Below are 57,426 nucleotides of genomic sequence, written 5' to 3'. Positions count from 1 at the left end.
CGCACATCGACGGCGACGGGCAGGCCGTCGGTCAGAGCTCTCTCCGCGATCGAGCGCCCGAGCTGCCAGGCGTCCCGGCGATCGAACCGGCGCAGCACGAGGTCGCCGTGCTCCGCCTCCAGCTGCGCGAACCTCGCGTGATCACTCATCGGCATGCCTCTCTTCTGGACGACTCGCTTCAGACTGTAGCCGCCCACTCACCCAGCGCACGCCGAATCTCGAGCATCCCGATGACCGCCAGCAGCGTCGTCGTCGGGCTGTGTCGCGACCGGAACGGCTCGCTCAGCCCGACTCAGCCGAGCTCTCCGGACCCGTAGGGCCGCACAGGCTGCTGCTTCTGGAACGCGTACTCTCCGCCCTGTCTTCCTCCGAAGGGGCGCCCGTGGTCCGCGAACTCCTCTCGGTAGTACGCCATCCGCCACGTACCGATCTCGATGCGAGACCCGGTCCGCAGGATCCTGGCGTCATCCTTGCTGTGCGGGAGATTCGGCCGGCCGCCGCCGGTCGGCGCATAGGAGTAGAGCACGTATTCGTCGTCATCGTTGTGCCGGACCTCGGCGTGACGGGCTTCCAGCCCTTCCAGACGTAGATCGGCGTCAGGCCCGGACCCGATCACGGTGGTTCCGGGAAGAAGGTCGAACTCTCGTGGCCTGCTGAGGTTCCAGTCGCCGGAGCCGACCGCGAAGATCAATCGGGGTCGGCCGGACCCAGGGAGATAGTGAGTGGTCGTGACCCGTCGACGAACGCCCCGGGACACGGTCGGGACGAGCGGGAACAGCGTCGAGGGAGGTGACGGCAGACGGAAGACATCTCCGCGTTCGCGATGCTGCGCCTCGGACAGCAACGTGGCGAGGTGTCCGAGTTTGATGTGGGAAGACCCGGCGATCGCCCGCCCGACGGGCCCGGACTTCACGTCGCCGAGCTGAACGAGAGTCCCCCGCGGTCCTTCGACGCGCACGGTGATCCCGCGCCGCGCGAGCCCGTCGGCCAGAGGGCCGAGCTGAGTCAGGTCGCGGCGGCTCACCCCGGCGAAACGGGGAGTCGACTCGAAGGTGACGACGACCTCTCGGCCCGCGGCTCGGACGGTGAATCGCACCGGATCACCGCCGTCAGGGCTGGACTGCTCCACGGTGAGGTCGATATCGAGACGGAGCATCGGAATCGGTGTCCCTCAGGCCGAGCCCGAGTCGCCGGAGGCGCTGTCACTGGTCGTCACGCGCAGAGTTCCGTTGAACTTCCAGGTCGCCCGCGGGGCATCCGGCCCGATGTCGCGGGGCACCTCGACGGTCATGTCGTCGAACGTGTAGTTCACTGCCGCGCCGCGACCCGTGAGATAGGACCACATCTCCCGACCGAGATCGGTCCAGTCGGTGATCGATGCGCCGGTGGGCCCTGCGGCGGAGTCGAACAGTTCCGCGGGTTCCGTCGACTCGCTCATGGGATGCTCCTTCGCTAGATCCATGTCTGTGAATACGAGTATGCGCCTGGGCTCCATGGCTGTCCAGAGGTATCTGCACAGGGGCGAGAAATGGTGTCGAGACGCCTTCCTGTGCTTTTCCCCGAGTGGCAGAGCCGGCGTGTCAGCCCGCAGTGAGATCTGCGAACATGCAGTGCTCTGCAAGAACGGTCATTGCGGGGGCGGGGCAATGGTGAAGAGCAACAGCGACAAGAGCGACAGGCCCACCGTCGCGAACAGCAGCACTCCGACCGCTACGACGAACCCGGCAAGCGAGAAACCAGTACCCCGCAGCGAATCGTCCGCTTTGAGCGCCTTCCTCGACGCGAGGGCGAACCCGATCGCCGCGCACGCCAGAAGGGTGCCTGATAGCCACCACCCGCTCGTGAGCACCGCCCCCAGCGCGAGAAGGCAGCTTGCGAAAGCGTTTCGGTCGTATCGGCCTTTTCGTTGTACTTCCACGTCGATCCTTCTTCGTGTGCGTCCAGCAGGCGACGGTCAGCCTGCTGGACATACACGCATTGCTCAGTGGGTGGTCGCCCCCGCCCGAGTTGACACGCAACGACAGGGAAAGGTCTTCCGGGAGGCTACCGGAGCTCCATGAGCCATGAAGCGTCGCCAGGGCGGGCGGTGACGACGTTGAGCTCGCTCGAATCATCGTGAGCGACTTGTCGGACACCGCTCCTACGGCGACGTTGATCTCGCCGTTGCGGGTGTTCGAGATCGCACCCTCGCTCGCGATCCGCGCTATCGAAAACCCCATGCACACCGGGATCGCGTCGGGTCATCCATCTGCTGTCGCCACTCTCAGCGATGAACACATCTGTCTCGAAATCTGTAGCTCGAAGCATCGAATCCACAGGCCAACGGCACCACACAGGTCACGCGAACATCCCCCTGAAGATGGACATCGGCTACGGCTCGCTCATTGTCAGACACGCCCTAGACGAGGTGCTGCGCGATGCCGAGCATGATGCCTGGGCATTGCGTTACTGACGCCTCCCCGCGGCTGCTCGCGCGCGTCGTCCCGGTTACGGCGGCATCAGATCCAATCCATCGGTCAAGCGGGCGATGCCTGAGAGACGCTTTGGATAGCGTCCCGGAGTTCCTCAGAGCGGTCGCTGCGGATAACCCGCGAGCCCTCGTTCGTCAGCGTCAGCCACACAGCGGAGCCAGAGGACCACAAGACGAATCGGTCCGAACCGACGATGCGCCACCCCAGGCCACCGGCCTGCGAAGGACTCACATCTGCGACTTCGACCTTGTCAACGTCAGTGACGGGAATGTGCATGACACGGAACAGTGAGAGATGCGCATCGATGTGCGTTGCACTCACCGAGACCCTGATTCGCCTGTCAAGGCCGACCAGTCCGGCACCGAGGATCAGAATGAACCCGGCGATGAGGAGCGCGATGACCCACCCGCCGATCTCCTCGACGTTGCCGACCACGACCGGCGTCGAGATCGCGGTGATAACGGCCAGGAAGACCAGCGTCGATACTCCTGCGACCGCCAACCACCGCGGACCGATAAGGGTTTCACGAAACACCACGGGATACCTCCTCCGTCAAGTCTCCCTTGTGGGGAACGTGGTGCACCACATGTTCGCCCACCGCGGTCAGGGGCTCGTGTGTAGATATCCGCTAAACAGTCGTTCCCCGCGAGGACCGCATTCTCCTTCGGACTGAAGCGGCCGATACCGCATAGTTGAATGGTCGCGACTGTCGGCCAGCTAGCGATAGCGTCGGTCGTTCTCCGCACTCACCGTTCACCTGAACGACGGATCCGAGCGGGGCAGTGACCCGACGAGCTTCTTATAACAAGTCTCGGACTGAGCCGTGTCGATGCGGTCGGGGGTGGAGCGTCATGCCGCCGGTGACGTCGAGTACCGCGCCCGTCGTGCGCGAGGCTCTGTTTGATGCGAGGAAGCTGACGGCATCGGCGATTGCGTCGGGCCTCGACACTCCTCCGAGCATGGACAGAGAGCTCATGTACGCGACCGCTCGGTCGTCAGCGAAGGCAGAGTGTCCGTTATCGGTGAACCCTGGCATGACCGCGTTCACCCGGATCCCTTGTGGGGCGAGAGCCTCCGCCATGTTGCGGGTGATGGACTCGACCGCGGATTTTGTCATGGCGTACACGATGTCCCCCGCACTGGCGATATGAGCGCTTGCCGACGAGATGTTCACGATGCTGCCGCCGCTCACCATCTCTCGGGACAGTAACTGGCCCAAGAAGAATGGCGCTCTTGTGTTGACGGCGACGAACTCGTCAAAGCTCTCCGGAGTTGCCTCGAGGAAAGAGGGCCCTAGCATCCTCGCTGCGTTGTTGACCAACGCTTCGACTCGAATGTTCGAAGCGGCGGCACACGTCTTGACCGCGTCGACCATCCTATGGATGTCATCCATAGACAACAGGTCAGCTTCCACGAGGTCGCAGCTGCCACCCGACGCTCGGATGGTTGACTGCAACAAAGTTGCTGCCTCTACGTTGCTCCGATACTGCGCGACGATGTGGAAGTCGTCTGCGCTCAGAGCTCGGGCGATGGCTGCGCCGATGCCCCCGGAGGCTCCCGTCACTACTGCGAGCTTGTGCGTCATGAACTACCTTTCAGCTCGTTACCGAACCGGTGATCTTGATCCGACGGATATCGTGCTGTGTCACCTCGGCAACGAGCCTGCCGGTGCCGGACACTTTGAGTCGCAAGGTGGGACTCGGTTCCAGCTCCGCGTAGCGCTGGAAGGTGAGCTTCAACGAGCGGACGTTCGTGGAGGGCGTCTGTCGAAGGGCGACCCTCTCCACGTCCGCGATGGTCTGGATAGCAGTGAGGTGATCTGATGGATGGTCGGAGACAAGGGGGTCGTCCGGGTCGATACGGATCGGTTCGGAATAGGTGTAGTTCGATCTCAATGAGATTCCGTTCGTTGACGTGGGAGACTGCCGCCGGATTCGCTCATATACCGTGCGAGGCAGAAGAGACGATGCAGCCTTACCCACCGCAATCAGCCCCGTAGCCCCCTCTAGCGAGAAGTATTGGGTGAGAGAGCGCGAACGGCCGCCCCCACCTGTGGCCACAAGATGCGCACGAATGATGCCGCGAGCACTCGACGCATCCCCCGGGGCGGTTGGCGCGACCAATCGCAGGGAGATTTTGTCGAGGATGAACACATCACGCTCCGGCACGCCGAGCTGGCAATGAGCTTGGAGGATCCCAATCTGACGTTGCACCTCAACGAAGTCGACAAAACGAGGACTACTGCTCGCGTCGGGAAGATCGAAGTGCGCGGTCAGGGAGTGAGCAGTCTCAGCGACCGTGCGGTGGATCCACACGTTCGCCGGCCTCGACTTATGAATCTCTTCAGCTCGGACTGGACCTGCAGAGAATTTTCCGCGTCCCGTGTCGTTGTCCGGGGAGAGGAGCTCGGTGCTTCCGGTGGGCATCGCCAGTTAGGCGCTCACGCGGAAAGGACCGCTTCAAGTGCGGGAGCAAGTCGCTTGATCCTGGAAGGCAGGGAAGCCCAGTGGTCTTCTAGACCCGATAGCACTTGCGAACCAACGAACACCGCATTAAAGAACTCGGCGTACACGTCGACATCGACGTCGCTCCGGATGGACTGGTCTTCGACTCCTCGAGCAATCAGCGCCCTAGCGATGCGCACCCATTCCACATACGGTTCACTCACTTCCGCGGTGACCTCAGTCGACGGCTGCCCGGCGAGCCGAATACCTGCTTGCACGATCTCGTCGCGGGCAATGAGGTTTCCGAGATTGACCATGAGCCGGAGCAGGATGTCCAGCCCCGTTCCGGGCTCGGCCTCAGTCTCCACTAGGACCGCGGTCATTCTCTCTTGCTGCTCGGCCAGGACGGCCCTTGCCAGGTCGGCTTTGCTTCGGAAGTGAAAGTACAACGCACCTTCGCTCGCTCCAGACTCAAGCGCAACATCCCTGTAACGCGACTCGGCGTACGTGACGCGAGCGAACACTCTCGCTGCACCAGACAGGATCGCTTCGCGAGTGTCAATCGAGCGCTGCTGCTTCAGCCGCGGCATCCTCTGCGTGGCCATCGAACCTCCTCGACTCACGGGACCCTCTCACCGTACCCATCCTAATCCGGGCGCTCACATTGTTTACACACAGACGCGGACGAGTGCCAACCGGCTGGATCACAGACTGATCCGGGCACATCACGGACGGGCGCGACGGGAGGGCACTCTTGTCCCTTTGCCGAGTGGAGACGTTCCGCGCTGAGCGGTATCTGATCCGCGCCTCGGGGCCCGCTCCTTCAGTTACTTCACCAAGAACGAAATCAAGTCGTGCACATTGCTTTTCAATGAGCCTGCTGGAGACACGTTTTCTTTGAAAAGAAAGTTATCCTGAATAGGCACAATTCAAATCGCGCTGAGGGAGAAAACCATGTCGAAGAGAGTTATCGTTGAGCTCATCGATGACCTGGACGGGGAGCCCATCGATGGCGAACAGGGAGGCGGGACGGTCCAGTTCGCTCTTCAAGGCAGGCAGTTCGAACTCGATCTGAGCGCCGCCAACCTCGCTAAGCTGGAAGCAGCAGTCGCGCCCTTCGTCGAGGTCGCTCGATCATCTAGCGAAAGCGTCTCATCCACCGCACCCCGGCGGCGCAAGTCCACGAACGAGCTTGCCGAGATCCGTGAATGGGCGCGCGCACAAGGAATCGCAGTCAGCGGATACGGCCGAGTGCCAAGCGAAGTTCGCGCTGCATACGCGGCAAGCAAGGCCACCCGCGCTCGCTGAGCCGAGCATTCCCCAGAGCGCGCGCGGGGTCGACAAGTGCGGCCCTCGCAGAAGTCATTCATGAGCGGAGCGCTCCGCGTCCTTCGAGGTGGGTGCGATCTCATCACGCAGCGGGGGAAGGCCGACGGAGCGGAGGATTCGCGCTTTGGGGAGATGCGCGCCGCATTGCGTCCGAGTCACGGCACATCCACGGCGCCGGGAGCGCTCATCATGTTCGATTCTTGAAGTCGCGGAACAGGCGTTCCTCCCCGATCCACAAGGGTGGCACCGATGCTCCCAGTGCTGCGATCCCGACTGCGACGGCGAGCACAAGAAAGGTGGACGCCCCCACGGAAACTCCGACAGCCTGTCCTACCCACACCGAGATACTTGCGCTCAACACGGCCCCGACAGTGGCCCACAGGATCGTCTCGACCACGGCCGTCGCTGTGACGGCACCGCGACCGGCGCCGGAATGGAGGTTGCTCGCGATCTCTAAGCGCCGACGAAGCATCCCGGCGAACCCGAGAATTCCGAACAAGACCACTATCGCAGGATAGGAGTGAATCGTAATCCGGTTCGAGAATTGCTCGTGGAAATCAGCTGACTCCCCCGCCGTCGGGTTAGCGGCGACGATCTGTGCGCTTTCCGCTCCGGCCTCATCAGATATTAGGGCGCTGAAAAGCAGGTGGTCGAGAGACGTCGTGTATGGCCAGATATCGACCCAGCATTCGGAGGCCCGCTCGGGCGCGCCGATGGTCAGCAACGCGTTGTTCAGCCGAGGATCGCGACCGTCCTCCTCGGACTGGTTGAACACCTGGAGAACCGGCGCCTCACCCAGATCCGTCTGGAGGACGGCTCCAGCCTTGATCTCCCAACGATTCGCCAAGGTGCTGGCGAGATAGAACCCCGAGTCCGGCATGGGGTGCACGCCCAATAAGTCAACGAACCCAGCGCTCACCTCATACGCCGGAATCTCGGTTCCGGGCAGCGCGGCGACACGATAGGGATCTGCGCGGAGCAGAGATCCGGATGCCTCAATCCCGGGAAGGCCGTCCAGCTTCTCGCACGACACGGGGTCGATTGCCCCCTCAGCAGCGAGGATTCGGACCGACCCAGAGCTCGCTCTGAAGGCCTGGGCTCGATCTTCGATTTGGGCTATGGACAGGGTGTCAGCCGCCAGAAGCAGCGTCGCCAGCAACGCAGCGCACAGCGCCAGGAGCCCTCCTCGCGTTGTGCCGCTGGTGAAGTTCCGCCAGGCCTCACTCGCGATTGCTGACGCCCTAATCCGGGCACCTCCGAGGTGATGGAGGCGCTCGACGCGAGATCCATTCTGAAATCACAGGCTGCGATTGTGTCCTGGTCGTGACTGGCAACGACCACGAGGGCGCCACTTGCGGCAAGGTTTCCCAGGACCGCATTGACAGCAGACGCGGACGCTCGATCCAGCTGTGCCGTCGGTTCGTCGACGAGCAAGAGGTCTGGCTTCGCCGCCACCGCGCGCGCGAGCATGAGTCGTTGAGACTCCCCTCCGGACAGCTCCCCGAACAGTGCCCCGGCCCGCCCGCCCAGACGGAACATGTCAAGGATCTCAAGGGCCTCGGCGCCTGCAGGCCTACGCGAGCTTCCACGGGCCAAGAGCGGATAAGCGACATGATCCAGTGCTGTTCGCTGCGGTTGTCCGTGGGGGTTCTGGAACACCCAGTGCACACGCCTCAAGTCGCGTCGCTGAATCTCTCCCAGTGTCGGCCGCTCCCAGCCGGCGAGTATCGAAAGGAGAGTGGACTTGCCAGAGCCGGAGGGTCCTGTGAGCGCCCACGACTCGCTTCGATGCAGGGTTTGAGTCAGACCGGAAAAGAGAAACTCCGACCCGTCCCAGGAGTGCGCAACACCGTCGAGCGTGAGCGACGATTCGATGTTCGGGGTCATCATGGCGTACACGTGGTGACGTCGATTGCGTCACTGAGGCGCACAGCACGCGGCACGTCAACACCCTCTGGGAAGGTTACGAGCGTTCTTCCGAGGCTCGAAGAAAGAAGCGACACCACATGGGCCTCGCCGTTGTCGTCTTGCACGCATGCTGCAGCGTCTTGAATTCCGAAGATTGCAGCGGGTGGAACCGCTACGGCCTGACGCGCATCCTTCAACTCTGTCGATGCCGCGATTGTCTCCGAATCGAGCGCCTCTGCAAACTCCGGGGACGATGCAACCCGCGCGACGGCCTCTGGATCGGAGATCACGCCGCTCTCTGGAAGATCCACATCAACACCTGCGACACGGGCAGCGCGAGGTCCTGGCACCGGCGCCGAGGTCGAGGGTACGAGTTGGAGGGAGCGCAATGAGCCAGGCACCACCGCGAAAGGTGAACCTTGGGAATACTGCTCCCCCACAGACACCTCGCATTCCGAAGGGGCACCGCCGCTCGCCGGGATCCACACGAAGTCCGCGAGCCGGAATGCTCCGTCGGCGGGATTCACGCCGTTGCGTTTCTGAAGGTCCGCAAGCGAGTCGATGACCGCGCCACGGTAGGCACCCTCCGCATCAATCGTGTAACCCAGTGCACGTAACGCTGCTCGCAGCGCATTCACATCGGCGCCTTCGGTCCCCGGAACGAGATCGCGGTAGAAGGGGACTGACGTCGCGAGAGCAATCACTGGGTTGCTGTCTACTCTGGCCACCGTCGTTCCGCTGCCGAAGGGGACGCCGGGGGTGCAAGACGACTCCGTTATGACACCGCTCCTCCCGAGGGAGAGCTGGGCCTGCGCGCTGAAAGACGGTCGCAACGCGACCGTCCTCGGGTCAGCGAAGGATGTTGACGTCACCGGGAATGTGGTTACGGGCCTCGGAGCTGACAAGTCGGAGGTGGGCGCCGGCAGCATCACGTATGTCGCGAGCACGCCCACTGCCATTCCCAGACCAACGAGGAAAGCGATGGACCGCGGAAGCCATCTCGACCTCATTCGTCGATTCCGACAGTGACGCCGATCCCATAGAGGCACGATCCGACCCGGGGATCTGTTACGTCAAAGGACAGCTCGGACAGCTTGCCATCAGACGAGAATGCCTGCCGATAGTCTTCTTTGTCGAAATCGGGAGGCACCACTCCGGACGCCGCGAGACACTCCGCAGCCACCGTCGCGGTGTCGCGCAGCAGGCTTGGGTTGCCCTGTTGCAGCTCGTACAGGCGGATGACGTTCCCGCCGGTTGTACTCATGCATTCGTAGTCCATTGCCATCAAGTCGTCAACCTCCTGCGAAGCGGTCAACGCTGGCGGCTGGAACTCGATGAGGCCATTCAGGTGGTCCGTTCGCTCGAGTGCGTATCCGGCCCCTGACATACACGTCGCATACATCGTCGTCGCTTCGGCGTAGTCAGACTGGCCGATCCGCCCGTCCTCCACCCCGCGTTCCAGCACTGCACGCTCGAAGTCGTTGACTTCTCCAGCGAGCGCCTCCTCGAACAGCACCGACATCGAACTCGCGATCTTCCCTGAGTCCGTGTCGTCGCTGCCCGAGGCACTGCACCCCGTCGCAAGAAGCGCAAGGACGATAAGGCTCGAGACCCCAAATACCCTCTTCGTCATCTCAAATCCCATAAGTCCTCTTCGCTAGCGGGCGATCTTCGTGGAGAGTGTCGCTATGACTGTGCGGACTTCCAGATGCCACCATTCAAGTACAGACGTGCTTGATGTGTGGTGTTGAAGCCCTGCACGATAGCAGCAGTGTGGGTGGTAGAGGAAGCTCCCCATTTCACCGTGCCACCCAGCTGAGCGTACGCCCTCCACGTGCCGTAGTTCGTGAACGAGTTCATCTCCGCTACCGCTTCGACCCAGCTGGAGTGAAGGTAGTACACGCCGTCGATGGCGTTGGCAGGAGCCGCCGTGCCACCGATGATTCCAGCCGAAAGCGCGACAGCTGCCACTCCCGCACCGATCTTCTGTCGCAATGACTTCCTAGATTTGATGCTCTTCGATTGAGACAAAAGCCCCCCTAATGTGTACCGCACAGGTGAGTACCCATGCGGTACACCACTAGAGGAAAACTGAGAGCCGACACAACGTTACCTATAAAGGTACTGTGTGGCTGCAGATCGATCGATAAGGGTGCACTGTTTCGCACTTGCGAAAAGCCGTAGCGCGGTACACATCCGAACTCAGAGTCGTGCATCCCCGTCAAGAAACCTGGGGACACAGTGAGCAAAGTGGCAACCGACGAACCGCCGTCGCGGTCGGCGCAGCGATAGCTGCGATGGCTGCGATGGCTGTTGCCGCCGTCTCCATCACGTAGGCGGTCAGTACCGTGCTGTCAACGCCGGAGGATCCCCTCGAGGCGAAGGACCATGTTTACGCCACTATCGCCGAAGGCGAAGTGTCATCGTCTGAGATACCCGCCGCGCCGAACAAGGCATCGGTCTCGCATCTCGGTGAGCACGTTTCTCCTCGCGGACCGGCTATTCAGCGTGTAGTGGGTCCCCTTCCCCCGTTACCGACGGAAGAGGACCCGCTACAAGGTCGCGGATTTCAGCTAGCCGAGCGCTGCAAAGTTGGCCATCGATACCCACCCGAGTCCGAGCGCGAGAACCACGGCGTGGATGAGAACCTGCTGCATCGCGGTTGTTCTGCGCCACAGCCCCCATGACAGGGCAAGTGCCACGGCCCCGAGCGCTGAGCCGATGAAGGGTCCGATAGTCGACGGCCATCCGGTCTGAACAGAAACGGTGCCCCCGTCTTCTGTGGGGTACGTGCACAGTCGTCCCGCGGGGATGAAGGTGCGTTGAGACGCGTAGGCCGTCGCGTCTTCAGTGACGATTGCTCCAGCCGGGACGTCTGTTGGGCACTGGCTCTCGATTTCACGGGAGTCGACGTACTGCCCCGCGAATGCGATCCACACGAGCACCATCCCGATCACGCTCAACGCGAGGATTCCCCATCCCGTAGCGCGTGATGACGAGGACTGAACCATTCGCTGTCTCCTAGCAGTAGGTGATGGGTGCGTCCTGCCCGCGGTTCGCAGACTGCCAGCATTTGTTGGGTGCGATGAAGCCCCGTGAGGCGTTCAGAGTGATCCGCTCACCGTCCGTTCCCGCAGCGACTCCCATGCAATCCGTGAGAGCCATCAGCGGGACATCGTTGCACCAGGACTTGTTGATCGACTGGCCAGTGCCGGAGACTCCTCCTGTATTATCCAGGCCGCGGCCGGCTGTGATCGAGAACAGCACTTCCTGCTGACCGTTGGGGTAGCTCGGGATCTTCTGGGGCTCCTTGATCCCGATTGCCATGGAGCTTCGGTTGCAGTCGTCGGAGAGGTCGTTGCAGTCCGCGTACACACCGAGGCTGCTCGACATGCCGACCAGCCCGGATCCGGTGTTGACCGAGGCGTACCAGGTCCAGTTGTAGTTCTTCGCGAATGGGCGGTCTTTGTAGTCGAAGGCGCAGATTGGTCGGTGGTCCGCAGTCCACCTTGTGGGCAGGACGAGTCCGGAGGGAAAGAGCTCGTGCTGTCCACAGGTGGTCAGGGGGGTCACGCACAGAACGGCCGCGTCATCTATAAGTGGCTCGCGGACGACTACGACGAGAACCTGCCGGCCATCGAGCCTCGCAAACGGCACAAGCGCCCGCACCACACCAGTGACGCGCACGAAGAAGAAGGGCCGCGGCATGCCCGCCGGTCGCCGGGCCCGCTACGGACTCCCAATCTGATGCTCGACGCCCCCGGCTACGGTCGGGGGCGTTGAACGAGCGTCATCCACGGATACATGGGGATCCCAACGCAGTTTGGAAGACCCGCCCCAACCGGTAATAGAGCCCACCCCCTCAGCTTCCCGTCTCAACATGCGGTTCACCGTGCTCCCCGCGTGAAAGGTCGTTCTGGCGACGTAGGAGGCGAAGGAAGTCGATGGTTTAGCTTCTCCGATCAGAGACGGTGCCTCCAACCCCGTGCGGGTCGCTCAGCGCGAGATAGCTGCCGTGCCGTGGTCGCCTATCGCACCACCGTAGACGGGACGGGATCCGAAGCGCCCAGCCGCACCAGAGTGGTCGTGACTGCCTGAGTCGCGCTGTGTTTCAACAGCTCGAGATGTTGCGGGTCGTGGAGGCGCGCGAGCTCGACATCAGTTGCTTCAAACAGGTCGCACAGTCCCTTCGCTTGCAGCATGAGTTGGCATGTCAGCCCGAAAGTCGCGGAGCTGCGGGGCGGGACCAACATTCGAGCGCTATCGCTCCAATCGAGGATCACGATCTCACCCGCCAACGACCGATGCACGTTTCCCCGATGGAAATCTCCGTGGATCACTTCGGTCGTCCAATCCTCGATGCTCGAGGCTTCAGCTATCCCTTTGACTCGTGCTGCAGCTTCGACGAGGCGGCTGTCGGTTCGCGCGATTGATGACAGCGCTTGAGCGAGCGACTCCGGTGATACAAGGGGCAACGCACCAAAAGCCGCGGACCCGAGAAGGAAACGGCACATCTCGGCGCAGAGCATCGATGCGTGTTCGAAGTCAGGTGCAACAGCAGCGATGCCGACATCAGCCATCTCGATGGCCCCGCAACTTTCGCAGGCGCCCAGAACGCGTGGCACGTTGCCTCCGTAACGCTGTCCGAGCGCACGTAGGACTGCCGCCTCTGTTGTTCCTTTCACTGGCGAAGCACTCACTTTGATCCACTCGCCGCTGTGCTTCCGTGCAAGAAAGCTCCACGGCGTGGACCGCCGCGACAAGAACACGGCGTCGAGCTCTAATGTTCCAGCGTCGCAGCAGCTCGTCATAGTCTTGTGCCCGCTCCGGCATTGTCATCGTCCAGCTTCGGCGCGCCGCTGTTCGGCGCGCTAGGGGCGAATCCGCGCACACTCGGAAGCAGTGCCCCCAACGCAGCCAGCACGACGCACACTCCGCCAAGTACATACATAGTCGAGACGACTCCCGCGACCGTGGATACTCCACCTACCAACGCGTACCCGACCGGTGTCGCGACCGTGGAGGCGAAGATCGCGAAAGACCCCACCCTCGCGAGAAGCGGGCCCGGGATGCCTCTCTGTGCGCTGAGGTCTTCCATCACTCCGAGGATCGCGAGCGCCCCTCCGGCGAGCGCTTGGAATACTGCGATAACCCAGAACGGCGCTCCGGACACAAGGTTGATCGGTTGCGCCGAGACAACGACTAGCCCGACGAAGTACCAGATCGCTGGTTTCTTTGGACGCAATCTTGTGGCGATGAGTCCACCGAGGACTCCACCAGCGCCGAAGGCCGAGACAAGAACTCCCCAGCCTGCACCACCACCCAAGTTGTCCTCTGCCCAAACAGGCCCAAGTGTGTATACGGCGGGGAGTGCGGTGAGATGAAGCACGACGCCGGCGGCAATCATCCACAGGAGCCACCGGCGAGCAAGCAATGCCTTGAAGCCTTGGGTGAACTGTGTGAGAACTCCCCCGCCCGACTCCTCCCCCTCTTGTTCCGCGGAACGGGGCTTGGTGGTCCAGATCAGGATTGCTGAGATGACGAAAGACACGGCATCGATACCGATGGCTAGAACGCTGAGATTCATCGCCACGAACAGTCCAGCCAGAAGTGGCCCAGCCAGATGTCCGCTCGTATAAGCGGCAGACATGTAGCCGTTCGCCTTCTCAAGAGCAGAGTCTGGAACGAGCCGAGGGAGCAACGCTCGAGAAGACGGCACCGCGACGCCCTCGGCAAGGCCGTAGACGACCATGAGAGCTGCCAAGGCAAGCACTGTCGGACCAGAGGTCATGAAGAGAAGCACGACGAGACCTTGACTCGCGGCACGAACAAGGTCACTGATGAAGAGCGTGACTCTCGGGCCGATCCGATCCGCGACCACGCCGCCCGCAAGAACGCTGACGGAGAAGCCTACGGCTCGCGCGCCTAGAACAATGGCGACCGCTCCCGCATCTCCTCCGTCCCCGAGGATCAAGAATGGGAGGACCACGAAGCTCAGTCGGTCGCCCACTGCGGAGACAGTCTGCGCGGCAAAGAGCTGTCGAAACCCACCGCGCCAAAGACGGTCACTGTTGCCGCTACCCAAGGGGGTGCTCCTCCGGCTTGAGCCCGTCGGGCGTGTGCAAAACTTGACCGTGCAGGGAGGGATGATTCCGGCGGAGGCCGTGTCCCTGCAGAGCAAACGGTACAGCTTCCGGAGCCACGACACGCGCAAACCAGTACCCGTCGACGGCACTCGGCGCGCAACGCGAATAGATGCTCAACGGCTCTTCGAGGAGTGCCGTCCTCGGCTGACTTAGCGACCTCTCGACATGCTCACGAACCGCGACCGCTCGATGAGGATCGGTGTAGTACTCGCCGAGCGGGCCTGCGATTCTTCCGCTGTTCACAGCGGCATTGAGGCGCATGACGTCGATTGCTTGAACGCATTCGTCGAAGGCCCGCTTCATCGGGAGTTCGACGCCCTCGTCTTCGAAGCCAGCGGCTGCTCCCACGACTACTCCTTCGGGCGAATCGCGGCCGCCGACATACACAACGCACATGAGGACGAAGTACCCGGGGCGAGACTCGAGGACGACCGTTTCATAGTCGCCGACGCCGACACCAGTCATGTTGTAACCGGCGGTGAGCGTCGTCGTTAACACCGCGAGCGGGCGCGCGCTGCTCACTCCGTACCACCAGGCCATGAAGGCGTCTCGTTCGATGAGCTCGAGTGTCGCGGACCGCAGGGCAAGTTCTGCGGAACGGTGGACAGCGGTGCCGTTGCTCGTGAGGTCGTAAAAACGATCCTCGTTCGATAGCGGCTCGTGAACCCACACCGGCTCGGCTTCGTTCACACTCGTGTATTTTTCCCACCGGACGGGAAGCTCAGCCGTAACGGGAAGCACCCCATCAGGTCTTTCGCCGGGCAAGTCAACGCCGAGTGCGCGCGGCTCCAGTACCGGCCCACACAATTGGGTTTGAGCCGCCATCACACCCGAGGCGCGACTCAGGATCGTTTGTCTCTCAACAGCCTCACCCCGCGCGCTTTGAGCGCGCTCCCGAACCGAGCGTCCTCGCCCAGCGGCCCACGACATTCCACGCCCGCTTGTGACCAAGGGGATCCCAGACCACGACCGGTAGCTCTCGAGCGCAGCCGGCACGACATGAATCGGAACGATCACTCTGCCGCCTCTACCGCGGACCCAGCCGGCGACAGCATCTCTCGCTGCCATTCGGCCACGGCCTCCACAACGCGCTCCGCATGGTGCGCGGCATCCGACACGAGCTCGGGCGTAAGCGCCAATCGGTTCGTGATGACGACCGCCCCGAGCGCGGAATGACCACCGTGCAGGTTCTCGGTCGTGTGCCACCACAAAGGTCGCACGGACTCGTCGTGCAGCCCATAGTCCCGCAGGAGCGCACCGAACAGCGGATCGTCCTGGGCCTCCCACACCATCGGCGGACGCTCGACGAACATCATCGCGGCCGCGTACTGCACAGGCCCGGCCACCGCCGCGTCGTGCAGCGCCTCGATGAAAGCAGTTGTTCCCGCCATCGGCGGAAACGCACGGACCTCCTCGAAGCTCAGGTCGAACTGGGCGAGAACAGGCCTATAGATTCGCCAGTGCCAGGACTCGTCTCTGAGAAAGCGCTCCCACATCTCTCTTTCCTCGCTCGACATGTCGTGCTCTAGGACGGGAGGGACGTGATAGTCGGCCGCGGCGGTGAAGTGAAAGTTCTCGATGATCCACTGCCGCGCGATGCTCTGAGAAAGAGCGCCCGTGATGAACGCGTTCATCGGATGTTCCGCCGTGAGGGCTCGACCCGCAGCGCCTTCAATGGCGTCGACGATCCGCGCGATGGCGTCGGCCGCAGGCACCTTCCTTGGGTCGGCCGCTTCCGCCGACCGGATCATTCCTGATGCAAGCAACTTCTCGAGCAGCTGTTTCCAGGTGGCAGAAAGCCCGGCAGTGGGCCAGCCGGTACGTAGCCGGTGGACCACCGCTTCCGTAGCCGCTTCGGGCACCGCCAGATCAAGCCGAAGCGCATGCTTGTGAAGGCGGATACCCCCAGGCATCAGATCGACCTGCACTCCTTCGGCTAGCTGGGCGGTATCCGGCAACACGACTTTGAAGGCGGGCTGCTCGATCAGCGGCAGAGTTGTCTTCATGAGCGCGCGCCCGAAGATACGGTTGCGTCGTCGCGCACGGCCTCCAGCCGTTCACGGTATCCCGCCAGATACTTCTCCGGCTGGTTGCGAGGGCCGAACGGGAGGAACACATGGACGTGGACCGAGGACGGGACGAGAGAGGCGTCGTTGCACCAACGACGAACTGCTGTCTCGTAAACCAAGTACGGCTCCTCTCTACCTTCTATGAGAAGTTCGAGATCCGAGGCCCACACCTCCACGCCAGCGGCCACCTCGCGTCGGATGTCGATCTCTCCTCCGACGCGCCGGAAGGAAAGCCATCCCTGGTCTAGGACGAAGTGGAGCGCGTCGTCACCGTTCAGGACTCGCAGAGCAATGGTCGGAGACAACCGATTCCCGGGCTTCAGCGACAGTTTGTACAGGCGCTGCACGAGTCGATGTCCGTACGCGTCGATCAGTCGGCCGAAGTCCTCCTGGATGAAACGAGTCACCGCGTTCAGGCGACTCTCTGGCAGGGCGCGCACACGGGACCACGGCTCGCCGGACAGCGCATCGGTGTAGCCGCGATAGTCGCGCTCGGTCGTAACGCGCGACTTGACGTACGGGGCTAACTGCCCGTCCGATTCTTCGCCACCGAGACCGATGTATGTTCCTGGTTCCGGCGCCTCCCACGAGATATGCGGGTAAGTGAGCTGCAGGATCGGCAACATCGTTTCGTGGGTCACGTTGAAGAAACGGTGGTTCAGCTCGGAGTACTTTGGCGGATAGGACCAACCCTGACCGGACATCACAACACGCGTCGGCTGCAGTTCTTGCACACCCGCAATCATGTTCGTCGTCATCATTCCGGTCGCGAAAAGGTCATGGCCGAAGGACCCGGTGAGTTCGGGGAGGGGCTCGAGGTAGTTGTTCGTGAAGTTGTCGACGCTGCGGTGCGGGCAGTGCTCCTCCAGCCACTTCACGGTCTCCGCGTGCGGCATCCCGTCGACGCTGGTGAAGAAGCTGGTGCCGTCGTCTCCGCGCACGAGGTACCCGTACGCGTCCGGTTCGAGCAAAGACCATTCGAGTGGGAGAAAAGTGAACTCGACATCCCCATAACGCACGTTTCCGTATGCTCCAACACGGACGACTTCGTACCCGAGATCCGTGAGAAGCTCCGACATCGCGCGACTGCTCCGCTCGCTGATGTAGACGACGCCGCGCCACGGCAAGCGTTCGAGAGTATCGATGTCGAAATGGTCGGAGTGTTCGTGAGACAGGATCAGTCCACCGATCTTGGGCAGTTTCTCCACGTCGATCTCACGGTCCGGCCAGATAGGCAGCTGCACACCAGCATTTCCGATGTTCCTGAAGACCGGGTCGAGGAACACAGCCCCTTCGCTAGTGTCGAATGCCCAACCCTGGTGCCCTAAATACGTAACTATCATTTCTTGCTTTCCTCCGGTACCCCAATGACCACCCCGAGCACGGGGCTTGTCATCGTGTCGTGAAGGGACGCCGCGCCTGCGACAGCCCCCATAGCGCACACCCTCAATCCAAGGTGTCGCGCATTGTCTTCCAGACGCTGGTACACCTGCCCCACCTCAATGAGCGACAGATCGTACGCGTTTCGATACCCCCGGCGCGCAACTAGATCGATGGCGAGCACGATCAGCGCCGGAACACGGTTGACGTCGCTCGTATCGACGCATCGAAGTAACGTCCCCTCGCCCACGGAGGCGGGTACCAAGACGCCGTTGTCGGCCTCGTACACAAAACTCTCCGTGACGCCGTCCTGCCGCGAGAGCATCGCGTGGACCTTGACGCCGCCTACTCCGCCCGCTTGAGCGACCCCCGGCGCATCGGCCGTGCCGCAGGAAAGACGGATCAGCTCCACCATCTGCTCATCGGTAACCAGCGAACTTCCGAATGAACGCACGCTCACTCCGCGGTTACGTTCAGGCGATGGCGTTGGGGCGTACGAGTCATCCGCATGGCGCGAAGGGATCGCGTCCGCGGGAACGCGCGCTTGCAGGTATTGCTGCGCTTCGGTGGCCGTCCAGGAACTGCCCCGCAGTGCTTCCGCAAGACGAGGCGAGTGCCCGAACAGCGTCAGCGCGCCGACCACCCGCCTCGCCTCTGTCACGAGCGCATCACATGCAGCGAGCGGCCGTCCAGCCGCCCATCTCGGCGTCCAGCGTCTCGATGATGTGAACGGGCGCGGCGTTGTCCGGCTCGACACTGAAGTCGAAGTCCACCTCGCTTGTTACCTTTTCCATGATTCCTCCTGTCGTGCAGATCGAACGACCTGCGAACGTCATCGTAGTCACAGTTTCCGGATTTGTGCGCACAGAGTGAACGCGCCGATTCGGTGTCGCTATCGCGGCACACAGTCGCGCGTATGTGACACGTCAAGACGATTTGGAATCTCGGGTTCCGTCGATTACGGTGCTACCACCGGTCCGATTCTCGAACACGAGGATGCCGGCTGCACGCGCGCGCATGGAAGCCGACGCGAGTTAGCTCCACGACGATTGGCGCCACCATTCGGTACAGCACAGTAGATCTCTTCGAGTCGATGAATCATAGGCTGGGGTACGGTCTTCTTCGCCCGCCGGGCCTCGGAATTTCATCGGCATCGACCGGTCGCAATCCGCGCGCCGAGGCCCTTCACCATCGCATGTTCGGGACTTCGGATGCCTCGACGGTCACAGAGATGTGGCTCGACAGTTTGGAAGCGGGACGAAGCAGTGAGGCCATCCTTCTTGGGGTGCCCAGCGACACTGGCGGCGGAGCCGTGCGCGGTGCCGCCTTTGGTCCAATCGGAGTTCGTGAGGCGCTCTACGCCTCCGGACCTATCGACGGATTCGATCTCGGAGACACTTTTGTGCTCCCTCATCTCCTTCACGACGATCTCTTGAATGAAGCGACTCTCACGGCTGCGCACGAAGCAGTGCATGGCCCAACCGACCTCAGGTTGCCTGTGAGCCCGCTCTCAGTAGCCGAGTACGTCGCCCAGCGCCTGGGCAGCATGCCCAATCCGGCGGCACTCTTTACCATCGGGGGAGATCACAGCGTCTCCGGGGCGGTCCTCCCTCACCTGGTGGCGTCCAGCGTGGAAGACATCGCACTCGTGGTCATCGATGGCCATACCGACCTGGAAAAATCACGGTACGGGCTGCCACTTACCTACTCCAGTTGGGTGAAGTACGCGGACACCAAAGTGCATCTCCCCGCGATAGTCCAGATTGGGTCACCGGACGTTCCCGGCGTCGTCCGTCCGTCGGAGAGACTTCTGCTCATAGGCCTCGACGTCGCTCAGGACCCTGTCCTTGTGGGCGACCTGGTGGCGGATTGGTTGGCGGGGCTGGGCGTGGCGTCGATCTATCTGTCGATTGACATCGACGCCACCACCCACTCTCAAGCTCCTGCCACGGGATTGCCCGCACCCGAGGGAATCGACCGTGAGGTCGTACTCGACCTCATCGCTCGCTTAGGCGACCGCCATTCGCTTCGCGGTGGTGATGTGATGGAGGTCGCGCCACCTCTATCAGGATCTGTCGCCTGGCAAGACGAGGCCACTTGCGTGACAGGTGCGATGTACCTGCGCGCGATGATGGCGACGCGTTGAGGTTCGCGATCTCACCCTGAACGCCAGTTCGAACGAGCGAGTCTTACTGAGCCGTTTACAGTTCCGTACCGCGTGCCCGAGCCGTCGTTCGATTGAGGTGCACGAGTCCTCGACTCCGGCATTTCGTGGACAGCGCTGGTCCCTGGTCAGCTCGGCCTCGCTGGCCCATTGAGGTGTTGGTCGAGGCCTTCGATGCCCCTGTCGCGACGGGACTAGCCTTGACCGATATGCCAGTGCGGAAGCAGCGCCGCCTCCGCATCCCAGCCTTCATTGGTCGTCACCTCGCGTCGGACTAGCTCAGCAAGAATGCTGGGCATGACTTTCTCTCGGATAACTGAGGGCGGGAGCTCGTCCGCCGCGCGCCACCCCGCGCCTCCTCGAAGGTGATTCCACTCCCCAAGCCTTGTGCTCTCGACCACGGCTGTGATTTCGTCCGGGGTTAACCAGACGGGAGCAGAGGCGATTGGAGGCTCTGTTCGCCACACATCGAGCTTCGAACCTGCCGGTACCTGGCCCGCCACAATGGCGCGCACCACCACGAGTCGGTCAGAGACGCTTCTCAGGTAGGCCACCCAGACGGATTCGACCTGAGCCGAGAAAAAAGCCGACAGCGCGAGTTCCGCTCGGCGGGCCTTCGCCCGATACTGCCGCCTGATCTGCGAAGCGACCATGACATCATCGATGTCCTTCAACTGGTCATCGAGAATGGGGAGAGTGACTTGGACGCGGAATGGCCTCTCCTCATACACCGCGACGACGGCCGCTTGGACAAGATCAGCCAGCTCGTCCTCCGAAGCCCTGAGCTGTAAGTCAGCGTCGAGCTCAAAGATGAACTGCTCGCCCTGTGACGCTTGTTCTTCCGCGGGGGCTGTCGACTGCTGAAGCTGACGCATCGCCGGCGCGATGACGGCGTCGAGATGGGCCTGGAGCCCGCGTACCGTCTGCAGAGTTTCACCAGCGACCTGGGACATCGCGGCTCGGTTCGGCTCCTCATTTGTGGAGTACCACTGCGAGATCAGATACGCGATGGCTTCGGAAACCGCGGTGACGTATGCCTGTACGTCGTCGGAGGAAGAGTCAAGAACGCGGAGATCTTCGACGGACGTCGCGGCGCCCGCCAGCCGAGCCACCGCCTCGGCCCCGATGAGACTCTCGCTCATGACTGGCCGCGCGGGATCGGCAGCGAGACGCACATAGGTTCGCGACAGCATGCTTTCTGCCCACTCGCGGTCCGCGTCGCCGACGGCGGTGAACTCTGCTGAGGCCCGGTCCGCGATCTGGGTCTTCGCCGTCCGCACCAGCGAATCGATGCTCGTGCGCCCCAGTCCTGTGAGGTCGCCGATGGCGTCAGCAAGATCCGACGCCCCGATTAGACGGAGCGCAACTTTCGTGAGCGCGACAGGGATACTGGGCGACAATTTCCCAGGCAATTCTTCAGGCAATTCCTTCTCCTTTTCGACGTTCTCACGCTCAATATAGCGACAGTAGCCAGAAGTTGAACAAACTTACATCGACCGCCGCACTGTCTCATAGAACACATCCTTGATCATGCCTGTCTACCGCCACTGAATCTCGTCAAGGTGAAGCGTTGGTACGCACCACCGTCGTGCGCCCTATCGAGAGTCATCCTCGATAACCAGGTCCGAGAGTGCTCGGGATTGAGTGTCGTAACGGAGGTCTGCGCCTTCTCAGTCAGAGAAGGTCGCGAACGGACCCCTGCCGCTCAGGGCGCGGGTGCAGACTCATACCCCCACTCACATCCAGCACGGCCCCTGTTGTGCGGATCGCCCGCTCTGAGACGAGGAAGCTGACGGCGTCGGCGACTGCGGAAGGCGCGGCAACCCCGCCCAGCATCGACAACGAACTCATATACGAAACCGCCGTATCGTCAGAGAAAGCGGGGTGGCCGTTGTCGGTAAACCCTGGCATGACCGCATTGACACGGATCCCCGCAGGAGCCAGCGCACCTGCCATGTTCCGAGTGAGAGACTCGAGAGCAGCTTTCGTCATCGCGTAGACGATGTCGCTTGCACTGGCGATATGCGCGCTTGCAGAGGAGATGTTGACGATGCTGCTTCCGGCGATCATGATTCGCGACAAGTGTTGCGCAAGGAAGAACGGCGCCTTCGTATTGATGGCCACGAAGTCATCGAATTCGTACGGGGTCGCATCCGCGAATGACGGCCCCAGCATCCTCGCGGCGTTGTTGACGAGAGCACCCACCTGCAACCCCGATTCGGATGCGCGTGTCCGCACCGCATCCACGAGTTGCACGAGCCCGGCGTCGGACGACAGATCCGCCTCGATCATTTCGCCGCCCGTATGGGAGCCAGCGAGCGCGGCCTCGAGTTTTGTCGCGCGCTCCTTCCCGCGTCGGTACTGTCCAACTATGTAATAACCGTCCGCGCTCAAGACTCTCGCGATCTCTGCACCGATGCCCCCGGAGGCACCCGTGACTACTGCCAGTCCGTGCGTCATCGTTCTCCATTCTTCATATCGATTACGCCTGTGATCTCCGCGCAGCGTGCGCCTTGTTGCGTGATTTCGGCATCCAGCTTTCCCTGGGCCGAAATATTGAGCCGGAGCAACGGGGCTGGCAGCAGTCCGGCGTACCGATAGAACTCGAGCTTGAGCGTCCGAATTCGAGCCGCCGCGAGGTCTAAGAGAGCCACCCTTTCGACGTCCGCAATTGCCTGCATCGCCGTAAGGTGATCCGACGGGTGGTCCGACAACAGTGGGTCACGGCTGTCCACGTGGAGGGCACTTTCGTAACCGAAGACAGACCTCGTCGCGCTCCGCCCTGGCGGCGACGCGTTGGACTCGAGCCCACGGACCCGGTCGTAGACCATCTGAGGGATCAACGATGCTCGCGCGGATCCGACGGCAACAAGTCCAGACGGGGATTCGATGGAGAAGTACTGCGAGAGCGACCGTGGACGTCCTCTGGCGCTCGTCGCGACGATTTGTGCGCGAATGGTTCCTCCATCCGACTGCACGTCAGCTCGAGTCACGAATTTCAGCGCGATCCGGTTTAGTACGAACACTGCGTTGTCCGGCACCCCCAGTTGCCGATGCGCTTGCAAGATGCCGAGCTGACGCTGCACCTCAAGGAGCTCAGCGAAGCGAAGCGTCTGCCCGCGCGAGGGAATCGCAAAATGCGAGCGCATCGAATGCGGAGATTCCCGCACAGGACTATGCAACCAGACGTTCTCTGGTCTCTTCTTGTGCACCTCATCGGGGAGGATGCCCGCCACGTTCGAACCGTCTCGCTCGGGCACAGCGTCGGACCCGCGGGGGGAGAGAAGTTCTCTTGTTCCAGCGACCATCGCCGTTCAGGCACTCATGCGGACAGGAGCGCTCTGAGGGTTGGAACGAGTCGCTCGACCCTTCGAGGAAGAGAGGCCCAACGATCCTCAAGTCCGGCGAGCACCTGCGAGCCAACGAAGACCGTGTTGAAGAGCTCGGCATTGAGATCGACGTCCGCGTCGGTGCGAATGGATCCATCTGCGACGCCTCGCAAAATGAAAGACCGCGCGATTCGCACCCACTCCATGTAGGGCTCGCTGGCTTCGGGGTTGACCTCTGACGAGGGTTGTCCAGCCAGGTGGATTCCCGCTTGCACGATCTCGTCACGTGAGATGAGGTCGCCGAGGTTGGCCATCAGGCGCAAGAGGATCTCTAGCCCGGAACCAGCTTCCTCCTCGGTACGAACCAGAACAGCGGTCATTCGCTCCTGCTGTTCACTGAGGACGGCTTTAGCGAGGTCGGCCTTGCTTCGGAAATGGAAGTACAGAGCGCCCTCGCTCGCGCCAGACTCATCCGCCACGTCGCGATAACGAGCTTCGGCGTACGTGACGCGCGCGAACACCCGAGCCGCACCGGTCAGGATCGCCTCGCGCGTATCAATCGACCGCTGCTGCTGGAGGCGCGGCATCCTGTTTGGACTCATGACATCGTTCTCCTCGGCCAAGACGCATTCATCAATGCACACTCAGTCTATAAGGCGCTTGCGTGAATACTCGACACAGTTAAATGAATGAGTGCCCACACAGTGGGCCTTTCGCTGTCATCCGCGCCCCCTGGCACGACGCGACAAGCTCTACGGCATCGCGAGGTCGGGCGAGCCGCCGGCTGACTTCATCGCGACTCAGGCGTCGCGAACGGAGACCATGCGCAGAGCGCAACTCCTCGAACAGATTGAGTCTCTCTGAGAATTCAAGTCGGGCACATTGCTTTTGGTGTGTGACGAAATACTCACCAGATCGATGAAATGCTTGCTTATCCTGGGTCGTGAGTGCGGGACCCGAACCCGCGCTCTCCCCGGACCCTGACGAGGAGCGAAATGTCGAAGCGAGTAACCGTTGAACTGTTGGACGATCTCGATGGCACACCCATCACAGAGGGCAGCGGTGGCACTGTGAACCGTCCCGGGTCTTGTGCCGCTCCTATGCGGGGATCGGCTCCGCTTTTAGAGCCGCGTAGTAGGTCGCCTCGTAGTCATTGGGGCTGACCATGCCGAGGCTACCGTGGAGCCTGCGGTGGTTGTACCAGTCGACCCATCCGGCGGTCGCGAACTCGACGTCCGCGATCGTCTTGTACGGGCCCTCGTGGAATACGGTCGTTCGGACGCACTCGGCTTTGTAGAGACCGTTGATGGTCTCCATGAGCGCGTTGTCGTAGGCGTCGCCGACGGTCCCGATCGAGGGGACGATGCCCTCGAGCGTAAGGTGCTCAGTGAGCCGAATCGACGTGTACTGGGAGCCGGCGTCCGAATGATGAATGAGCTGGTCCGGCGCGACTGGGTGGCCTTGACGGTCGCGCTCCCAGAGCGCCATGCGCAGCGGCGTCATGACGAGATCGACCTGCTTTCCGGTCTGCGCGTGCCAGGCGACAATGCGCTGCGAGAACACGTCGAGGATGAACGCGACATACACCCACCCTGCCCAGGTGCGCAGGTAGGTGAAGTCCGTCACCCAGGTGTGATCGGGACGCGGCGCGGTGAAGTTTCGGTTCAGGAGGTCGCCGGCTCGGATACCGTCCTTGGCCTGGATCGTGGTGCGGACCGCTTTCGCACGCGTGATGCCCTCAAGGCCCAGAGAGCGCATGGCTCGGTCGACCGATCCGCGGGACGCGTCAGGCACGGCGGAGCGTCGGATCAGCGCCGTCATCTTCTTCCGCCCATACAAGCCTTCTGGGGTGAGCTTGCGGCTGATAGAGCCGACTGCGTCCGTGGTCGTCGTCCATGCGGCGGCGCGGACCGCGTCCTCGACGATGGCGTCTGTGATGGTTCGAGGCGAGACTCGACCTTGCCTCCAGGCTCGGTAGGTACGCGCGGCGACCTGCACACCCTGCTCTCGCAGGACCTGCACGATCGACTCGACCGCGAGCCCCTCGGACCTCATCTGGTCGATGAAGGCCATGATCAGCGGTTGCGGGGGTCGAGTTCCCCCGCGAAGAAAGTCGTCGCGGCTTTCAGCACCGCGACGTCGTCCCGGAGTCGCTTGTTCTCGGCGCGCAGCCGGCGGATCTCTGCGTGCTCCTCGCTGGTCTGACCGTCACGGTCACCCGCGTCGATCTCGGCTTGGAGCACCCACCGCCGCAACGATTCCGCACCGACGCCCTCTTGCCTCGCCACAGCAGCAATCGCTTTCGCTCGCGACGGGTACTCGCTGCCGTGGTCACGCACGAGCCGCACTGCTCGTTCCCGCAGCGCGGGATCAATCTTCTTTGGCATAACGCCATCCTTTCAACTCGAAAGGAAACGGCACCAAACCTGGGACGGTTCACTGTGCAGTTTGCGTTGCAAGGACGCGCGTACGAACTCGACCTCAGCGCTGCCAACCTGGAGAGGTTAGAAGAGGCCGTCGCCCCGTTCGTAGACGTTGCTCGCCCGTCGCAGGTTGCACGCTCGTCGTCCAGCGTTCCGCGCCGCCGCAAGTCAACAAGTGAGCTGGCGGAGATCAGAGAATGGGCGCGGAGCCAAGGCATCACTGTGAGTGACTATGGGCGAGTACCGGCTGAGGTTCGCGCCGCCTACGCCGCAAGCAAGTCCGGGCGCTGACATTCTGACCGAAGGTCGTGTGCTGGACCTGGATCGCACCCGTGCACCTTCCAATGCACCATTGCAACGTTTACTCTCTCCGACATGACGGAAATTCGGCAGCGCACGCTACTCGTCGGGTACAGCGACTCAGGTGACTACGAGTACTGGGAGACCTACATCCCATTCGATGGCTTGCAGTACCACCCGTTCATCGTGGAAGAGCGAGCAGACGGCGCCTTCCAGCTGTGGCAGCTCGACAAGGGCTACCCCGCGAGCGGTCGTGCCTTCTACCGCCCCGAGGAGTCTGTGGGCCTTTCCGAGCTCACGAGTGCTGGATACGGTGACGCGCCTCGGATTCGAGTCCCCGAGTCGACCGGCAGCGAGCTCCGCGTGAGGAGCGATCCAAGGGCTAACTCCAAAGCCTCCACGAATCGGGAGTGAACTCGCGCCAGGTGTGCACTCTGTCCGCACGCGGAAGCATCCACTTGTGTTTCCACCAGGAGGCGAGCTCCTCAACCGGCGACGACACCCACTCTAGGTGTGAGTCATCTCCCCTCAGCCATTCGAGGCTGTTTCGTGCGAGTGGCGCAAGGAAGACTTCACGCTGCACCCCATGCATCCGGAACCGCGATGGGCTCAATCCGACAGCGGAGAGTCCGCGCTGGATGACCTCTCGACGATTTCTGAATCCGGTCCCCCAATTTTCGTGCCGGTGGGTTGCGATATCCTCCCCCATCTCCCGACGGGCGGCCTCAGCAAGAAGGTCGTACACCTCTCCGGAGAAATGAAAATCGCCCGTCCCCTGGGTGAACCCCACCGTACGCAGCGCAAGCGACCCATCGGAAACGCGCACTCGGTTGTATACGGAGCTTCGCCCCAGGGCGGAAGCGGTCGTCACCAGCGCGAGGGACGCCTCAGGATCACGCTGGGAGATCAGCGTGACGAGATGACTCCACGTCGCGAGCCGCGCGTTCGCATTCTTGCTTCTTTTCACGACGCGCATGGCCCCAAGACGAGCAGGAACCCGCCCACCAGCACGACCGGCACGGATACTCCGACCCGGGATCAGAGCATGATGGAACCATGATCGACGTGACTGAATACGAGAGCGAAGACGACATCTGGTCGGACGACAACGCCGAGAGTTTCGAACCAGAAACTGCAGAAACTCGTTATGAGGAAGAGCTTGGGTCTCAGCTACACGCGCGTCTCGTCGAGATGTTCCCCGCCAAGGTTCAAAGCGATTCACCACTTCTCGACGCCCGCAGCCGCATCATCCGCGAACGCGCAACCGATGAGGCAGCGGGACATGAGCTCGTCAACAACGTGCTCCCCGCCCTGAGGCAGGAGATTCTTCGGCAGGCAGCGGACCTCAGCCTCGAGCCTGAGGACTGGTCGGTTCGCTACGAGATTTCGGCGGCTGGCTCTCTGAAGCCTCGCTCCGACGTCGACTTCACTCTTTATGTCACGGTGCTCGTCGTCGAAGGTCCCGTAGATCCCGGACAGTACTGAACGAAGTCTTGGCCGGATCGGGCAACCGAAGGGCCTCCGTTCGACTCAGAAACGAGGAAAGCCGCCGGATTTCGGCGGCTTTCCTGCTGTGACCTGGTGTTCCGAGTTACGGGAATGATTTTCCTGAGTTCCGGGAACACCCCGTGGTGGTGGCGAGTGAGGGATTCGAACCCCCGAATGCTGAGCAGTCTGATTTACAGTCAGATCCCTTTGGCCGCTTGGGTAACTCGCCATTGCACACCCGTCCGACTTGAACAGCCAACCGGGGGCACGATAGATAATCATACCTGCCGGAGGCGGGCGCGAGAAATCGGCCCGTCAGCTGCCGAAGACTCCCCTGTCCGCATCGGCCAGGGACTCCGGGGTGCGCAGCAGACCGCCCTCCGCTCGACACGTGGCGGCTGCGACATCCATGGCTCGCACGAGGATCCGCCGCCATCTCTCGGCATCCACGGGGGTGCCGTCCGCGAGGCCCGCAGCCACCGCCGCCAACGTCGCATCGCCTGCCCCGACGGTGTCGACGACTGGGCCGGGCAGCGAGGAGATCGGTGCGGTGACGACGGCGCCGTCCGTCTCGAGCGTCGCGCCGTCGGCCCCCGCGGTCGCGAGGACCGCGCGCACGCCGAGAGCGCGCAGGCGGGCACGCAGCGCGTCGAGATCGCCGTCGTACAGGAGACCCGCGTCGTCGGCCCCGACCTTGACGATCGATGCCCCCGCGGCCACGCGCTCGAACCCGCGCACGAACTCCTCCCGATCGCTCAGCATCCCCGCTCGGGGGTTGGGATCGATCGCCAGGCGCGCATCGCCCACGGCGTCGACGAGGGCGTCGACCTCGGCAGGGACGTCGAAGGGGAAGCAGCTGACGGCGACGAGTCCGGCGTCCGAGATCGCCCGCACGGCCTCCTCCGAGTAGCGGATGCTGCGCCGCTGCGCCGCCTCGTTGAAGACGTACACGGGTTCGCCGTCTGCACCGCGTTCGACGATCGCCCGGGACGAGCCGTTCGGCGCGGTGCTCGAGATCAGCGTCACGCCGTGGTCGTCGAGGTATTCGCGGATGTGGGCTCCCGCCTCGTCATCGCCGACCATGGCGATGAGCGTCGTCGGAACACCGAGGCGACGCAGCCCCACCGCGACGTTCAGCGCAGCGCCGCCGACCAGCTCTCGCACGCCGCCATCGCCGCGGATCTCATCGATCAGCGCATCGCCGATCACGACGGCGCCGGATGCTCGGGAGGATTCATCACTCATTCCGCCGAGACTACCGCGCCACGAGCTTCCGCGTCGGCACGGTCTGCCTGCGCCGCGGGGCCTGGACCGCGCGCTACGGTGAGCGCATGAACGCGCGACTCGCCGCCGGCGCTGCGGCTCTCCTGCTCACCGCTGTCTTGGCCGGCTGCGGGGCGCCCGGCGGCGGGTCCGATTCCGGTGGCGCGAGCGCCTCCCCCGACACGTCCACGAGCGCAGACCCGGAGGGCACGTCGAGCCCTTCGCCGACAGCCTCGCCGACACCGACCGCCACCCCGATCGCTCTTCCCACCGACTGCCGCGCCATCCTCTCGGACGCCGTCCTCGCGCAGCTCGACGGCATCCCTCTGAACGATGCGGCCTTCGGCCCCTCGGGCGTCGGAGACGACGGTACCCTCACCTGCATCTGGGGCGACCCCGGTGCCGACACCACCAACCTCGTGACCACCGTGTCAGGCATGAACCGCGGCCCTGCGCTCGACATGCTCAACGCGCTCGTCACGAACGAGGGCTTCACCTGCTTCACGCCCGACGACGGCACGCGGTGCGAGAAAACCTGGCCGAACACGCAGTATCCCGTCACCGACGGACGCACGCTGTTCTGGCGCGACGACATCCTGATCGACACGCGGTACTCCAATCTCTCCCCCGAGGGCTACACCTCGAGCATCGTCGCGCACCTGTTCGACTGATCAAGTCGGGCACGAAGAAGCACCCGGACACGAAGAAGGCCCCGGGCAGATCGCCCGGGGCCTTCTCACTCACTCAGTACGTCAGATCGTCTCGATCAGTTGTACGTACCCGGCGTGATGTCGTCCGTCGAGAACGCGTCGAAGTCGACGTAGCCGAAGTCGCCGTCGGCGTACGCACCGTCGGATGCGAAGATCCGGTTCGGGTAGCGCTCGCTCTTGGCTTCTTCCGTCGCCTCGACCGTGACGTCGCGGTACTTCGAGAGACCGGTTCCGGCGGGGATGAGCTTTCCGATGATGACGTTCTCCTTGAGACCGACCAGCGGGTCGCGCTTGCCCTCCATGGCGGCCTGCGTGAGCACGCGGGTCGTCTCCTGGAAGGAAGCTGCCGACAGCCACGACTCCGTCGCGAGCGACGCCTTCGTGATACCCATCAGCTCCGGACGGCCCGACGCGGGGCGCTTGCCCTCTGCCACGGCCTCGCGGTTGATCGCCTGGTAGCGCTTGAGGTCGACCATCTCACCCGGAAGCAGGGTCGTGTCGGCGTGATCGACGACGGTGACCTTGCGGAGCATCTGACGGACGATGACCTCGATGTGCTTGTCGTGGATCGGCACACCCTGCGAGCGGTAGACGCCCTGGACGCCACCGACGAGGTAACGCTGGACCTCACGGGCGCCCATGACACGCATGACCTCCTTGGGGTCGAGCGTTCCGACGAGCAGCGGCTGACCGACGGTGACGTGCTGGCCGTCTTCGACGAGAAGCGTCGCACGCTTCAGCACCGGGTAGATGACCTCCTCGTCGCCGTTGTCGGGCGTGAGGATGACCTTCTTGGCCTTGTCGGTCTCGTCGATCGTGATGCGGCCATCGGCCTCGGCGATCGGCGATGCGGCCTTCGGGGTACGCGCCTCGAAGAGCTCCTGCACTCGGGGCAGACCCTGCGTGATGTCATCTGCCGACGCGGACCCACCGGTGTGGAAGGTACGCATCGTCAGCTGGGTACCGGGCTCACCGATCGACTGGGCCGCGATGATGCCGACGGCCTCTCCGATGTCGACGGTCTTACCCGTCGCCAGCGAACGTCCGTAGCACTGCGCGCAGACACCGACGGCGGAGTCGCAGGTCAGGACCGAGCGCACCTTGATGCTCTCGACGCCCAGGGCGACCAGCTTGTCGATGAGCACGTCGCCCACGTCGTCTCCGGCAGAGGCGAGGATCTCGCCCTTGCTGTCGACCACGTCGGAGGCCAGCGTGCGGGCGAACACCGAGTTCTCGACGTTCGCATCGCGCACCAGCTCGCCCTGCGAGTTCGGAGCGGCGATCGGGAGCTCGAGGCCCTTCGACGTGCCGCAGTCCTCTTCGCGGATGATGACGTCCTGCGAGACATCCACCAGACGACGGGTCAGGTAACCCGAGTCGGCGGTACGCAGAGCGGTGTCGGCCAGACCCTTACGGGTACCGTGCGTCGCGATGAAGTACTCCGCCACCGACAGACCCTCGCGGTACGAGGAGATGATCGGACGCGGGATGATCTCACCCTTGGGGTTGTTCACCAGACCACGCATACCCGCGATGTTGCGGATCTGCAGCCAGTTACCACGAGCACCCGACGACACCATGCGGTTGATGGTGTTGTCTTCGGGGAAGTTGGCGCGCATCGCGGCCTGGACCTCGTCGGTCGCCTCGGTCCAGATCTTGATGAGCTCCTGACGACGCTCGGTGTCGGTCGTGAGGCCCTTCTCGTACTGGGACTGGACCTTCGCGGCCTGCTTCTCGTAGCCCGCGACGATCTCGGCCTTGTTCGGAGGCGTGAGGATGTCGCTGAGGGCGACGGTCACACCCGAGCGCGTGGCCCAGTAGAAACCGGCGTCCTTGATGCGGTCCAGCGATGCAGCGGTCTCGACCTTGGGGTACTCCTCGGCCAGCTTGTTGACGATCTGCGACAGCTTGTTCTTGTCTGCCTGCTCGCGGACGAACGGGTAGCCCTTCGGCAGCGTGTCGTTGAAGATCGCCTGACCCAGCGAGGCGTCGACGAGACCGTGACGCTCGTAGCCCTCGGGGGCTTCGCCCTCGAGGAACGTCAGACCCGGGATGCGGATGCGGACCTTGGCCTGCAGGTCGAGGGTTCCCTCGTCCTTGGCCAGGATCGCCTCGCCCACCGAACCGAATGCACGACCCTCACCGGCTGCGCCCTCCTTGACCGTGGTCAGGTGGTGCAGACCGATGATCATGTCCTGCGAAGGCAGGGTGACCGGACGTCCGTCAGACGGCTTCAGGATGTTGTTCGACGCGAGCATCAGCACGCGGGCCTCGGCCTGAGCCTCGACCGAGAGCGGCAGGTGCACAGCCATCTGGTCACCGTCGAAGTCGGCGTTGAACGCCGCGCAGACGAGCGGGTGCAGCTGGATGGCCTTGCCCTCGACGAGCTGGGGCTCGAACGCCTGGATGCCGAGACGGTGCAGCGTGGGCGCACGGTTCAGCAGCACGGGGCGCTCGCGGATGATCTCCTCGAGCACGTCCCAGACCTCGGGACGGGTGCGCTCGACGGCGCGCTTCGCAGCCTTGATGTTCTGCGAGTGACCGAGGTCGATCAGACGCTTGATGACGAACGGCTTGAAGAGCTCCAGAGCCATCTGCTTGGGCAGACCGCACTGGTGCAGCTTGAGCTGCGGTCCGACGATGATGACCGAACGGCCCGAGTAGTCGACGCGCTTGCCGAGGAGGTTCTGGCGGAAACGACCCTGCTTACCCTTCAGCATGTCGCTGAGGGACTTCAGGGCGCGGTTGCCGGTACCGGTGACGGGGCGACCACGACGACCGTTGTCGAACAGTGCGTCGACGGCCTCCTGCAGCATCCGCTTCTCGTTGTTGACGATGATCTCGGGGGCACCGAGGTCGATCAGGCGACGGAGACGGTTGTTGCGGTTGATCACACGACGGTAGAGGTCGTTGAGGTCGGAGGTCGCGAAGCGGCCACCGTCGAGCTGCACCATCGGGCGCAGCTCGGGCGGGATCACCGGAACGACGTCGAGCACCATGGCGGCCGGGCTCATACCGGTCTCCAGGAACGAGCTGACGACCTTCAGGCGCTTGATCGCGCGGATCTTGCGCTGGCCCTTGCCCTCAGAGATCTGCAGACGCAGGTTCTCGGCCTCGGTGACGAGGTCGAACGCCGCGAGGCGACGCTGGATCGACTCGGCGCCCATGTAGGCCTCGAAGTACTGACCGAAGCGGTCCTGCAGCTCGTGGAAGACGTCGTCCTCGGGGCGGAGCGCTCCGACCTCGAGGGTGCGGAAGTCCTCCCACACGCGCTCGAGCTTGGCGATCGCCTCGTCGGCACCCTTGCGGATGAGCGACATCTCCTTCTCGCCGGCGTCCTTGACCTTCTTCTTCGCGTCGGCCTTGGCACCCTCGGCCTCGAGGGAAGCGAGCTCCTCCTCCAGGCGCGCCAGGCGCTCGGCGATCTTCGCGTCGCGACGGTCTCCGAGCGTCTTCAGCTCGAGACGGATGTTGTTCTCCTGCGTGCCCAGGTCACGGTGACGAGCTTCCTCGTCGACCGAGATGACCATGTAGGCGGCGAAGTAGATGACCTTCTCGAGGTCCTTCGGCGCCATGTCGAGCAGGTAGCCGAGACGCGAGGGGACACCCTTGAAGTACCAGATGTGGGTGACGGGAGCGGCGAGCTCGATGTGACCCATGCGCTCACGACGCACCGAGGACTTGGTGACCTCGACGCCGCAGCGCTCGCAGACGATGCCCTTGAAGCGGACACGCTTGTACTTTCCGCAGGCGCACTCCCAGTCGCGGGACGGGCCGAAGATCTGCTCTCCGAAGAGACCGTCCTTCTCCGGCTTCAGGGTGCGGTAGTTGATGGTTTCAGGCTTCTTGACCTCGCCGTAGGACCAGGCGCGGATGTGGTCCGCGGTGGCCAGGCCGATGCGAAGCTCATCGAAAGTGTTTGACTCGAGCACAAATTCTCCTGTGTAGGAATTCTTCTGAAGAAATCGGGGAGGCGGGCCGCCGTCCGAGCGTCATGCCCGGACGGCGACCTGGGCCTTAGATCTCGTCGATCGAGGCGGCCTCGAAGCGGCTGGAGATGTTGATGCCGAGCTCCTCCGCTGCGCGGAAGGCCTCATCATCGGTGTCACGCAGGTTGACGAGCGTGCCGTCGGCCGAGAGGACCTCGACGTTCAGGCAGAGCGACTGCATCTCCTTCATGAGCACCTTGAAGGACTCGGGGATGCCGGGCTCCTGGATGTTCTCGCCCTTGACGATCGCCTCGTACACCTTGACGCGGCCGAGGATGTCGTCGGACTTGATCGTGAGGAGCTCCTGCAGAGCGTAAGCGGCGCCATAGGCCTCGAGGGCCCAGACCTCCATCTCACCGAATCGCTGTCCACCGAACTGCGCCTTACCACCGAGCGGCTGCTGGGTGATCATCGAGTACGGACCGGTCGAACGCGCGTGGATCTTGTCGTCGACCAGGTGGTGCAGCTTCAGGATGTACATGTAGCCCACCGAGATCGGCGCCGGGAACGGCTCGCCGGAGCGGCCGTCGAACATCTGGGCCTTTCCGCTGGAGTCGATCAGACGGATGCCGTCGCGCGTCGGGATGGTCGCGTCGAGAAGACCGGCGATCTCCTCCTCGCTCGCACCGTCGAACACCGGGGTGGCGACCTTGGTGCCGGGGGCGGCCTCGAAGGCGTCCTTCGGGAGGCGGGTGGCCCACTCGGGGTTCCCCTCGACCTTCCAGCCCTGCTTGGCGATCCAGCCGAGGTGCGTCTCGAGAACCTGACCGAAGTTCATTCGACCGGGGATTCCGAGCGGGTTCAGCACGATGTCGACCGGGGTTCCGTCCGCGAGGAACGGCATGTCCTCGATCGGGAGGATCTTGGCGATGACACCCTTGTTGCCGTGACGGCCGGCGAGCTTGTCACCCTCGGTGATCTTGCGCTTCTGGGCGATGTAGACCACGACGCGGCGGTTCACGCCCGAGCCGAGCTCGTCGTCGCCGTCTTCGGCGTTGAACTCCTTGACGGCGATGATCGTGCCCTGCTCACCGTGGGGCACCTTCAGGGAGGTGTCACGGACCTCGCGGCTCTTCTCGTTGAAGATCGCGCGGAGCAGACGCTCCTCGGCCGACAGCTCGGTCTCGCCCTTCGGCGTGACCTTGCCGACGAGGATGTCGCCGGGGCGGACCTCGGCACCGATGCGGATGATGCCGCGCTCGTCGAGGTCCTTCAGCAGCTCGGGGCTGACGTTGGGGAGATCACGGGTGATCTCCTCCTTGCCCAGCTTCGTGTCGCGGGCGTCGACCTCGTACTCCTCGATGTGGATCGAGGAGAGGGTGTCGTCCTTCACCAGGTCCTGGCTGAGGATGATCGCGTCCTCGAAGTTGTAGCCCTCCCACGTCATGAACGCGACGAGGAGGTTCTTCCCGAGTGCCAGCTCGCCGTTCTCGGTGGCGGGGCCATCGGCGATGACCTCTCCGACCTCGACACGGTCGCCCTCGTTGACGACGACCTTCTGGTTGTACGACGTGCCCTGGTTGGAGCGGTCGAACTTGCGCAGGTGGTAGTCCTGCGTGCCGCCCTCGTCGAGCATGACGGTGACGCGGTCCGCGGAGACCTCGGAGACGACACCCGGCTTCTCGGCGGTGAGCACGTCACCGGCGTCGATGGCGGTGTAGCCCTCCATACCGGTTCCGACGAGCGGCGAGTCGCTGCGCAGCAGCGGCACGGCCTGACGCTGCATGTTGGCACCCATGAGGGCGCGCTGCGCGTCGTCGTGCTCGAGGAAGGGCACGAGCGAGGTCGCGACCGACACCATCTGGCGCGGCGAGACATCGATGTAGCCGATCTCCTCCGGGAGGAACAGGTCGACCTCACCGCTTCCGCCCTTGGGGCGGGCGAGCACGTGGCTCTCGCGGAAGCGGCCGTTCTTGTCGAGCGGGGCGTTGGCCTGCGCGATGTTGAAGTCGACCTCTTCCGAGGCGGTCAGGTAATCGATGTGCTCGGTGACGACGCCACCCTCGACCTTGCGGTACGGGGTCTCGATGAAACCGAACGAGTTGATGCGCGCGAACGTCGCGAGAGCACCGATCAGACCGATGTTCGGGCCTTCAGGCGTCTCGATGGGGCACATGCGGCCGTAGTGCGACGGGTGGACGTCACGGACCTCGACGCCTGCACGGTCACGGCTCAGACCACCGGGGCCGAGGGCCGAGAGGCGGCGCTTGTTGGTCAGACCCGCGAGCGGGTTGTTCTGATCCATGAACTGCGACAGCTGCGAGGTTCCGAAGAACTCCTTGATCGCCGCGACGACGGGGCGCACGTTGATCAGGGTCTGCGGCGTGATCGCCTCGATGTCCTGCGTGGTCATGCGCTCGCGGACGACGCGCTCCATGCGGGACAGACCGGTGCGGACCTGGTTCTGGATCAGCTCGCCGACCGCGCGGATGCGGCGGTTGCCGAAGTTGTCGATGTCGTCGGTCGCGATCCGGATGTCGGCCTTCTTGCCCGAGCGGATGCCGGGGAAGGTCTCTTCGGTGCCCGCGTGCAGACGCACGAGGTACTTGATCGTGGCGACGATGTCTTCGACGGTCAGCACCGACGAGTTCAGCGGCTGGTCGAGACCGAGCTTGTGGTTGATCTTGTAACGACCGACCTTCGCCAGGTCGTAGCGCTTCGGGTTGAAGTAGAAGTTGTCGAGGAGCGCACGCGCGGCCTCGGCGGCGACCTGCTCGCCCGGACGCAGCTTGCGGTAGATGTCGCGGAGCGCATCTTCCTTCGTGACGATGGTGTCCTTCGCGAGCGTCTCCTCGATCGAGGTGTAGCCGGCGAACTCCGTGAGGATCTCCTCGCTGGTCATGCCCAGCGCCTTGAGGAACACGGTGACGGACTGCTTGCGCTTGCGGTCGACGCGCACGCCGACCTGGTCGCGCTTGTCGATCTCGAACTCGAGCCAGGCACCACGGCTCGGGATGACGCGCGCCGAGACGATGTCCTTGTCGGACGTCTTGTCGGGGGTCTTGTCGAAGTAGACACCGGGCGAGCGCACGAGCTGCGACACGACGACGCGCTCGGACCCGTTGATGATGAACGTGCCCTTGTCGGTCTGGAGCGGGAAGTCGCCCATGAAGACCGTCTGGGTCTTGATCTCACCGGTGAGGTGGTTCATGAACTCGGCCTCGACGTACAGCGGAGCGGCGTACGTCTTGCCGCGCTCCTTGCACTCCTCGATCGAGTACTTCTCCGGCTCGAGGTAGGGGTTCGTGAACGACAGCTGCATCGTCTCGCCGAGGTCCTCGATCGGGGAGATCTCCTCGAAGATCTCGCCGAGACCGCTGTTCTCGTTGACGTCGGTGCGGCCGGCCTTCTTGGCCTCTGCGACACGAGCCTTCCAGGCGTCGTTGCCGACGAGCCATCCGAAGGACTCGGTCTGCAGAGCGAGAAGGTCAGGGACCGTCAGCGTGTCGGAGATCTTGGCGAACGAAAGACGGGAAGCTCCGCGTCCGTTCTTGATGGTGGTGGATGTGGATGCGTTGGGAGCAGCAGCCAAGGGAATAACCTCCGTGAGCCCCGCAGGGCTTCTCGATTCCTTTGTCGTCAGGTGGAGTGTGCGCTCAGAAGCTCAACGAAATGCCGACCACCATATGAGGGCATGGAGAAGCGAGCGCAACTACCGACTATACGCGCGATACGGCGACATGGCAAGTGCAGTCCTTGACCTATCTCGAATGCTGCGGTATTGGCGGCCCCGGGACGTGGTGCGGATGCGACCACGGTGCCGTCGTCGTCGCCTGAGCGGCGGCGACGGCACCGTGGTCCGCGCGCTCAGACTCCGGTCGCGCTCGCGATGTTGAGCTCGTTGCCGGGGATCGAGGCCAGCAGACGCCGCGTGTACGGATCACGCGGGTTGGTGAAGATCTCCTCGGACGAGGCCGCCTCGACCAGCGATCCGTCCTTCATCACGCACACGTAGTCGCTGATCAGCCGCACCACCGCGAGGTCGTGCGAGATGAACAGGTAGCTGAGCCCGTACTCGGACTGCAGATCGCCGAGCAGCGTGAGGATCTGGTCCTGCACGAGCACGTCGAGCGCCGAGACCGGCTCATCGCACACGATCAGCTCGGGCGACAGCGCCAGCGCCCTGGCGATCGCCACGCGCTGCCGCTGACCACCCGACAGCTCGGACGGATACCGCCTCAGCATCGACTGCGGAAGGGCGACGTCGTCGAGGAGCTTGCGCACCCGTGTACGTCGATCCGCAGTGCTGCCCCGACGGTAGAAGTCGAGAGGCTCGGAGATCAGCCGCTCGATCGTGAACATCGGGTTCAGGCTCGAATACGGATCCTGGAAGATCGGCTGCACGCGCTGGCGGAAGGCCTTCGTCTCCGCACGGCTGAGCGAGGCGACGTCCTTGCCCTCGTAGCGGATCAGACCGCTCGTCGGCTCGATGATCTTCAACAGCATCCGTGCGGTCGTGGTCTTGCCCGAGCCGGACTCCCCCACGATCGCGACGGTCTCGCCACGAGGGATCGCCAGCGACACGTCGTTCACGGCGACGAAGTCCTCCTTCTGGCCGCGCACCGGATACACCTTCGTGAGGTTCTCGATCTCGACGATGTTGTCGGCGGCGACGGCGGCGGGCGTCCCGGCATCCGTCGTCTCTTCTGCGGCCGACGGACGATCCTCGGCATGGAAGGCCTCGGGTCGCAGCCGCGCCGCCGCGACCGACGGCGCCGCCTTCACCAGCGACTGCGTGTACGGATGCTGCGGATCCTCGAGGATCTGCTTCGCCGGCCCCTGCTCCACGACCTTGCCGCGGTGCATCACGATGACCCGCTCCGCACGCTCCGCGGCGAGACCGAGGTCGTGCGTGATGAGGAGGACGGCGGTGCCGAGCTCCCGCGTCATCGCGCCGATCTGATCGAGGATCGTCTGCTGCACCGTCACGTCGAGCGCGCTCGTGGGCTCGTCGGCGATCAGCAGGCGCGGCTTGCAGGCGAGTCCGATCGCGATCAGGGCCCGTTGGCGCATGCCCCCGGAGAACTCGTGCGGATACTGCTTCGCGCGGCGCTCCGGATCCGGCAGCCCCGCGGCCGTCAGAGCCTCGACGACCTTCTGCTGCACGTTCTGCCGTGTGGCCAGTCCGTGCGCGAGAAGGGTCTCGGCCACCTGCGTGCCGATCTTGGCGACCGGGTTGAGGTTCGACATCGGGTCCTGCGGCACCAGGCCGATGTCGCGCCCGCGGATCGACCGCAGGGCGCTCTCGGGAGCGTGGGTGATGTCGCGCCCGTCGAGCCGGATGCTGCCGGAGGCGACGCGCCCTCCCCCGGCGAGCAACCCGATGATGGCCATCGCGGTCGTCGACTTGCCCGACCCCGACTCCCCCACGATGGCGACGGTCTGCCCCGGTGCGATCTCGAGGTCGACGCCCTCGACGGCATGCACGACGCCGTCCATCGTGGCGAAATCGACGGCCAGCCCTTCGACCGACAGCAGGGGGGCGTCGGGCACAGTGTTCTCTTTCGCAGCGTTCATCGTGCTCTCGTCCTCGGGTCCATGGCCTCGCGCAGCGCCTCACCGAACAGGGTGAAGCCCAGCGCGGTCACCGCGATGCAGATACCGGGCAGGAAGGCCAGCCACGGGGCGATCGCGAGCTCCGCCTGCGCATACGTGAGCATGCGCCCCCACTCGGCCGTCTCGGGGCGACCGCCGCCGAGGCCGAGGAACGACAGCGCCGCGGCATCGATGACCGCGGTCGCGAGCGTCAGCGTGCCCTGCACGATGACGGGTCCGATGGCGTTCGGCAGCACGTGCGACATGGTGATCTGGCCGCGTCCGAGGCCCAGCGTCTGCGCGGACAGCACGTAGTCGCTCGATCGCTGCTGCAGCATCGACGCGCGCAGAAGCCGGGCGAAGATCGGCACCTGCGATGCACCGATCGCGATCATCACCGCGAAAGGCGTCTGGCCGAGGATCGCCGCGATCGAGACCGCGAGCAGCAGGTTCGGCACCGACAGGATGATGTCGACGACGCGCATGATGAGCGTGTCGACCCACCCGCCGAAGGTGCCGGCCAACAGCCCGAGCACCATCCCGCCGACGAGGCCGAGGGCCGTCGAGATCACGCCGACCAGCAGCGAGGCCTGCGCCCCCCAGATGAGCTTCGAGAGCACGTCGCCGCCGAAGCGGTCGAGGCCGAGCGGGAACTCGGGCATCTCGCCGGGTCCGGGGATGTTCGTCGGAGTGATGAACTTCGCCCCGGGAAGCGCCGTCTCGGGATACGGGGCGAGCAGCGGCGCGAGCGCCGCCACGAGCAGGAACGCGAGCACGATGCCCGCGCCGATCCAGGCCGTGGGATTGCGGCGCAGCCGGCGGAAGACGTCGTGCCAGAAGCCGCCCGGCCCCTCTTTGAGATCGGACTGGGCGATCGAGACGGTGTCGATCAGACCGCCGCCCTGTGCGGGTGGGAGTGCGACGCTCATGACGTCACCTCTTTTCGGGGAACGAGACGGGACATCACTGCACCCGCACTCTCGGATCGATGAAGCTGTAGGACACGTCGACTGCGAGGTTGATCAGCGCGTACGCGATGGCGATGAAGATGATGAAGCCCTGCAGCACGGGGAAGTCGCGCGTGAAGATCGCCCGTGCCAGGAACGAGCCGATGCCGGGGAACGCGAACACCGTCTCGGTGAGCACCGCCCCCGAGATCAGCAGCCCTGTCTGCAGGCCGATCGTCGTGATCACCGGCAGCATGGCGTTACGCAGGATGAAGCGACTGCGCAACGTGGAGGCGCCGACACCCTTCGCGCGACCGGTGCGCACGTAGTCGGCGTTCTGCACCTCGAGCACGCTGGCCCTCGTGATGCGGACGATGATCGCCAGCGGGATCGTGCCGAGTGCGAGCGCCGGGAGCACGAGATGCAGGATCGCATCCCACGCGGCGTCGAACTCGCCGGTGATGATGCCGTCCCACACGTAGAACCCCGTGGGATGCGTCGCATCGATGCGCGGGTTCTGCCGTCCGTCCGACGGCAGCCAGCCCAGCTGCACCGCGAAGACGTACTTCAGGATGAAGGCCAGGAAGAAGACCGGGATGGTGATGCCGACCAGGCTCAGGACCACGGATGCGTGATCGGTGAACTTGCCGTGGCGTCGTGCCGCCCAGTATCCGAGAGGGATGCCGACGCCGACCGCGAAGATCAGGGCGAGCACGCTCAGCTCGATCGTCGCGGGGAAGCGGCGGAAGAACTCCTCCACCACGGGACGGTTCGTCTGGATCGACGTGCCGAAGTCCCCCTGGAGGAGGCGGCCGACCCAGATGAAGTACTGCTCGAGGATCGGTCGGTCGAATCCGTAGAGCTCGTTGACCCTGGCCACGGCGTCCGGGGTCGCCTTCTCACCGAGAAGCGCGACCGCGGGTCCGCCGGGCAGGGCCCTGACCCAGGCGAACAGCAGGATGCTGAGCCCGATGAGGGTGGGCATGAGGAAAAGCAGTCGCCTGCCGATGGTGCGCAGCAAGAGGTCTCCGTTGATCGGGTGCGGACCCTTCGTCTCGCTCCGCTCGCTCAGGGGCCGGGAGCACCGGCCCACTCACGGACCGGAGCACCGGCCCACTCACGGACCGGGAGCACCGGCCCACTCACGGACCGGGAGCACCGGCCCGCTCACGGGCCGGGAGCACCGGCCCCTGAGTAAGGAGCGAGTGTTCCGGCCCCCGAGGAGGAGCTTGTGTTCCGGCCCCTGAGTAAGCAGCTGGTGTTCCGGCCTCTGAGGAGGAGCTGGCGTTCCGCCCTGAGCGAGGAGCAGCGAATGCGCCGGCCCCTGAGCGAGTAGCGGAGCGACGAGACGAAGGGCTTTCGCGTCGGGTCGGACCTACTCGGTGAGGACGATGTCCGTGAAGACCTCGTCGTTCACCGGGCTGGCGGGGTAGCTCTTGACACGCGGGTCGAACGCGAGGGTCGGAGCCGGGTGCGCGAGCGGGACGCCGGGGATGAACTGCGCGACCATCTCGTTGATCTCCTCGTAGAGGGCCGTCTGGTCCTCGAGGTTGGAGACGCCACGAGCCTCGTTCAGCTTCTGGAACAGCTCGGGGTTGTCGAAGCCCCACTCCGAGCTCTGCTGGCCGAAGAAGACGCCGACGAAGTTGTCGGTGTCGTTGTAGTCGCCGGTCCAGCCGAGCAGGTGGATGCCGTGATCCGACGTGCCGGTGGTGCGGTCGAGGTACTCGACCCACTCCTCCGAGACCGGGGTGGTCTCGACGCCGACCTCGGAGAGCTGCGACGACAGGACCGTGAAGATCTGCTCGGGGTCCGGCATGTACGGACGCGAGACGTTGACCGGGTAGTTGAAGGTGAGCTTCAGCGGGTTGGACTCGTCGTAGCCGGCCTCGGCCAGCAGGGACTTGGCCTTCTCGGGGTCGTAGTCGTACGTCGTGACGTCGGGGTTGTACCCGTTGACCGTGTCGGGGACGAACTCGATCGCCTTCTCGGTGCCCTCGGGCAGGACCTGGCTGATCAGGGCGTCCTTGTCGACCGCGTACGAGAGCGCCTCGCGGACCTTGGGGTCCTGCAGCTCGGGGATCGCCTGGTTGAACGCCAGGTAGAGGATCGTGAAGGGAGGGCGCGACACCATGGTGAAGCCGTCGTCCTCGAGCGCCTGGGTGTCGGCGGGGCCGACCAGGTCGTAGCCGTCGATCGAGCCGGACTCGAGAGCCTGGCGACGTGCGGTCGGGTCGTCGATCGTGCGGAAGATGATCTCGTCGATCTGCCCGGCGTCGCCCCAGTAGTCGCCGTAGGCCTTGAGCGAGACCTGCTCACCCGGCGCCCACTCGTCGAACTGGTAGGGGCCGGTGCCGACGGGGTGACCCATCGCGTACTCGGACAGCACGGGTGCCTCGGCAGAGCCGCTGACGTCGTCGGCGCCGAACTCCTGGAGGGCCGACGGGCTCTGCATCCCGAACGAGGGCAGCGAGAGCGAGGCGACGAAGCCGGCGAACGGCTTGTTGAGCTCGATCGTCACGGAGTAGTCGCCGTCGGGGGTGCACGACTTGTACACGGCGTTGGCCGGGTCGGACGCGTAGCCCTTGAAGAGCTTGTTGTAGTAGTAGCCGAACGCCTCGGACGCGGCGAGGCCGGTCCAGTTGTACCAGCGGTCGAAGTTCGCGCAGACGGCCTCGGCGTTGAAGGGGGTGCCGTCGTGGAAGGTGACGTCCTCCTTCAGGGCGAAGGTGTGGCTCATGCCGTCATCGGATGATTCCCACGACTCGGCGAGCAGCGGGGCGGGGTCGGCCGTGCCGGGCTCGGTGCCCACGAGACCCTCGAAGATCTGGCGCGAGACGCGGAAGCTCTCGCCGTCCTGCGCGAATGCCGGGTCGAGGCTGGCCGGGTCCGACGATGCGGCGAACACGAACGTGCCGTCCACATCTCCCGAGCCCTCTGCCCCGTCGTCGCCACGCTCGCTGGCGACACATCCCGAGAGGACCAGCGCGGCGAGCGCTGCTCCGGTGACGGCGATGAGACCTCGCCGACGCATGACTTCATGGTGCATTGTGTGACCTTCCTGTCGAGCGCAGCAGTGCGCGTTCCGAAGGCGTCGTCGACTCCGGAAACGGTGATGCCTCGACGCTACCCAGTGCACCGACCTCTGCAAAACACTTCCAGGTTGCATTCCTGTTACGGAAGTTCTCATAATCGAGCGTTCCCGCGAGGCCTCCGACCGAGGCCCCGCGTCAGCGGTGTCGTGCGTCAGCGGTGCCGTGCGTCAGCGGCGGCGACGCGACGCCGCGGCGTCGTGCGTCAGCTGCAACGGGATCACGACCGGCTCGCCCCGGTGCTGCACGATCCGCACGAACAGGATGTCGACGAGAGCGAGCTGCGCGATACGGCTCGACATCGCGGCCATGCGGAACGGCGACTCCTGCGCGTAGGTCAGCAGCACGACATCCGCCGCGAGGGCGAGGGTCGAATCCGGAACGCCGGTGATCGCCACCGAGAGTGCTCCCGCGTCTCTCGCGACCTCGACCGCGCGCACGACCTCCTGGGTCTCACCGCCGTGCGAGAACGCGATCACCACGTCGCCGGGGGTGCGCAGAGACGCCGTCGTCAACGCGAGATGCGGGTCGGCGGAGTGGGCGACGGAGCATCCGATGCGGGCGAGCTTCTGCTGCAGGTCCTGCGCGGTGAGAGACGATGCCGCCTGCCCGAACAGGTCGACGTGCCGAGCGTCGATGATCGCACGCGCGACGCGGTCGAGCGCCTCGGCATCGAGTCCCCGTGCGGTCTTCTCGATCGCGTCGATCTCCTGCGCGGCGAGCTTGGCGGCGATGGCGGCCGGCTCGTCATGGGGATCGATCGCGGTGGTGTCGAGGCCGAACCGTGCACGCTGGGCCTGGGCGAGGGTGACCGTGCGCGCCACCGCGACGCGCAGCTCCCTGTAGCCCGTGAAGCCGAGCGTCTGCGCGAAACGCGCCACGGTCGACAGCGAGGTGTTGCAGAGACTCGCGAGATCGTTGATCGCGAGATCGACGACGAGCGTCGGGTCACCGAGGATCGTCTCCGCGACACGCGCCTCGGCGGCACTCAGTCTCGGGACGGATCTCCGCACCAGCGCAAGAACATCGGCGTCCACGGTGTCATCCTGCCTCAGAGAACCCGTCGGGTGTCGCCGGATGACGAAATGCGGGGGAAGTCGAGTCGCCGGTGAGCCGACGCCTGGCCTCCTGCGCGCCGATCCGGCTCGCCGCACCGACCTCGACGACGGGGAGGGCGAGCGGATGCCGGGCCGGCAGCCCGACATTCACCACGACGGCCGCGGGGTCGCGCTCAGCCGCCCGGTCGACGAGCGCCCGCTGCGCGGCGTCGGCGTCGGGGCGGTCGAGCAGGATCACCGTGAGGCCGGGGGCGGCGACGGCCGCGTCGAGCGCGGCATCCTGCTCGGCCGTGTCGGCACGGGCCACATCGACACGGCTGCGGTGCCCGTCGCCGGCGAGCACCTCGACCACATGCGCGGAGGCGCTGTCGACCGCGAGCGAGGAACGACGCCGTGCGTCGACGACCGCCAGGACATCGGCCTCCGCCGATGCTCCGGTGACCGCTCTCGCGACGACATCGGCCGCATCGAACCCGCGGGGGGCCTCTGCACGGGCGGCCCGTGCCCGCAAGGTCTCGGCGAGCGCCCGTACGCGGGCCGCGGCCTCCTGCACCCTGGCGCGGGTCAGAGAGCCGTCGCGCAACGCGGCGACGATCCCGTCGCGCGCCTCGAGGAGGTCGCGGTGATCCTGATCCGCCCGCGCCGCATCTCCGAGGTTCGTCGGGTTGCCGATGCACAGCAGGTCGACTCCGGCCGCCAGGGCCTTCGCCGCCCCTCCGCCGATGCCCACGGTCTCGCGGATCGCCGCCATGTCGAGTGCGTCCGAGATGATCACCCCGTCGAAGCCCCAACCGCGCAGCATGCCCAGCACACGGGAGTTGAGCGTCGCGGGCTCGTCGCCCCATGCCGGCACGACGATGTGCGCCGTCATGACGGTGTCGACGCCGTCGGCGACCGCGGCTCGGAAGGGCTCGAGATGCACCCGCTCGATCTCGTCGACGTCGAGGGTGGTCTCCGGAAGGGCGTGGTGGGAGTCGAGATGGGTGTCGCCATGCCCGGGGAAGTGCTTGACGCACGCGGCCACTGCACCGCTCTGCAGGCCCTCGACGGCAGCGCGCACGTGGCGGGCGACGAGCGCGGGGTCATCACCGAACGAACGCACGCCGATCACCGGATTCCGAGGGTCGGTGTTGACGTCGGCCACGGGACCGAGCACGACGTCGGCCCCCACCGCCGCGACGCGTCGCGCGAGTTCCGCCGCCGAGGCCCTGGTCGCGTCGACGTCATCGACGGCGCCGAGCTGCGCGGCACCGGGCAGCGTCGATCCGGTCGCGGACTCGAGGCGCGTGACGTTGCCGCCCTCCTCGTCGATGCCGATGAGCGCATCGGGGTTCGCACGGCGGATGGACGCGCTGAGCTCCGCCAGCCCCTCCCCCATGTTCTGGCCGAAGTACACGACCCCCGCGAGGCCGTCTCGCAGCTCGGCGAGCAGCCACTCCGGCGCCGTCGTGCCGAAGAAGCCGGGCCAGAGCACGCCGTTCGCGAGACGCGTGAGGTCGTCGCTCATCCCTTCACCGCTCCGGCGACCATGCCCGCTGAGAGACGGCGCTGCACGATCACGAAGAAGATCATGACCGGCAGGGTGATGATCGTCGACGCGGCCATGATGCTGCCCCAGTCGTTCGCGAACAGGCCGAAGAACGACTTCAGACCGATCGAGACGGTGTACTGGTCGGTCTCCGCACCGAGGATCGTCATGGCGAAGATGAACTCGTTCCACGCCGTGATGAAGCTGAAGATGCTCGTGGCGACGAGGCCCGGCATCACCAGCGGCAGCAGGATCGAGCGGAACATCCGCCACCAGCTCGCTCCGTCGATGTATGCGGCCTCCTCCAGCTCGACAGGGACCGCCGCGACGAAACCGCGCAGCATCCAGATGCCGAAGGCGAGAGAGAGCGCCACGTACACGACCATCAGACCCAGGATGCTGTTGAGCAGGCCGAGGCTCTTGACCTGCAGGAACAGCGGGATGACGAGTGCCTCGAGCGGCACCATCTGCACGACGAGGATCATCATGAGCACCGTGGTGCGGAATTTGAAGCGGAACCGTGCGACAGCAACGGCCGCGAGCAGGCAGACCAGGGCGCTCACCAGAACCGTGACGATCGCGACGATCGCCGAGTTGCGCAGGAAGGTGCCGAAGCCGCCCTCCGTGAGCACGAAGGCGAAGTTGTCGAAGGTGAACTCCTGCGGCAGCAGGGACTGCCCGCCACTGGAGGCTTTCGCGTCGAACGCGCTGGAGACCATCCAGTAGACGGGGAACAGCGTGAAGATCAGGACGGCCGCGACCGCGATCCCGGTGCCGATGCGGGAGCGGAGAGAGGCGCGGGGGTTCACAGCTCGTCCTCCTTCATGAGGGACCGGATGTACACGATGGTGATGCCGATCAGCACGAGGGTGAGCAGCACGGCGAGCGCGGCTCCGAAGCCGTAGCGGTTCTGCCCGAACGACTCGACGTACGACCAGACGCCGAGGTTCAGGACCTGGCGGTTTCCTCCGCCGCCGCCCGGCATGAGGTACACCTGCGCGAACACCTTGAAGTCCCAGATGGTCGACAGGATGATGACCACCGAGAACACGGGCCTGAGGGTCGGGAAGATGATCTTCCAGAAGCGCGTCCAGGCGTTGGCGCCGTCGAGGGCGGCCGCCTCGAGCATCTCCTTCGAGACCCCGAGAAGTCCGGCGAGCACAGTGATCGCGACGAACGGGAACCCGTGGTGCACGACGTTCAGCAGCACGATCGCATAGAACGACCACTGATTGGTGAACCAGTTCACCGGGTCGTCCATCAGCCCGAGGTCGCGCAGCACGCTGTTGAAGATGCCGCGATCGGCGTCGAAGATGAACGTCCAGACGTAGGTGCCGGTGACGGCGGGCATCGCCCAGGCCACCATGATGCAGCTGGAGACGATGGTGCGCCATACCGTGCCGAGCCGGGCCAGCAGCAGCGCCACCAGCGTGCCGACGGCGACCGTGACGAACACGGCCACGGCGGCGAAGCCCACGGTGTTCGGCAGGACGACCGTCCACAGCGTCGGGTTGGTGAGCGCCTCGATGTAGTTCTGGAATCCGATCCAGTTGCTCTCGCCCGTGTTGATCTCGCGCAGACCGTAGTCCTGCAGCGAGTAGACGACCACCTGGATGAGCGGCCAGAGCATGAGCACCGCGAGGATCACGAGCCCCGGAGCGAGCAGGAGCCACGGGCGGGCCGTGATCAGCGAGAGACCTCGCCGGCGGGGCCGCCCGCCGGCCACGGAGGCGGAGCGGGGCTCCGTCTCCGTGGCCGGCAGCGGCGCGTGCACCATCGACATGAAGGGGTACGGCCTTACTTGTTGAGCAGGTCGGTCATCTCGGCCGCGGCATCCTTCGTCGCCGTGGCGACGTCCTTCTGCCCGCTGAGGATCGCCTGGATCATCGAGTTCGTCGTCTTCTTCGCCTGCACGGCGCCGAAGTTCGGGGTGACGGGCACGGATGCTCCCCCCTCGACCATCTGCTGGGCGAACGGGGCGACCAGTGGGTCGGTCGAGGCGAGGGCCTCCTCCATCGCCGACTGGACTCCGGGGAAGTAGCCGGTCTCGTCGGCCCACTTCTCGGCGAATTCACCCGTGGTCATCAGCTTGACGAACTCCCACGAGAGCTCGGCGTTCTTGGTGGTGTTGAAGACCGAGAGGTGCGAGCCGCCGAGCACGGACGGAGCGATCCCGCCGTCCTCGCCCGGGATCACGGCGGCGCCGATCTTGCCGTCGAGCTCGGGGTTGGCCTCGATGAGCGCCTTGGGGGTCCACGAGCCCGAGAGCATCATGGCGACGTTGCCCTGGGTGAAGGCGTCGCGCAGGTCGGTCTCCTTCCACGTGGTGGCACCGGCCGACGAGAAGCCGTGCTCGGTGGCGAGGCCCGTGTAGAACTCGATGCCCGCCTGCGACTCGTCGCTGTCGAGCTCGCTCGTCCACTTCTTGCCGTCGAGGGTGGCGACCTCGCCGCCCGCACCCCAGACCCACGGGTAGACCTGGAACTCGGCGTCCCCGGCGACGGGGAAGGGCAGCATGTCGGGCTTGGCGGCCTTGATGGCCTCGCCCGCGGTGACGATGTCGTCCCACGTCTTCGGAGCCTCGAGTCCGAGTTCCTCGAACACGTCGGTGCGGTAGACGATCGAGCGCACGCCGGCGTACCAGGGCATGCCGTAGAGCTCGTCGTCGTAGGTGCCCGCCACGGCCAGACCCTCGACGAGGTCGTCGCGCAGCCCCTTCTCGGCGTCGACGTACTCGTCAAGCGACTCGAGCGCGCCCGCGTCTGCGAACTCCGCCGTCCAGGTGGTGCCGGTCTCGGCGATGTCGGGGGTGGTGCCGCCGGCGATCGAGGTCACGAAACGATCGTGGGCGTCGGCCCACTGGATCTCCTCGATCTTGACAGTCGCCCCGGTCTCCTCCTCGAACGCCGCGGACACCTCGTCGTAGAACGCGCCGGCGTCGGGGTTGGTGCCCTTCATGATCCAGACGGTGAGCTCCTGGCCCTCTCCGTCGACAGCTCCACCGTCGCCGGTGCCGCCACCGGCACAGGCCGCCAGGCCCAGGGCGGCCACAGCGCCGAGCGCCACGGCCGGAAGAATGCGCTTGTGCATCAGGGTTCTCCTCTTTGAAACGTCCTGGCGGCATCGGGTGCCTACCACGTAGGAAAAAGTATTCACCACTAACTAATTCGCTGCAAGTTCTTCCCAGAAACGTCATGCGGCCGTAACATCGCCGCGCAGAGAGGGCTCCTCCCTCGCTCTCCCGCCCCGCTGTCGTGCCAGCCGACCCCCGTCTGCGACCGCGCGGTCCCCATCTGCGACTGCGTGGAGCCCGTCTGCGACCGCGTGGAGCGAGCGCGTAGTCTCGGATCATGGGCAGGACGCGAGCACGAGACACCGAGCACCCTCAGGCCCGTCTCGACCACGGTGGTCTCGCCCGGATCGTGCCCTCGGAGTTCACGACCGGGTTCGAGCTCATCGTCGACGAGACGCCGCAGTCCCACGTCGACCTCGACGATCCGACCCACCTGCACTTCGAGTACATCGTGCGCATGGGCGCGGTGATAGACCAGCTCGCGGCAGGACCCCTCACCGCCGTGCATCTCGGAGCCGGCGCGCTCACCCTGCCCCGCTACATCGAGGCGACGCGGCCGGGCTCCCGACAGCAGGTCATCGAACTCGAAGCACCCCTCGTCGCGCTCGTGCGCGAGAACCTCCCGCTCCCCCGGGGCGCCTCGATCAGGCTGCGGATCGGCGACGCCCGCGAGGGCATCGCCCGACTGCCCTCCGCTCTCGTCGAAAGCTGCGACCTCGTGGTCTCCGACGTCTACTCCGGCGCGCAGACGCCGGCGCACCTGACCAGCATCGAGTTCTACCGCGAGCTCTCGGCGCTCCTCGCCCCCGGCGGGGTCCTGCTCGTGAACGTCGCCGACGGACCCGGCCTCGCGTTCGCGCGACGCCAGCTGGCGACCATCGCGGAGGTGCTGCCCGAGATCGCCGTGCTCGCCGACACCCAGGTGCTGAAAGGTCGTCACTTCGGCAACCTCGTCATGGCCGCCTCGGCCGCGCCGCTGCCCACGGAATGGCTTCCGCGGTTGCTGGCCGCGGGGCCGCATCCGGCCAAGATCGCGCAGGGTGCCGAGGCGAGGGCCTTCATGCAGGGCGCACGCGTGGTGACCGACGCCGACGCCGTGCCCTCGCCCCGGCCCGACGCCTCGCTGTTCCTGCGCTGATCTCCGCCGCCGGACCGGTCTCGTCGGAGCCATCGCACCGGCGCTCCTGCCGGGCGGTCTCGCCGGGCGGTCTCGCCGGGCGGTCTCGCCGGGCGGTCTCGCCGGGCGGTCTCGCCGGGCGTGGGCGTGCCGCCCCGACCAGACGGCCCGCGCGAGGCACACTGGAGTGAGGACGCTGCGGGAGGAGAGCAATGAGTTTCATCCAGGGTTATGACCCGGAGAGCCTTCGCGAGCTGGTCGACATCGGTGAGTGCTCGGCACGACTGAGCGAGATCGAGGGGCAGCGCAGCCTTCCGGCGCTGCTCGAGCGCGTGTGGCTGCTGAAGGTCCTCGATCGCCTGGACGAGGCTCTGCCGCTCGCCGACGAGGCGGTGCGCCAGTCGCGCATGGCGGGCACGCGCAAGGACGTTCTGCGCGCCCGAGTGCTGCACGCCACCATCCTCCAGTACCGCGGGGCGCACGCCGCCGCAGAGCAGGAGCTCTCCACCTGCGCGGCCGAGGCCGAGGGTCAGCGGTGGCTGTCGATCGCGGCCTTCGCCTACCACCACCACGGCAAGAACGCGTATGAGGCCGGGGACTTCGAGACGGCGCGGGAGAGCTTCAAGCAGTCGCTCTTCCTCCGCCGCGAGGCCGGCGCAGAGGATCGGGAGCTCGAGACGGTGCTGCTCGCGATCGAGGCCGCCGAACGGCGTCGCACCGCACAGCTCGTCGCAGGCTGACGCCCGCTCACCGCAGTGCCCGGTGCGCGTATCTGGGCAGTTCCCGGCGTGGCCTCCCTGAGGTGGAGCGAGGTCTGCGCCCCATGTCGGTGGCATGGCTTAGCCTGATCGCATGGCGGAACTTGACCGGGTGCGCGTCTGGGGCGACGCACTGATCACGCTGCATCTCGACAAAAGCTGGTCGTTCGACTTCGACCACGCCAAGCGCCGGGCAGGGCAGTGCGACTACACGAAGAAGCGGATCACGGTGTCGCGTTACCTCGCGGCCCGGTTCGATGACGATGAGATCCATCAGGTGCTTCTGCACGAGGTGGCGCACGCCATCGCCGGTCACGAGGCGGCTCATGGTCCTGCGTGGAAGCGGGTGGCTCGTGACCTCGGCTACGTCGGGGGCACCACCCATCACGGCGAGACCGCCGTGGAACTTGCCCCCTGGGTCGGCCGCTGCCCCTCCGGGCACGTCACCTATCGGCACCGCCGTCCGACGCGGGCGACGTCCTGCGCGCGGTGCTCACGGTCGTACGACGCGCGCTACGTCTTCGAGTGGACGCGCCGTGAGATCACGGCCGACACCCGTCTCGCGGCGCAGATGTCCCGCTGAGCGCGCGTCGGCGCGTGCCGCGTCATCCCCGCGCGATCGCGGGCGGCCGGTGGGCGGCGTTCGGTGGCGGCGTCTGGCGGCGGCGGATGGTGGCGGCGGATGGCGGGCGGCGTCCGGCGGCGGCGTCCGGCGGCGTCCCGGCCCGAGCCTGCGGGGTCAAAAGCGCACGGCGCCGCCCCTTTCCGGATGCAGAAGTGACCCCGCACCCCGTCCGGATGCGGAAATGACCCGGCATCCCTCGCACATGCGAAAATGCCCCCGCACCCTCGCGCATGCGGAAATGACCCGGCATCCCTCGCGCAGGCGCGATCGATCCCATCCCTGCCCAGCACCCGCACTCTCGTCACAGCCCGCGCCAGTGCTCGCACCCTCGTCGCCACCCGATTCTGCCGGGGTCAAAAGCACACCGCGCCCCGCCATTTCGGATGCGCAATCGACCCCGCACCGCAGCGCAGATGCGGAAATGACCCCGCACCCCATCCGGATGCGCAATCGACCCCTCGTGTGCCAGCGCTCGCCTTCGTCGCGACCCGAATCTGCCGGGGTCAAAAACGCACGGCGCCACGCCATTTCGGATGCCTAAGTAACCCAGCCCGCCGCCACGGATGCCGAAGCGACCCCGCACCCCGGCGCAGGCACAACCGACCCCGACCCCGTCCGCGTCAGCGCCCGCCTCCGCCGCCCGAACCGGCCGGGGTCAAAAACGCACGGCGCCACGCCATTTCGGATGCCGAAGTGGCCCCGCCCGCCGCCACGGATGCCGAAGTGACCCCGCACCCCGGCGCAGGCACAACCGACCCCGTCCGCATCAGCGCCCGCCTTCGCCGCCCGAGCCTGCCGGGGTCAAAAACGCACGGCGCCACACCATTTCGGATGCCGAAGTGACCCCGCACCCCGCCGCAGATGCCGAAGTGACCCCGCACCCCGGTGCGGATGCGCAATCGACCCCGCTCGCGTCAACGCGCGCGGTCGTCGTCCAGATCGGACGGCGCCGCCGCATCCGCGACAGGATCCTCGCCGGGCGCGGGGTCCACGTGCAGGGAGTCGTCCGCGGGCGCGACCTCCTCGCGTCCGGCCCGACGACGCAGAAACGCCGCCAGAGCACGCCAACCGAGCAGGAACACGGCGAGCACGAGCGTCGCGACGATGATGAAGGCGATCTGCGCGGTGTCCCCGGAGACGACGCGCAGAAGGAGCCCCCCCGACGACCGTGACGGCCCAGGCCACCGCGCCCCACGCCAGCGACCACGGCTGCCGCGGTCGCGCAGGCAGCAGCGCGGCGACGAGGTGGCCGAGCAGCAGCGCGACGAGGAACGGCCAGGCCGTGAGCAGGAATCCACCGGGGTCCTCCTGATGCGACGCGCGGCCGATCACGGCGAACACGAGCACCAGGACGGCATCGAGGATGAGTGCGGGAACGTACCTCATGCCCCGACCCTACGTCGCGCGCGCCGGATCCGTCGGCGGCGGCGCGGCCTGTTGCCGATGGAGACGCCGCGGGTGAACAGGCGATCGCTCGCTCACTCGAACGCCACGAACACGCCTTCGCGCAGGATCGGCACCACGTCGAGGGCGTCGACCTCGGCGGCCTCGGCCGTCGACGTCGGGACGACCCCCGCCGCGCGCATGCGATCGGTCGCGGCGACGCCCTCGGCGAGCTCCCGAGCCGAACCGCTCGCTCCGATGAGGTGCCGCAGCGCCCGCGACAGGGCGCGGAAGCCCTCGGCGGCGACCGCGGCATCCGGTGCGGTGTGGTCGATGCCCAGGTCGGTGAGGGCGGAGATCACGGCGCCCGCCCCGAGCTGGTCCTCGACGGCGAAGCGGAGGATCCCGGAGGAGTCCGCCTCGCCCGCGGCGATCACCGCGACGGAGGTGCGCGCCTGCCTGCGCTCCTGCAGGGTCGCCACGGCCCTGGCGACGGCGGAGGCGTTGCGCAGACTCCCCACCAGGACGACGGGAGCAGCACCGGTGCCCGCCTGTGCGGCGCGGGAGTCGTCACGGGCGCGCGCGGCGACCGCGGCCCCGTTGCGTGACCAGGTCACGGCATCGTCGAGCGCCACCGTGGTGCCGGATGCGACGGCATCCGCCACGCTCGAGGAGAACCGCAGCACATCGACGACCACGACGACATCGGCCGGAGCGAGACGTTCGAGCCCCTCGACGCCCCAGTCGAGGCGCACCTGATACGTGGACTGATCGAACGCAGACGGCATCCCTCCAGCCTAGAGCTGCGCACTCACGACGATGCCCCGGATGACCTCGTGGGTCACCCGGGGCATCGGATGCGGTCAGTCGGCGGCGAGCGCCTCGACCGGCGCGACCCGCGTGGCGAGCCGTGTCGGTGTCGCCGCCGCGACCAGGGTCAGCACCGCCGTGGCGACGACGATGATGACGACGGGAATCCAGGGCACGTGCGGAGCGACCAGCCCCGCGGGCGTGTAGTCCGGCAGGGTCGGCGTCGAGCCGAGCAGCGACTGCGCGGCGATCCATCCGTAGACGACTCCGAGCACGAGCCCCGTCAGCGTCGCCGCGACGGTGATGTGCGCCGCCTCGAGCAGCACCATGCGGCGCACCTGAGAGTTGGAGAGCCCGATGGAACGCAGCAGCCCCAGTTCGCGGCGACGCTGCACGACGCCGATGGTCAGCAGATTCACGAGCCCGACGGCGGCGATCACCGCAGAGACGGCGACGAGCACCATCATCACGGCGGCGAAGGCATCGAACGGTGCGAGGAATTCCGGCGGCGTCTCCCCCTCGACCTGGGTGATCAGCATCTGCTTGACCGACTCCAGCGCGACGGCGAACATCGTGACGAGCGTGACCCCCATGACCACGCCGATCGCCATGCGCGACGAGCGCTCCGGATACCTCAGCGCGTTCTCGGCGGCGAGGCGCGCGGTGGCGCTCGACCCGAACAGGCGACCGACCAGTCGCAGCACCGGCGGCATGAACAGCACCGCGCCGAGCGCGAGACCGGTGAACGACAGCAGACCGCCGACGAACGCGATCGCCACGCCGATCGGACTCACCAGTCCTGCCACCACTCCCCCCACCAGCAGCAGCGAGCCGGTGATCAGCAGCACCCAGGCCCCGATGTGACGGCTGCGGCGCGAGACCTCTTCGTGGCTGCGCTCCACCGAGCCGCCGATCGCCTGCAGCGGCGTCACCGAGAGCACCCGCCGCGACCCCACCCACGCGGCGGCCCAGGTGGTGAGCGCCACGCCGATCGCCGGCAGCGCGATGGCGGGCTGACCGAGCGTGATCCCCTCCGGCACGTTCTCGATCAGCTGTCCTCCGATCCCCACCCCGATCGCTGCGATCCCGAGCCCCGCCGCGAGCCCCAGGGCGGCGCCGATCAGACCGACCACGAGGCCCTGGCGACCGACCTCGGAGCGTTGCGACCGGGCGGTCGCACCGATGAGCCGCATCAGCGCGATCTGGCGGGTGCGGCCCGCGATGATCGTCGAGAACGTGTTGGCGGTGACGATCGCCGCGACGTACATCGCGAGCGCGGTGAGCAGCACCGAGAGCAGGGCGACGACCACGGCAAGGGTGTCGCTCCCCCCGATGAACGGATCGGCCTGCAGCACCGCGCCGATGTAGGTCGTCGTCTCGACGAGCACCACTCCGAACGCCGCGGACAGCGCCGCGACGAGCACGCTCGCGCCCATCCCCCGATCCCGCAGCCAGGCCAGACGGGGTCCGGTCGCCGCGGTCTGCGGGACGAAGACTCGCGTCGCGGACTCCATCACGGCGCTCATGCCGACACCTCCGCCGCCAGCATGTACGCCGAGATCTCCTCGGCGCTCTGGCGGGGATGATCGGCGACGATGCGGCCGTCGCCGAGGAAGAGCACCCGATCGGCGTGACTGGCCGCGATCGCATCGTGCGTCACCATCGCGATGGACTGACCGTGCTCGCGGCTCGCGGTCGCCAGCAGCTGCAGGACCTCGCGCCCGGTCTTGGAGTCGAGGTTGCCGGTGGGCTCGTCGGCGAACACCAGGTCGGGGGCGGTCGCGAGCGCCCGGGCGATGGCCACGCGCTGCTGCTGACCGCCGGAGAGCTGGTGCGGCCGGTGCTGCAGCCGGGAGCCGAGGCCGAGGGTCTCGATCAGGCCGTCGATCCTGGCCTTCTCGATCGCGCTCGGGCGACGTCCGTCGAGCTCGAACGGCAGCATGATGTTGCCGAGGGCGGTCAAGGTGGGGACGAGGTTGAACGCCTGGAAGATGAAGCCGACGCGACGCCGACGCAGGATGGTCAGGTCGAGATCGCCGAGTCCGGTGATCTCGGTGTCGCCGATCCACGCACGTCCGCTGGTCGGGGTGTCGAGCCCGGCCATGATGTGCATGAGGGTGGACTTGCCCGAGCCCGACGGGCCCATGATGGCGGTGAACTGCCCGCGGCGGATGCCGACGCTGACATCGTCCAGCGCGCGGACGGTGCCCTCGCCGGAGCCGTAGGTCTTCCCGAGGTGCTGGACGCGGGCTGCCAGCCCGAGGTCGGTGGTCGTGATCTCCATGTCATCGACGCTACGGAGCGCGACCGGGCACCCGCATCGCCCGTGCGGAGCATCCGCGTACATCTGCAGGATGATCCGGAGGCACCCAGGATGATCCGGAGGCACCAGGATGATCCGGAGGCACCCACAATGATCCGGAGGCACCCAGGATGATCCGGGGTGCCGCGGGACTCAGGCGAGGCCGTGCTCGAAGGCGAAGACCACCAGCTGCACGCGGTCGCGCAGGTTCAGCTTGGCCAGGATGCGGCTGATGTGCGTCTTCACCGTCGCCTCGCTGAGGTACTCCCTGGCCGCGATCTCGGCGTTCGACAGCCCCCTCGCCGCGAGCGCGAAGATCTCCCGCTCGCGGTCGGTGAGCGCCGCGAACTGCGGCGGCACGGGCTTGGGCGCCTCGGAGAAGTGCTCGAAGAGCTCCCGGGTGGCCGACGCGGCGATGACGCTCGACCCGGAGTGCACGGTGCGGATCGCCGCGAGCAGGAACTCGGGGTCGGCGTCCTTCAGCAGGAACCCGCTGGCGCCCTGACGGATCGCCCGCGCCGCGGCCTCGTCGAGGTCGAAGGTGGTGAGCATGACGATCCGGGGCGGCTCGGGTCGCGTGAGGATCTCCGCCGTCGCGGTGAGGCCGTCCATGACCGGCATCCTGATGTCCATGAGCACCACGTCGGGACGGGTCCTGGACACCACCTCGAGCCCCTCACGGCCGTCTCCCGCCTCGCCCACGACATCGATGTCGGGCTGCGAGGCGAGCAGCATGCGGATGCCGGCGCGGAACAGCGCCTGATCATCGACGAGGACGACCCTGATCATGTGACTTCTCCGATCGGGAGCGAGGCACGCACGACGAACCGGGTGCCCTCACGCTCCGCCTGAAGGCTACCGCCGACGAGCTGGGCGCGTTCGCGCATGCCGATCACTCCGTGCCCTCCGCTGCTCGACGAGAGCTCGCGACCGACCGTGTTGCGCGCGTCGATGTCGACGCGATCGGGAAGCCATGCGAGGTGCACGTCCACAGCGCCGTCGCCGTGCCGGATGGCGTTGGTGAGCGCCTCCTGCAGGATCCGGTACACGGCGAGCTGGATCGCCCCCGGCGGCTCACCCGGCGGGGTCGGGTCGACGGTGATGCGCGGCTCGATGCCCGCCTGACGCACCTGCGCGAACAGCGCCTCGAGATCGGCGAGCGTCGGCTGCGGCCCGTCGCCCTGACGGTGACGGAGCTGCGTGAGCAGCAGGCGCACGTCGCTGAGCGCCGATCGCGCGGTCTGGGCGATCGTGCCCAGCGCCTCGGTGGCCATCTCGGGTTTCGCCGATGCGGCGTACCGCGCGCCGTCGGCCTGGGCGATGACCACGGCGAGCGAATGCGCCACGATGTCGTGCATGTCGCGGGCGATGCGCACGCGCTCCTGCTCCTCGGCCGCGAGCGCTTCCGCCTGCAGCTGCGCCGAGCGCGTGCTGCGTCCTCGCAGCACCACCCGCCACAGCAGACCGCACACCCAGGCGAACCCGAGAGCGAGGATCGAGAGCACGAGGAGCAGGCTGCCGATGGTCAGCTGATCCCAGCCGCTGGACCCGGAGCCGACACCGGTGACGGCCACCATGTACACGGCGGCGACGAGGCCGCCGAAGAGCGCCGAACCGAACCCCCACCAGAGCACGGCACGCGAGCCCCAGGCCGCCGTCGCGTAGAGCACCAGCAGGATCCCGAGATCGAGAGGGAGAGGACCGAGGCTCGCCGACATCTGGACGATCGCACCCGCCCAGGCGGCGACGAGGGCGAGAGCGGGGGCGAGCCGGCCGATCGCGACA

Annotated in this window: 55 protein-coding genes, 1 tRNA gene and 1 pseudogene (2 of these 57 cut by a window edge); 10 read left to right on the top strand and 47 right to left on the bottom strand. The window is 65.5% G+C overall.

Annotation, left to right across the window (positions count from 1 at the left end; all coding sequences use genetic code 11):
• The 4 genes from DXT68_RS04150 to DXT68_RS04135 all read right to left on the bottom strand — a co-directional run.
• A protein-coding gene (locus tag DXT68_RS04150; RefSeq protein ID WP_045253459.1) for a heme-degrading domain-containing protein crosses the window boundary here: on the bottom strand, positions 1-149 show its start. Its footprint begins 325 nt before the window's first position; only the first 149 of its 474 coding nucleotides appear in the window; it begins with the start codon at positions 147-149; the stop codon falls past the left edge of the window.
• 143 nt (positions 150-292) lie between these two features.
• Positions 293-1,156 carry an FHA domain-containing protein gene (locus DXT68_RS04145; RefSeq protein WP_045253427.1) on the bottom strand — a complete coding sequence of 288 codons (864 nt, stop codon included), beginning with the start codon at positions 1,154-1,156 and terminating at the stop codon, positions 293-295.
• A 15-nt stretch (positions 1,157-1,171) separates the two neighbouring features.
• Positions 1,172-1,438: a hypothetical protein gene (locus DXT68_RS04140; RefSeq protein WP_174233188.1), complete on the bottom strand. Its 267-nt coding sequence runs from the start codon at positions 1,436-1,438 to the stop codon at positions 1,172-1,174.
• Between the two features lie 189 nt (positions 1,439-1,627).
• The gene (locus DXT68_RS04135; RefSeq protein WP_045253428.1) at positions 1,628-1,918 is read right to left on the bottom strand and encodes a hypothetical protein; all 291 of its coding nucleotides are present in this window, start codon (positions 1,916-1,918) and stop codon (positions 1,628-1,630) included.
• Positions 1,919-2,269: 351 nt separating this feature from the next.
• On the opposite strand from DXT68_RS04135, the gene DXT68_RS16910 reads away from it, so the two are divergent.
• A complete protein-coding gene (locus DXT68_RS16910) occupies positions 2,270-2,452 on the top strand; it encodes a hypothetical protein (protein WP_162829108.1) in 183 nt (60 codons plus the stop codon).
• 64 nt (positions 2,453-2,516) lie between these two features.
• Here DXT68_RS16910 and DXT68_RS04130 read toward each other — a convergent pair whose 3' ends face one another.
• The 4 genes from DXT68_RS04130 to DXT68_RS04115 form a co-directional block, all read right to left on the bottom strand.
• A complete protein-coding gene (locus DXT68_RS04130) occupies positions 2,517-3,008 on the bottom strand; it encodes a hypothetical protein (RefSeq protein WP_045253429.1) in 492 nt (163 codons plus the stop codon).
• A 262-nt stretch (positions 3,009-3,270) separates the two neighbouring features.
• On the bottom strand, positions 3,271-4,056 hold the full coding sequence (locus tag DXT68_RS04125) for an SDR family NAD(P)-dependent oxidoreductase (RefSeq protein WP_045253430.1): 786 nt from the start codon (positions 4,054-4,056) through the stop codon (positions 3,271-3,273).
• A gap of 10 nt (positions 4,057-4,066) precedes the next feature.
• Positions 4,067-4,786 carry a hypothetical protein gene (locus DXT68_RS04120; protein ID WP_162829107.1) on the bottom strand — a complete coding sequence of 240 codons (720 nt, stop codon included), beginning with the start codon at positions 4,784-4,786 and terminating at the stop codon, positions 4,067-4,069.
• A 125-nt stretch (positions 4,787-4,911) separates the two neighbouring features.
• On the bottom strand, positions 4,912-5,520 hold the full coding sequence (locus DXT68_RS04115) for a ScbR family autoregulator-binding transcription factor (RefSeq protein WP_052677653.1): 609 nt from the start codon (positions 5,518-5,520) through the stop codon (positions 4,912-4,914).
• Between the two features lie 349 nt (positions 5,521-5,869).
• On the opposite strand from DXT68_RS04115, the gene DXT68_RS04110 reads away from it, so the two are divergent.
• The gene (locus DXT68_RS04110) at positions 5,870-6,223 is read left to right on the top strand and encodes a histone-like nucleoid-structuring protein Lsr2 (protein ID WP_082068858.1); all 354 of its coding nucleotides are present in this window, start codon (positions 5,870-5,872) and stop codon (positions 6,221-6,223) included.
• Between the two features lie 208 nt (positions 6,224-6,431).
• Here the strand turns inward: DXT68_RS04110 and DXT68_RS04105 are convergent, their stop codons facing one another.
• From DXT68_RS04105 to DXT68_RS16895, 13 genes are all read right to left on the bottom strand, one after another.
• The gene (locus DXT68_RS04105) at positions 6,432-7,403 is read right to left on the bottom strand and encodes a hypothetical protein (RefSeq protein ID WP_045253432.1); all 972 of its coding nucleotides are present in this window, start codon (positions 7,401-7,403) and stop codon (positions 6,432-6,434) included.
• Positions 7,361-8,131 (bottom strand): ABC transporter ATP-binding protein, encoded by a 771-nt coding sequence (locus DXT68_RS04100; protein WP_082068865.1) that lies wholly within the window; start codon positions 8,129-8,131, stop codon positions 7,361-7,363. Before DXT68_RS04100 ends, DXT68_RS04105 begins: the two co-directional genes overlap by 43 nt.
• The gene (locus tag DXT68_RS04095) at positions 8,131-8,856 is read right to left on the bottom strand and encodes a peptidoglycan-binding protein (RefSeq protein WP_162829106.1); all 726 of its coding nucleotides are present in this window, start codon (positions 8,854-8,856) and stop codon (positions 8,131-8,133) included. The genes DXT68_RS04100 and DXT68_RS04095 overlap by 1 nt, the downstream gene beginning before the upstream one ends.
• Before the next feature lie 302 nt (positions 8,857-9,158).
• Positions 9,159-9,785, bottom strand: a complete 627-nt coding sequence (locus DXT68_RS04090) for a hypothetical protein (RefSeq protein WP_156149256.1) — start codon at positions 9,783-9,785, stop codon at positions 9,159-9,161.
• Positions 9,786-10,725: 940 nt separating this feature from the next.
• Positions 10,726-11,163, bottom strand: a complete 438-nt coding sequence (locus DXT68_RS04085) for a hypothetical protein (protein ID WP_045253433.1) — start codon at positions 11,161-11,163, stop codon at positions 10,726-10,728.
• A 10-nt stretch (positions 11,164-11,173) separates the two neighbouring features.
• A complete protein-coding gene (locus DXT68_RS04080; protein WP_045253434.1) occupies positions 11,174-11,860 on the bottom strand; it encodes a hypothetical protein in 687 nt (228 codons plus the stop codon).
• A gap of 320 nt (positions 11,861-12,180) precedes the next feature.
• Positions 12,181-12,963, bottom strand: a complete 783-nt coding sequence (locus DXT68_RS16905) for a phosphotransferase (protein ID WP_341853352.1) — start codon at positions 12,961-12,963, stop codon at positions 12,181-12,183.
• A complete protein-coding gene (locus DXT68_RS04070; RefSeq protein WP_280524640.1) occupies positions 12,960-14,237 on the bottom strand; it encodes an MFS transporter in 1,278 nt (425 codons plus the stop codon). Before DXT68_RS04070 ends, DXT68_RS16905 begins: the two co-directional genes overlap by 4 nt.
• Complete coding sequence (locus tag DXT68_RS04065; RefSeq protein ID WP_162829104.1) at positions 14,230-15,228, bottom strand: YcaO-like family protein; 999 nt, start codon at positions 15,226-15,228, stop codon at positions 14,230-14,232. The genes DXT68_RS04070 and DXT68_RS04065 overlap by 8 nt, the downstream gene beginning before the upstream one ends.
• 83 nt (positions 15,229-15,311) lie before the next feature.
• Positions 15,312-16,304, bottom strand: a complete 993-nt coding sequence (locus DXT68_RS16900) for a hypothetical protein (protein ID WP_045253438.1) — start codon at positions 16,302-16,304, stop codon at positions 15,312-15,314.
• Positions 16,301-17,710, bottom strand: a complete 1,410-nt coding sequence (locus DXT68_RS04060; protein ID WP_045253439.1) for an MBL fold metallo-hydrolase — start codon at positions 17,708-17,710, stop codon at positions 16,301-16,303. The genes DXT68_RS16900 and DXT68_RS04060 overlap by 4 nt, the downstream gene beginning before the upstream one ends.
• On the bottom strand, positions 17,707-18,390 hold the full coding sequence (locus DXT68_RS04055) for a nitroreductase family protein (RefSeq protein ID WP_156149258.1): 684 nt from the start codon (positions 18,388-18,390) through the stop codon (positions 17,707-17,709). The genes DXT68_RS04060 and DXT68_RS04055 overlap by 4 nt, the downstream gene beginning before the upstream one ends.
• 25 nt (positions 18,391-18,415) lie before the next feature.
• A complete protein-coding gene (locus DXT68_RS16895; RefSeq protein ID WP_156149259.1) occupies positions 18,416-18,583 on the bottom strand; it encodes a hypothetical protein in 168 nt (55 codons plus the stop codon).
• Positions 18,584-18,978: 395 nt separating this feature from the next.
• Here DXT68_RS16895 and DXT68_RS04050 point away from each other — a divergent pair, with 395 nt between their 5' ends.
• On the top strand, positions 18,979-19,893 hold the full coding sequence (locus DXT68_RS04050; RefSeq protein ID WP_167541588.1) for an arginase family protein: 915 nt from the start codon (positions 18,979-18,981) through the stop codon (positions 19,891-19,893).
• A 212-nt stretch (positions 19,894-20,105) separates the two neighbouring features.
• Here the strand turns inward: DXT68_RS04050 and DXT68_RS04045 are convergent, their stop codons facing one another.
• From DXT68_RS04045 to DXT68_RS04025, 5 genes are all read right to left on the bottom strand, one after another.
• Positions 20,106-21,335 carry a hypothetical protein gene (locus DXT68_RS04045; protein WP_156149260.1) on the bottom strand — a complete coding sequence of 410 codons (1,230 nt, stop codon included), beginning with the start codon at positions 21,333-21,335 and terminating at the stop codon, positions 20,106-20,108.
• Between the two features lie 250 nt (positions 21,336-21,585).
• A complete protein-coding gene (locus DXT68_RS04040) occupies positions 21,586-22,371 on the bottom strand; it encodes an SDR family NAD(P)-dependent oxidoreductase (protein WP_045253443.1) in 786 nt (261 codons plus the stop codon).
• Positions 22,368-23,147 (bottom strand): AfsA-related hotdog domain-containing protein, encoded by a 780-nt coding sequence (locus DXT68_RS04035; RefSeq protein ID WP_162829101.1) that lies wholly within the window; start codon positions 23,145-23,147, stop codon positions 22,368-22,370. Before DXT68_RS04035 ends, DXT68_RS04040 begins: the two co-directional genes overlap by 4 nt.
• A gap of 86 nt (positions 23,148-23,233) precedes the next feature.
• On the bottom strand, positions 23,234-23,863 hold the full coding sequence (locus tag DXT68_RS04030; RefSeq protein WP_115760452.1) for a TetR family transcriptional regulator: 630 nt from the start codon (positions 23,861-23,863) through the stop codon (positions 23,234-23,236).
• 475 nt (positions 23,864-24,338) lie between these two features.
• Positions 24,339-25,627 (bottom strand): IS3 family transposase gene (locus DXT68_RS04025; RefSeq protein ID WP_115760451.1). Its coding sequence is split into 2 segments (ribosomal slippage): positions 24,339-25,354 and positions 25,354-25,627, totalling 1,290 coding nucleotides; the frame shifts between segments, so codons are not numbered across the junction.
• On the opposite strand from DXT68_RS04025, the gene DXT68_RS04020 reads away from it, so the two are divergent.
• Both DXT68_RS04020 and DXT68_RS04015 read left to right on the top strand, forming a co-directional pair.
• Entirely contained in the window at positions 25,568-25,954 is a 387-nt protein-coding gene (locus DXT68_RS04020; RefSeq protein ID WP_342353187.1) for a histone-like nucleoid-structuring protein Lsr2, read from the top strand. The genes DXT68_RS04025 and DXT68_RS04020 overlap by 60 nt on opposite strands.
• Before the next feature lie 84 nt (positions 25,955-26,038).
• Positions 26,039-26,377, top strand: coding sequence for a hypothetical protein (locus DXT68_RS04015; protein ID WP_045254692.1), 339 nt, complete (start codon positions 26,039-26,041; stop codon positions 26,375-26,377).
• Here DXT68_RS04015 and DXT68_RS17395 read toward each other — a convergent pair.
• Positions 26,346-26,939, bottom strand: a complete 594-nt coding sequence (locus DXT68_RS17395) for a Druantia anti-phage system protein DruA (RefSeq protein ID WP_082068972.1) — start codon at positions 26,937-26,939, stop codon at positions 26,346-26,348. The two genes, DXT68_RS04015 and DXT68_RS17395, sit on opposite strands and share 32 nt — an antisense overlap.
• Before the next feature lie 80 nt (positions 26,940-27,019).
• On the opposite strand from DXT68_RS17395, the gene DXT68_RS04005 reads away from it, so the two are divergent.
• Positions 27,020-27,448 (top strand): hypothetical protein, encoded by a 429-nt coding sequence (locus tag DXT68_RS04005; RefSeq protein ID WP_045254693.1) that lies wholly within the window; start codon positions 27,020-27,022, stop codon positions 27,446-27,448.
• Between the two features lie 147 nt (positions 27,449-27,595).
• Here DXT68_RS04005 and DXT68_RS04000 read toward each other — a convergent pair.
• Positions 27,596-27,680: transfer RNA gene (locus tag DXT68_RS04000), tRNA-Tyr, on the bottom strand.
• Between the two features lie 86 nt (positions 27,681-27,766).
• Positions 27,767-28,696, bottom strand: coding sequence for a PfkB family carbohydrate kinase (locus tag DXT68_RS03995; protein ID WP_045254694.1), 930 nt, complete (start codon positions 28,694-28,696; stop codon positions 27,767-27,769).
• 86 nt (positions 28,697-28,782) lie between these two features.
• Here DXT68_RS03995 and DXT68_RS03990 point away from each other — a divergent pair, with 86 nt between their 5' ends.
• Positions 28,783-29,385, top strand: coding sequence for a hypothetical protein (locus tag DXT68_RS03990; protein ID WP_052677776.1), 603 nt, complete (start codon positions 28,783-28,785; stop codon positions 29,383-29,385).
• Between the two features lie 95 nt (positions 29,386-29,480).
• Here DXT68_RS03990 and rpoC read toward each other — a convergent pair whose 3' ends face one another.
• The 11 genes from rpoC to DXT68_RS03935 form a co-directional block, all read right to left on the bottom strand.
• Positions 29,481-33,356, bottom strand: a complete 3,876-nt coding sequence (gene rpoC, locus DXT68_RS03985) for a DNA-directed RNA polymerase subunit beta' (RefSeq protein ID WP_045254695.1) — start codon at positions 33,354-33,356, stop codon at positions 29,481-29,483.
• A gap of 85 nt (positions 33,357-33,441) precedes the next feature.
• Positions 33,442-36,945 carry a DNA-directed RNA polymerase subunit beta gene (rpoB, locus tag DXT68_RS03980; RefSeq protein WP_045254696.1) on the bottom strand — a complete coding sequence of 1,168 codons (3,504 nt, stop codon included), beginning with the start codon at positions 36,943-36,945 and terminating at the stop codon, positions 33,442-33,444.
• 275 nt (positions 36,946-37,220) lie between these two features.
• Complete coding sequence (locus tag DXT68_RS03975; RefSeq protein WP_045254697.1) at positions 37,221-38,930, bottom strand: ABC transporter ATP-binding protein; 1,710 nt, start codon at positions 38,928-38,930, stop codon at positions 37,221-37,223.
• On the bottom strand, positions 38,927-39,877 hold the full coding sequence (locus DXT68_RS03970) for an ABC transporter permease (protein ID WP_045254698.1): 951 nt from the start codon (positions 39,875-39,877) through the stop codon (positions 38,927-38,929). The genes DXT68_RS03975 and DXT68_RS03970 overlap by 4 nt, the downstream gene beginning before the upstream one ends.
• 34 nt (positions 39,878-39,911) lie before the next feature.
• Positions 39,912-40,916: an ABC transporter permease gene (locus DXT68_RS03965; RefSeq protein WP_045254699.1), complete on the bottom strand. Its 1,005-nt coding sequence runs from the start codon at positions 40,914-40,916 to the stop codon at positions 39,912-39,914.
• Between the two features lie 354 nt (positions 40,917-41,270).
• The gene (locus tag DXT68_RS03960) at positions 41,271-42,944 is read right to left on the bottom strand and encodes an ABC transporter substrate-binding protein (RefSeq protein ID WP_045254700.1); all 1,674 of its coding nucleotides are present in this window, start codon (positions 42,942-42,944) and stop codon (positions 41,271-41,273) included.
• Between the two features lie 213 nt (positions 42,945-43,157).
• Positions 43,158-44,024: a MurR/RpiR family transcriptional regulator gene (locus tag DXT68_RS03955; RefSeq protein ID WP_052677777.1), complete on the bottom strand. Its 867-nt coding sequence runs from the start codon at positions 44,022-44,024 to the stop codon at positions 43,158-43,160.
• A 4-nt stretch (positions 44,025-44,028) separates the two neighbouring features.
• Positions 44,029-45,552: a glycoside hydrolase family 3 protein gene (locus DXT68_RS03950; RefSeq protein WP_045254701.1), complete on the bottom strand. Its 1,524-nt coding sequence runs from the start codon at positions 45,550-45,552 to the stop codon at positions 44,029-44,031.
• The gene (locus tag DXT68_RS03945) at positions 45,549-46,382 is read right to left on the bottom strand and encodes a carbohydrate ABC transporter permease (RefSeq protein WP_045254702.1); all 834 of its coding nucleotides are present in this window, start codon (positions 46,380-46,382) and stop codon (positions 45,549-45,551) included. The genes DXT68_RS03950 and DXT68_RS03945 overlap by 4 nt, the downstream gene beginning before the upstream one ends.
• Positions 46,379-47,356, bottom strand: coding sequence for a carbohydrate ABC transporter permease (locus DXT68_RS03940; RefSeq protein WP_045254703.1), 978 nt, complete (start codon positions 47,354-47,356; stop codon positions 46,379-46,381). Before DXT68_RS03940 ends, DXT68_RS03945 begins: the two co-directional genes overlap by 4 nt.
• A gap of 14 nt (positions 47,357-47,370) precedes the next feature.
• The gene (locus DXT68_RS03935) at positions 47,371-48,663 is read right to left on the bottom strand and encodes a sugar ABC transporter substrate-binding protein (protein WP_045254704.1); all 1,293 of its coding nucleotides are present in this window, start codon (positions 48,661-48,663) and stop codon (positions 47,371-47,373) included.
• Between the two features lie 260 nt (positions 48,664-48,923).
• On the opposite strand from DXT68_RS03935, the gene DXT68_RS03930 reads away from it, so the two are divergent.
• From DXT68_RS03930 to DXT68_RS03920, 3 genes are all read left to right on the top strand, one after another.
• Positions 48,924-49,784: a spermidine synthase gene (locus DXT68_RS03930; protein ID WP_045254705.1), complete on the top strand. Its 861-nt coding sequence runs from the start codon at positions 48,924-48,926 to the stop codon at positions 49,782-49,784.
• Between the two features lie 191 nt (positions 49,785-49,975).
• Complete coding sequence (locus tag DXT68_RS03925; RefSeq protein ID WP_045254706.1) at positions 49,976-50,503, top strand: hypothetical protein; 528 nt, start codon at positions 49,976-49,978, stop codon at positions 50,501-50,503.
• A 112-nt stretch (positions 50,504-50,615) separates the two neighbouring features.
• The gene (locus DXT68_RS03920; protein WP_045254707.1) at positions 50,616-51,104 is read left to right on the top strand and encodes a SprT-like domain-containing protein; all 489 of its coding nucleotides are present in this window, start codon (positions 50,616-50,618) and stop codon (positions 51,102-51,104) included.
• 956 nt (positions 51,105-52,060) lie between these two features.
• On the opposite strand, the gene DXT68_RS03915 is transcribed toward DXT68_RS03920, so the two are convergent.
• The 7 genes and pseudogenes from DXT68_RS03915 to DXT68_RS03890 all read right to left on the bottom strand — a co-directional run.
• Entirely contained in the window at positions 52,061-52,444 is a 384-nt protein-coding gene (locus DXT68_RS03915; RefSeq protein ID WP_280524639.1) for a DUF3054 domain-containing protein, read from the bottom strand.
• A pseudogene (locus DXT68_RS17310) lies at positions 52,368-52,532 on the bottom strand (DUF3054 family protein); the annotation flags it as partial. The pseudogene DXT68_RS17310 and the gene DXT68_RS03915, both read right to left, overlap by 77 nt.
• Before the next feature lie 92 nt (positions 52,533-52,624).
• Positions 52,625-53,317 (bottom strand): 2-phosphosulfolactate phosphatase, encoded by a 693-nt coding sequence (locus DXT68_RS03910; RefSeq protein WP_045254709.1) that lies wholly within the window; start codon positions 53,315-53,317, stop codon positions 52,625-52,627.
• Between the two features lie 75 nt (positions 53,318-53,392).
• A complete protein-coding gene (locus tag DXT68_RS03905) occupies positions 53,393-54,865 on the bottom strand; it encodes an ABC transporter permease (protein WP_045254710.1) in 1,473 nt (490 codons plus the stop codon).
• Complete coding sequence (locus DXT68_RS03900; protein WP_045254711.1) at positions 54,862-55,623, bottom strand: ABC transporter ATP-binding protein; 762 nt, start codon at positions 55,621-55,623, stop codon at positions 54,862-54,864. The genes DXT68_RS03905 and DXT68_RS03900 overlap by 4 nt, the downstream gene beginning before the upstream one ends.
• Before the next feature lie 171 nt (positions 55,624-55,794).
• The gene (locus tag DXT68_RS03895) at positions 55,795-56,430 is read right to left on the bottom strand and encodes a response regulator (protein WP_045254712.1); all 636 of its coding nucleotides are present in this window, start codon (positions 56,428-56,430) and stop codon (positions 55,795-55,797) included.
• Positions 56,427-57,426, bottom strand: partial view of an ATP-binding protein gene (locus DXT68_RS03890; RefSeq protein ID WP_045254713.1) — the 3' portion only. It continues 176 nt past the right edge of the window; only the last 1,000 of its 1,176 coding nucleotides appear in the window; the start codon falls outside the window, past its right edge; the stop codon is at positions 56,427-56,429. Before DXT68_RS03890 ends, DXT68_RS03895 begins: the two co-directional genes overlap by 4 nt.

It is taken from the genome of Microbacterium foliorum (assembly GCF_003367705.1).
Taxonomy (GTDB): Bacteria; Actinomycetota; Actinomycetes; order Actinomycetales; family Microbacteriaceae; genus Microbacterium; species Microbacterium foliorum.
Note: the sequence above shows the minus strand (reverse complement) of the source record. Positions and strands in the feature narration are given on the sequence as shown.

Excerpts from the sequence above, each read along its gene's own strand:
- DXT68_RS04145 (WP_045253427.1), bottom strand. The coding sequence starts at position 1,156 with ATGCTCCGTCTCGATATCGACCTCACCGTGGAGCAGTCCAGCCCTGAC.
- DXT68_RS04140 (WP_174233188.1), bottom strand. The coding sequence starts at position 1,438 with ATGAGCGAGTCGACGGAACCCGCGGAACTGTTCGACTCCGCCGCAGGG.
- DXT68_RS16910 (WP_162829108.1), top strand. The coding sequence starts at position 2,270 with ATGAACACATCTGTCTCGAAATCTGTAGCTCGAAGCATCGAATCCACA.
- DXT68_RS04125 (WP_045253430.1), bottom strand. The coding sequence starts at position 4,056 with ATGACGCACAAGCTCGCAGTAGTGACGGGAGCCTCCGGGGGCATCGGC.
- DXT68_RS04115 (WP_052677653.1), bottom strand. The coding sequence starts at position 5,520 with ATGGCCACGCAGAGGATGCCGCGGCTGAAGCAGCAGCGCTCGATTGAC.
- DXT68_RS04110 (WP_082068858.1), top strand. The coding sequence starts at position 5,870 with ATGTCGAAGAGAGTTATCGTTGAGCTCATCGATGACCTGGACGGGGAG.
- DXT68_RS04100 (WP_082068865.1), bottom strand. The coding sequence starts at position 8,131 with ATGACCCCGAACATCGAATCGTCGCTCACGCTCGACGGTGTTGCGCAC.
- DXT68_RS04090 (WP_156149256.1), bottom strand. The coding sequence starts at position 9,785 with ATGACGAAGAGGGTATTTGGGGTCTCGAGCCTTATCGTCCTTGCGCTT.
- DXT68_RS04085 (WP_045253433.1), bottom strand. The coding sequence starts at position 11,163 with ATGGTTCAGTCCTCGTCATCACGCGCTACGGGATGGGGAATCCTCGCG.
- DXT68_RS04080 (WP_045253434.1), bottom strand. The coding sequence starts at position 11,860 with ATGCCGCGGCCCTTCTTCTTCGTGCGCGTCACTGGTGTGGTGCGGGCG.
- DXT68_RS16905 (WP_341853352.1), bottom strand. The coding sequence starts at position 12,963 with ATGACGAGCTGCTGCGACGCTGGAACATTAGAGCTCGACGCCGTGTTC.
- DXT68_RS04065 (WP_162829104.1), bottom strand. The coding sequence starts at position 15,228 with ATGTCGTGGGCCGCTGGGCGAGGACGCTCGGTTCGGGAGCGCGCTCAA.
- DXT68_RS16900 (WP_045253438.1), bottom strand. The coding sequence starts at position 16,304 with ATGAAGACAACTCTGCCGCTGATCGAGCAGCCCGCCTTCAAAGTCGTG.
- DXT68_RS04060 (WP_045253439.1), bottom strand. The coding sequence starts at position 17,710 with ATGATAGTTACGTATTTAGGGCACCAGGGTTGGGCATTCGACACTAGC.
- DXT68_RS16895 (WP_156149259.1), bottom strand. The coding sequence starts at position 18,583 with ATGACGTTCGCAGGTCGTTCGATCTGCACGACAGGAGGAATCATGGAA.
- DXT68_RS04050 (WP_167541588.1), top strand. The coding sequence starts at position 18,979 with ATGTGGCTCGACAGTTTGGAAGCGGGACGAAGCAGTGAGGCCATCCTT.
- DXT68_RS04040 (WP_045253443.1), bottom strand. The coding sequence starts at position 22,371 with ATGACGCACGGACTGGCAGTAGTCACGGGTGCCTCCGGGGGCATCGGT.
- DXT68_RS04015 (WP_045254692.1), top strand. The coding sequence starts at position 26,039 with ATGACGGAAATTCGGCAGCGCACGCTACTCGTCGGGTACAGCGACTCA.
- DXT68_RS17395 (WP_082068972.1), bottom strand. The coding sequence starts at position 26,939 with ATGCGCGTCGTGAAAAGAAGCAAGAATGCGAACGCGCGGCTCGCGACG.
- DXT68_RS04005 (WP_045254693.1), top strand. The coding sequence starts at position 27,020 with ATGATCGACGTGACTGAATACGAGAGCGAAGACGACATCTGGTCGGAC.
- DXT68_RS03995 (WP_045254694.1), bottom strand. The coding sequence starts at position 28,696 with ATGAGTGATGAATCCTCCCGAGCATCCGGCGCCGTCGTGATCGGCGAT.
- DXT68_RS03990 (WP_052677776.1), top strand. The coding sequence starts at position 28,783 with ATGAACGCGCGACTCGCCGCCGGCGCTGCGGCTCTCCTGCTCACCGCT.
- DXT68_RS03975 (WP_045254697.1), bottom strand. The coding sequence starts at position 38,930 with ATGAACGCTGCGAAAGAGAACACTGTGCCCGACGCCCCCCTGCTGTCG.
- DXT68_RS03970 (WP_045254698.1), bottom strand. The coding sequence starts at position 39,877 with ATGAGCGTCGCACTCCCACCCGCACAGGGCGGCGGTCTGATCGACACC.
- DXT68_RS03960 (WP_045254700.1), bottom strand. The coding sequence starts at position 42,944 with ATGCACCATGAAGTCATGCGTCGGCGAGGTCTCATCGCCGTCACCGGA.
- DXT68_RS03950 (WP_045254701.1), bottom strand. The coding sequence starts at position 45,552 with ATGAGCGACGACCTCACGCGTCTCGCGAACGGCGTGCTCTGGCCCGGC.
- DXT68_RS03940 (WP_045254703.1), bottom strand. The coding sequence starts at position 47,356 with ATGTCGATGGTGCACGCGCCGCTGCCGGCCACGGAGACGGAGCCCCGC.
- DXT68_RS03935 (WP_045254704.1), bottom strand. The coding sequence starts at position 48,663 with ATGCACAAGCGCATTCTTCCGGCCGTGGCGCTCGGCGCTGTGGCCGCC.
- DXT68_RS03930 (WP_045254705.1), top strand. The coding sequence starts at position 48,924 with ATGGGCAGGACGCGAGCACGAGACACCGAGCACCCTCAGGCCCGTCTC.
- DXT68_RS03925 (WP_045254706.1), top strand. The coding sequence starts at position 49,976 with ATGAGTTTCATCCAGGGTTATGACCCGGAGAGCCTTCGCGAGCTGGTC.
- DXT68_RS03920 (WP_045254707.1), top strand. The coding sequence starts at position 50,616 with ATGGCGGAACTTGACCGGGTGCGCGTCTGGGGCGACGCACTGATCACG.
- DXT68_RS03910 (WP_045254709.1), bottom strand. The coding sequence starts at position 53,317 with ATGCCGTCTGCGTTCGATCAGTCCACGTATCAGGTGCGCCTCGACTGG.
- DXT68_RS03905 (WP_045254710.1), bottom strand. The coding sequence starts at position 54,865 with ATGAGCGCCGTGATGGAGTCCGCGACGCGAGTCTTCGTCCCGCAGACC.
- DXT68_RS03900 (WP_045254711.1), bottom strand. The coding sequence starts at position 55,623 with ATGGAGATCACGACCACCGACCTCGGGCTGGCAGCCCGCGTCCAGCAC.
- DXT68_RS03895 (WP_045254712.1), bottom strand. The coding sequence starts at position 56,430 with ATGATCAGGGTCGTCCTCGTCGATGATCAGGCGCTGTTCCGCGCCGGC.